This is a genomic window from Pseudomonas sp. Q1-7, assembly GCF_028010285.1.
GTDB lineage: Bacteria > Pseudomonadota > Gammaproteobacteria > Pseudomonadales > Pseudomonadaceae > Metapseudomonas.
The window spans coordinates 3,481,704-3,538,718 of the sequence record NZ_CP116304.1; the positions used below are offsets into that span (position 1 = coordinate 3,481,704).

Below are 57,015 nucleotides of genomic sequence, written 5' to 3' on the forward strand. Positions count from 1 at the left end.
ATCCACGAGGTGCTGACCATGAGCGACCGCCTGCGCGACGCCATCGCCCAGGGCGCCAGTGCCATGCAGCTGCAGGCGATCGCCCGCGAACAGGGCATGACCACCCTGCTCGACGACGCCCGCGAGAAGATCGCCCAGGGCCTGACCACGGTGGAAGAAGTGTTGCGCCTGCTCGGCCCGCAGACCCTACAGGAATAGGCATGAAGACCCGCTACCTGATCGCCGAAGCTTACCTGCATGTACTGGCCTTCGCCCTGCTCGGCCTGGGCCTGATCAGCCTGCTCGGCTTTCTCGCACTCGACCAGCCGAGCCGGCACAGCGTGGTGCTGCTGCCGGACAGCGCCCTGCTGGCGCTGCTCGCCGGAGCACTGCTGCTGGCCGCCACCCACTGCGCCTGGCGCAGCTTGCTGATGTGCGCCGTGCTACTCGCCGGCCTGACTCTCTACACCCTGGTGCACAACCACCTGGCCGGCGGTTCGGATCAGGGCCAGTCGCTGGTCAGCGGTTTCCTGCGCATGCGCAGCGGCCTGGCGCTGATCCTGCTGGCGATTGCCGCGGCCATCTGCCTGGGTCTCGGGCCCAAGCCGGCGCGGCGCCTGGCGCAGCTGATCGGCGTAGCGGTGATGCTGCTGGCGCTGCTCGCCCAGCTGGCCGGTCAGCAGCCGAGCCCCGGCCTGCTCGACCTCGGCTTCAAGTACTCCTCGACCCATGTCGCCAACCTCTTCACCCTGCTGCTGGGCCTGGCGGCGGTGCTGCACAGCTGGCTGCCCATCGGCCAACGCGGCCAGCTCGACCGCCTAAGCCAGGCCGCCGGGCTGTTCGGCGTGCTGCTGACCTGCGCCGGCTGGTACCTGCTCAGCCTGCAGGCGCTCAACAGCGCCGGCTACCTGCCGGCCCTGGTGATGCTGTTCGGCCTCACCCTGAGCTTCCTGCTGATGCTCAGCCAGCGCCGGTCCTGGCTGGCCAACGAGCGCTCGCAGCGCCTGGAGCGGCTCAATGACCAGCTGCAGTTCAGCCTGGCCGGGCAGATGCGCGCGCAGAAGCTCAACCAGCGCATCATGCAGTTCACCCTCGACGTGCTGTGTTCGATAGATGCCGAAGGCCGCTTCCGCGAGATCAGCCCGTCCTGCGAGAAGCTGTTCGGCTACAAGCCCGAAGAGCTGATCGGCCGTCGCTACCTGGAACTGGTGCTGCCCGAGGATCAGCCGGCGACCGATGCGGAGACCGCCGCCATCATGGCCGGGCGACCGACCCGCTCCTTCCGCAACCGCTACCGCCACCGCGACGGCCAGGTGCTGCATGTGCTCTGGTCGGCCGACTGGTCGCCAGAGGAGCAGACCCTGTTCGCCGTGGCCCACGACATCACCGCGCTGGTGCAGAACGAGGCCTACGCGGAAAGCCAGCGCGACATCCTCAGCATGATTTCCACCGACCGCCCGCTGCGCGAGGTGCTCGTGGCAATCTGCGAGATGGTGGAAGTCCAGCAGCCCAAGGCGTTGTGCTCGGTGCTGCTGCTCGATGAGGACGGCCAGCACCTGCACACCGGCGCCGCCCCCAGCCTGCCGGAGACCTACAACAGCGCCATCGGCGGCGGTGCAATCGGCCCGAACGCCGGCAGCTGTGGCACCGCCGCCTTCCGCCGGCAACTGGTGGTGGTCGAGGACATCGAGCGCGACCCGCTGTGGCGCGACTACTGCGAACTGGCCCGCCCGCACGGGCTCAGGGCCTGCTGGTCGTTCCCGATGATCTCCCACCAGGGTCAGGTGTTCGGCACCTTCGCCATCTACCAGCGCCAGCCCGGCACGCCGAACGACGAGCAGATCCAGCAATTGGCCCATGCCGCGCAGCTGGCGGCCATCGCCATCGCCCGCAGCCGCGACCGCCAAAGCCTGCAGGAGAGCGAGCAGCGCTTTCGCTCGCTGTTCACCTTCAACCCGGACCCGGTGTTCTCCTTCGACCTGCAAGGCCGCTTCCTCAGCCTCAACGGCGCCGGCGTGCAACTGACCGGCCTCGGCGAGGCGCTGATCGTCGGCGAGCACTTCGCCGGGATGATCGCCAAGGCCGATCGCGCGCGCACCGAGCAGCACTTCGCCGCCGCCTGTACCGGCATCCCGCAGCGCTACGAAACCCACATTCTCGGCCCGGACGGGCAGCAGCTGGCCCTGGACATGACCAACCTGCCGATCATGGTCGACGGGCAGATCGTCGGCATCTTCGCCATCGCCAAGGACATCAGCGAACGCGAACACATGACCGCAGCCCTGCAGCAGGCCCTGGAACGCGCCGAACGCAAGGCCGAGCAGCTGCGCGGCCTGAGTGCGGCGGCCATCGCCACCGCCAAGCTGCTCGACCACCAGGCGCTGATCGACTACCTGGTGGAACAGGCACGTCTGGTCGTCGGCGCGCACCAGGCGGTGCTCAGCCTGACCCGCGGCGACGACTGGGCCCAGTCGATCAACGGCGTGTCGTTGTCGGACAAGTACGCTGCCTGGCGCAGCTACACGACGCGCCCGGACGGCAGCGGCATCTATGCGCTGATCTGCCAGGACAACCAGCCGCTACGCCTGAGCCAGGCTGAACTGGAGCGCCACCCGCGCTGGCGCGGATTCGGTCGGCATGCCGCGGAACACCCGCCGATGCGCGGCTGGCTGGCCGTGCCGCTGATCGACAAGGACGGGCGCAACCTCGGCCTGTTGCAGTTGTCGGACAAATACCAAGGGGAGTTCGAAGAGGACGACCAGGTGATTGCCCAGCAGTTCGCCCAGATGGCCGTGTCGGTACTGGAGAACAGCCGCCTGCTCAACGAAGTGCTGGCCGGCGACCGACGCTTGCAGCAGCAACTGGAGTTCACCTCGGCGATCACCGACAGCATGGGCGAGGGCCTGCTGGCAGTGGATGCGCAGGACCGCCTGAGCTTTCTCAACCCGGCGGCCCAGGAGCTGCTGCAGCAGGGCGAGCGGGATCTCAGCGGTCAGCCGCTGGCCCAGGTGCTGCCGCTGCAGCCGAGCCAATGGCCGCTGCTGATGGCGGACGACGAGGCCGTGCACGGCGAACTCGTCCTGCATGGCGAACGCCCGCGCACCCTGCTCTACGACGCCCGGCCGCTGGCTAGCGGCGCGGACGACGGCGGCTGGGTCATCGTACTGCGCGACATCACCGCGCTACGCCAGGCCGATCAGGCGCTGCGCGAACGCAATCAGTTCTTCAACCTGTCGCTGGACATGTTCTGCATGATCGGCCAGCAGGGCCAGTTCATCCAGGTCAACCCGGCCTTCGCCAGCACCCTGCGGCATACGGCGAGCGCGCTGATCGGCCAGCCCTACCTGGAGCTGATCCACCCCGAGGATCGCCCCCTGATGCACAACGCCGTCGAGCAGTTGCAACGCGGAGCCGCGGTCAAGGACCTGGAGATCCGCGTGCACGACGCCAGGGGCCAGCAGCTCTGGCTGCAACTCAGCGCGGCCCTGGCCGACGACCAGGTGATCTACTGCGCCGCCCGCGACATCAGCCTGCAGCGTGCGGTGGCCGAGCAAGTGCGCCAGAACAGCCTGCTGCTGAGCATGGCCGGCAGCATCGCCAAGCTCGGTGGCTGGTCGATCGAGCTGCCCAGCCGCCAGGTGCTCTGGTCGGAGGAGATGCACAGCCTGCTCGGTTTCCCGGTCGGCACCCTGCCCGACCTGGCCGAAGGCCTGCAGCTATACCTGCCAGCCTATCGCGAACGGGTGACAATGGCGGTCAAGGCTTGCATCGAGCAGGGCATCGGCTTCGACCTCGACGTGGAGATGCTCGATGCCCATGGCAGGCACCTGTACGTGCAGGTGGCCGGCCAGGCGGTGCGCGACGACAACGGGCAGATCGTGCGCATCTCCGGTGCCCTGCAGGACATCAGCGAGCGCAAGCAGGCGCTGAAGCAGGCGCAGCGCCTGGCCGAGCGCCTGACGAACACCCTGGAAAGCATCAGCGATGCCTTCTACACCCTCGACAACGATTGGCGCTTCACCTACATCAACCCCGAGGCCGAGCGGCAGCTGAACGTCAGCGCAGCGGCAACCCTGGGGCAGACGCTGTGGAACGCCTTCCCCGGCTCCTACGACAGCGAGATCGGCCAGCGCTACCGCCAGGCCCGGCAGCACAACCAGGCCTGTCACTTCGAGAGTTTCTACGAACCCTTCCAGAGCTGGTTCGAGCTGCACGCCTACCCCTCCGAGGAGGGCCTGGCGGTGTACTTCCAGAACGTCAGCGAACGCCGCGCGACCCAAGAGCAGCTGCAACGCACCCTGCTCGAATCGGAGCGCAGCAACCGCGAGCTGGAGGAATTCGCCTTCGTCGCCTCGCACGACCTGCAGGAACCGCTGCGCAAGATCCAGGCCTTTTCCGAGCGCCTCGCCAAGCGCAGCGACGGCCTCGACGACGACGGCCGCGACTACCTGCAGCGCATGACCTCGGCGGCGGCGCGTATGCAGGCGCTGATCATTGACCTGCTCGACTACTCGCGGGTCAATACCCGCGGCCAGCCGCTGCAGAAGCTCGACCTCGACCAGTTGCTCGACGAGGTGCTGCAGGACCTGGAAACCGCCCTGGAACAGAGTGGCGCGCAGGTCCTGCGCGAGCCGCTGCCGCCGGTGCGGGGCGATGCCAGCCAGTTGCGCCGGGTGCTGCAGAACCTGCTGAGCAATGCCCTGAAATTCCAGCAAGCCGGGGAACGGCCGCTGATCCGCATCCATGCCGAACACCCGGACGACGAATCCTGGGTACTGTGCATCGCCGACAACGGCATCGGCTTCGACGAAAAGTACCTGGACCGCATCTTCAACCCCTTCCAGCGCCTGCATGGCCGCGAAGCCTACGCCGGCACCGGCATCGGCCTGGCCATCGTCAAGAAGATCGTCGAGCGCCACGGCGCCGGCATCACCGCCAGCAGCGCCCCCGGCGTCGGCAGCACCTTTCGCATCAGCTTCCCGCCAATAGACGGATCAACGCCATGAACGCACAGCAACCCGTACACATCCTGATCGCCGACGACGACCAGGACGACTGCCTGATGACGCGGGAGGCGTTCGCGGAGTGCCGCATCAGCAACCCACTGCACTTCGTGCATGACGGCGAAGCGCTGCTCGACTACTTGCAGCGGCGTGCGCCCTACGACGACGAGGAATGCTACCCGATGCCCGGCCTGGTCCTGCTCGACCTCAACATGCCGCGCATGGACGGCCGCGAGGCGCTACACGCGATCAAATCCGACCCGCTGCTGCGCGGCATCCCAGTGGTGGTGCTGACTACCTCCTCGGCCGAAGAAGACATCGTGCGCAGCTACGACATGGGGAGCAATTCGTTCATCACCAAGCCCGTGACCTATAGCGGCCTGCTCGAGGTGGTGAGGACCCTCGGCCGCTACTGGCTGGAAATCGTCGAACTCCCCGTGGATGGCAAGCCCGTATGAGCCGACCCGAAAGCCACTGGCGCCTGCTGCTGATCGACGACGACGAGGACGACTTCGTCATCACCCGCGACTTGCTGCGCCAGGCGACGGACGCGCCGCTGCGACTGGACTGGTGCGCCGATTACCAGCAGGGCCTGGCCAGCATCCTCGCCCAGGAGTACGACCTCTACCTGGTGGACTACCGACTCGGCGCCGAATCGGGCCTGGAGCTGATCGAGCAGGCGCGCCAGGCCGGCGCCAGCCGGCCGATCATCCTGCTCACCGGCCAGGGCGACGCGCGCCTGGACGCCAGCGCCATCGCCCTGGGGGCGGCGGACTACCTGGTCAAGGGCGACTTCGACAGCACCCAGTTGCTGCGCAGCATTCGCTACGCCATCGACCGCGGCCAGGCCACCGCGCGGCTGGCGGAAAGCGAGCAGCGCTACCGCCTGTTGTTCGAGTCCAATCCCGAGCCGATGTGGGTGTTCAACAAGGAAAATCTGCGCTTTCTCGCCGCCAACCTGGCCGCGACGCGCTTCTTCGGCTACTCGCAGGCAGAGTTCCTGGCGATGAGCGTGCTGGATATCCGCAGCCGCGAAGAGCAGCAGCGCTTCCTCGCCTACTTCAACTCCAACCTGCGCGATGTGTCGATCGCCAACCCGGAGGCCGGATTGTGGCGCTACCGGCACAAGGCCGGCCACGAGGTCATGGCCGAGGTGCTGGTGCATGATTTCGAGTTCGACGAGCAACCCTGCTGCCTGGTGCTGGCCATCGACGTCACCGAGAAACAGCGGGCCCGCGAGGAGGCCACGCGGCGCGAGCAGTCGTTTCGCAAGCTGCTCGACGATACCCGCGACGCCCTGCTGGTGGTCGACGGCGAAGGCGCCCTGCGCTACGCCAACCCGGCCGCCGAGCAGCTGTTCGACGCCAGCCAGGCGCAACTGCTGCAACTGCGCTTCGACCTGCCGCACATCAGCGAAGACCTATTCGAGTGGAGCCTGCAGACGCCGGCCGGCGAGGAACTGGAGGTGGAAATCCAGCTCTCCGAAACCGACTGGGAAGGCCAGCAGGTGCGCCTACTGTCGCTGCGCGACATCGGCGAACGCAAGAACTCGGAGAAGCAGCTGCGCCTGCTCAAGCGCAGTTTGGAAGCCAGCTACAACGGCGTGGTGATAGTCGACGCACAGGAGTTCGACCAGCCGATCATCTACGTCAACCCGGCCTTCGAGCGCATCACCGGCTACAGCGCGCACGAGGTCATCGGCCACAACTGCCGCCTGCTGCAGAACGGCGAGCGCGACCAGGCCGCGCTGGACGTCATCCGCCACGGCCTGGCGCAATCCAGCGAAGCCCATGTGGTGCTGCGCAACTACCGCAAGGACGGCACCCCGTTCTGGAATGACCTGTACATCTCGCCGGTGCTCAACGAGCGCGGCGAACTGACCCACTTCGTCGGCGTGCAGAACGACATCAGCGAGGAGATGCGCTACCAGGACGAGCTGAGCTTCAACGCCAGCCACGACGTGCTCACCGGCCTGCCCAACCGCACCCTGCTGGAAGACCGCCTGCGCCAGAGCTGCCAGATTTCCCGGCGCTACCAGCGCAGCCTGGCGGTGATGTTCATCGACCTGGACGGTTTCAAACCGATCAACGACTCCATGGGCCACCATTTCGGCGACCAGATTCTCCTCGAAGTGGCACGGCGCATGAGCGCCCAGGTGCGCCCCGGCGACACCGTGGCGCGCATGGGCGGCGACGAGTTCATCGTGCTGCTGCCGGACCTGGCGCGCGAGGAGGACGTGCTGCAGGTAGCCGAACGCCTGCTGGCCGACATCGCCCGGCCCTACCGCGTCGAGGGCATCGACCTGCACATCACCGCGAGCATCGGCATCACCCTCAGCGACGGCCTGCTGGACCAACCCATGCAACTGATCCAGCAGGCCGACCTGGCCATGTACAAGGCCAAGCAGGAAGGTCGCAACAGCTACCAGTGGTTCACCAACGACCTCAACCAGCGCGTCGGCGAACGGGTGGTGCTGCGCAACGAACTGCAGAAAGCCATCGAGAACCGGGATTTCACCCTCTACTACCAGCCCCAGGTCGACGGCCGCAGCGGTCGCGTGATCGGCCTCGAGGCCCTGCTGCGCTGGGAACACCCGAGCAGGGGCTTCATCTCGCCGGCGCTGTTCGTGCCCATCGCCGAAGACACCGGGCAGATCATCCCGCTCAGCCAGTGGGTGCTGGACACCGCCTGCCGGCAGATCAAGGAACTGTGCGAGCAGGGCATGAGCGGGCCGAGCATGGCGGTGAACATCTCGCCGGTGCACTTCCAGCGCAGCAACTTCGTCGACAGCATCAGCGCCATGCTCAGCAAATACGGCCTGGATGCCGACCTGCTGGAGCTGGAAATCACCGAAACCGTGCTGCTGCACAATGCCGAGCGGGCCATCGACACCCTGCACCAGCTCAAGCGCCTGGGCGTGAAGATCGCCATCGACGATTTCGGCACCGGCTTCTCCAGCCTCAACTACCTCAAGAGCCTGCCCATCGACAAGGTCAAGATCGACCGCTCCTTCGTCCAGGAGATCATCAGCGACCGCCACGACGCGGCGATCACCCAGGGCATCATCTCCATGGCCCACCACCTGCGCCTGAAGGTGATCGCCGAAGGGGTGGAAACCGAGCCGCAGTTCGCCTTCCTGAAGAAGAGCCAGTGCGACGAATTCCAGGGCTACTACTTCGCCAAGCCGATGCCCTTCGCCGAGCTGCAGGACTTCCTGCGCGCACGCATGCTGACCCTGGAGCCGGGCCAGCCGGCCGGCAAGGAACAGGAGCACGCGCAGACCCTGCTGCTGCTCGACGACGAGGAAAACATCCTGCGCGCCCTCGGCCGCCTGCTGCGCCGCGACGGCTACAAGATCCTCATGGCCACCCGCGCCCAGGACGCCTTCGAGCTGCTGGCCAAGCACGATGTGCAAGTGATCCTTTCCGACCAGCGCATGCCGGAGATGAGCGGCACCGAGTTCCTCAGCCGGGTCAAGGACCTCTACCCGGACACCATCCGCATCGTGCTGTCGGGCTATACCGACCTCAAATCGGTGACCGATGCGATCAACCAGGGCGCCATCTACAAGTTCCTCACCAAGCCCTGGGACGACGAACAGTTGCGCCAGAACATCCACCAAGCCTTTCGCGAGTTCAGCACTGCACGCAATAGCTAGATCTCGCTTTTGGTTCTTTTTATTGATTGGCAGAGGCACATAGCCATTAACCTATCAGCCGCCCCAGGCGATTCTAGTAGAGGAGAGGCATATCGACTAAAAAACAGCATTATCTGAGCTATTTCGCTCATGCTTCGTAAAGCTGCTCAGCCACCGTAATCGGAATCAGTGTCACCGACTCCCGCTAATGGGAGTCCCTTTTTATACCGGTCGGGCCATGTACCTACGGGGGCATTTAAAAGTGCCCGTTCGAGGGCATATGATTGAGATAGGGAGCCCACATACAAGCTACAGCGCCGCCACGGTGACACCAAGCCGGATGCGGTCAGCAGACCGGGAGGCGTTACTTGAAGTGCACAACTGATATGCCCGCTAGCGTCATTACGACACTCACCTATCTGGTCAAGCACGATGCGAAGCCCTATGTGCATACCGAGGCTCTGACCGGTGACAGCGAACCGCACTACTTTGCCGAGCAGGAGGAGCGCGAGGTCACGATACACAACGGTCGTCCGTTGGCAGACAGCCTTTCTCTGGACAAGCAGGGCTTTGAATTCCATCGCCGGGATACGCTGGTCGCCGACCTCTACGACGATACCTCGGTGGCAAACCTCTACTATGACGAGGTCAAGGCCTTGATAATGGAGCTGACGGGCGCGAGCCGGGTCGTCGTCTTCGACCACACCAGGCGCAGCGACGCCGAGCGGCGGGATATTCGTGGGCCAGCCAGCCGTGTGCATAATGACTACACCGAGTGCTCGGGGCCTGAGCGTATCCGCGACGTGCTGGGCGGGGATCAGGCCGCCGCACTGGCAGCGATGCCAGTGGCTCAGATCAACCTCTGGCGCCCGATGAGCGGGCCCGTCAAGCGCTCGCCGCTGGCCGTGCTGGACGCCTCGACGCTCGACCCCAATGACCTGCTGGCCACCGACATGGTCTATCCGGATCGGATCGGTGAGATCTACCACCTGGCCTACAATCCGCACCAGCGCTGGTACTATTTTCCGGACATGCGCCGTGACGAAGTCTTGCTGATCAAGGGGTATGACTCGCGTCACGACGGCCGTGCCCGCTTCACCCCCCACACCGCCTTCCAGGACCCCAATACGCCGCCGGGAGCCCCGCCGCGCGAGAGTATCGAGGTTCGCACCCTGGCCTTCTTTGACTAGGTACTGGTCACCTGGCGTGGATCTCCCTGGGCGGTACTTGACCCCCTCCTCCGCGCTTTACCAGGGATCGGCCGCCCCTCGTCGGTAGGGATTGACCCAGGTGCCGACGACGGCTGTCAGCGGGTCGTAGCTATCCAGCACCATGCCGCCTCATGTTGGGACTTCTTGCGAACAGCATTCCACCCCGATTTGCCGGAGGGAACCTCAGTAATCTCACCACCCTTCGAGAGGAAAGATTCGATCTGCTCGTTCAGTACAGATTGCGCTCGGCTTGCCGGTGCGTCGGATGAACGAGCCCCTTGAAACACAGGACACCGTTTCCCCCTTACCATAAGGGATAGGCAAACGACTGTGTTTATGACTACCAGCAAAGACAAATCCATCGAAGTACTCGGCCAGGAGCGGCGTCGCCGCTGGAGCGTCGAGGAGAAACTGGCCATGGTGCGCGAGAGTCTGGAGCCCGGGCAAAGCGTTTCGGTGGTGGCCCGGCGCAACGGCATCAATCCCAACCAACTGTTCTACTGGCGCAAGCTTTACCAGGACGGCAGCCTGTCGGCGGTCAGTGCCGGTGAAGCGGTGGTGCCCGCTTCCGAGTTGGCCGATGCCCTCAAGCAGATCCGCGAACTGCAACGGATGCTGGGCAAGAAGACCATGGAGGCCGAGATCCTCAAGGAAGCGGTGGAGATCGCCCGCTCGCGAAAATGGATTGCGCACTCACCCTTGTTGCCGGGGGACGACCAGTGAAAGCGGTCAGTGAGAGTCTCGGTGTGGCGCGCTCGCAATTGTCGGCTCGACTCAAACAGCCCGCTCCGAAGTCGCAGCCGCGTCGCCGCCGGACGCTCAACGATGCGGCCCTGGTCGAGCAGATCAAGCAGGCCGTCGGGGCGTTGCCCAGCTATGGCTATCGCCGGGTCTGGGGCCTGTTGCGTCGACAGCATGAGCAGCAGGCTCAGCCACCGGTCAACGTGAAGCGGGTGTACCGCGTCATGTGAGACCACGATTTGTTGCTGGAGCGCCGGCGCAAGCAGCCGGGGGTGGCGCGGCGTCACGAAGGTCGCGTCGCCGTGGACACGAGCAACACCCGCTGGTGTTCGGATGGCTTCGAGTTCCACTGCGAGGACGGCGACAAACTGCGCGTGACCTTCGCTCTGGACTGCTGCGACCGCGAGGCCATCAGTTGGGTGGCCAGCCCAAACGGCTACAGTGGCGACGATGTCCGCGACGTGATGCTGGAAGCTATCGAGCAACGCTTTGGTGATGAGCTACCGACATCGCCGGTGCAGTGGCTGAGCGATAACGGTTCGGCCTATACCACCGAACAGACCCGGGCCTTTGCTCGGCAAATCGGCCTGCTGCCGCTGACCACCCCGGTGTGCAGCCCGCAGAGCAACGGTATGGCGGAAAGCTTCGTGAAGACCATGAAGCGCGACTACATCCGCCACATGCCCAAGCCGGATCGCGCGACGGCACTGCGCAACCTGGCCATCGCCTTCGAGCATTACAATGAGGAACATCCGCACAGCGCTCTGAAATACCGCTCACCTCGGGAGCTCAGGCGCTTGGCTGAGGTATCAACTTAACGGGGTGCCGGTGTCCGGTTTGATGGGGGCGAGTCCAAGCTTGTAGCCCCTCCAACTTACCGGCAGCACCGGCTTGAAGCACAGGCTAGGGCCTTCGCGTTGCACGCCCAGCAGTGATTCGAGGATGACGCGGTACATCCAGCCGGCCGCGCCGGTATACCAACTCCACCCGCCACGGCCCTCATGCGGGGCCATCGCGTAGACATCGGCCGCCAACACATAGCGCTCGACCTTGTAGGTTTCTATGGTGGCGGCGAGGCCATGGCTGACCGGATTGATCATGTCGAGCAGCTGCCAGGCCCGAGCGCTGTCGCCCATTTCGGCGAAGGCCATACTCGCCCAGACCGCGGCATGGGTGTATTGGCCACCATTTTTGCGCACGCCGGGGACATAGCCCTTGATGTAGCCCGGGTCGGGCAACGAGCGGTCGAAGGGCGGTGCAAGCAGCAGGATCAGGCGGGAATCTCGGCGCACCAAGTGCTCGAGCAGAGAGCCCATTGCCTGGCGCCGCCGCTGGTATGGGGCTACGCCCGATAGCACCAGCCAGCTCTGGGCAATGGAGTCGATTTGGCATTCGTCGTTGGAGGCCGAGCCCAGGGGGCCATCGTTGAAGTAGGCTCGTCGATACCAGGCACCACCCCAGCCGTGGTGCTCCAGGTTTGCGCATAGTTCCGCGGCCTGTGCGTTGCTGCGTGCGGAAAAGGCGACATCGCCATGATCCCGTGCAATGTCCGCGAACTGCTCCAGCACCGCGTGCTGGAAGAAGCCTAGCCAGACACTTTCACCCTGACCCAGGGCGCCGATCCGATTCATGCCGTCATTCCAGTCGCCGCTGCCTATCAGCGGCAGGCCGTGGGCGCCGCGCGCCATCCCGCGCTCCAGGGCGCGCAGGCAATGCTGGTAGAGGCTTTCCCGTAGCGTCGGGCGTTCCGGCAGGTCGTAGTAGGACTCTTCGAGCGGGTTCAGTTCGCGCCCTTCGAGGTAACCCACCTGTTCGTCGAGCACGGCCGTGTCGCCGGTCAGCCGCACATAACGGCTGACGGCCAGGGGCAGCCACAGGTAGTCGTCCGAGCAGTGCGTGCGTACGCCTCGGTCGAGAGGCGGGTGCCACCAGTGCTGTACATCGCCTTGCACGAACTGATGGGCCGCGCACAGCTACAGGTGCTAGCGTGCGCTTTGCGGGGTCGCATGCAACATAACCATGCTATCCTGCAACTGGTCACGGAAGCCGTAGGCGCCGCCAGACTGGTAGAAACCGCTGTGGGCCAGGAAGCGCGAGGCAATGACCTGGTACAGCAGCCAGCCGTTGAGCATCAGATTCACCGCGGGGCTCCGCCGTTTCCACGCGCACTTGGCCCAGGGTTTCGCGCCAGTGCTCACGTACGGTCTGCAAGGCTGCCACGTAGACCCAAAGTTCGCATTCGATTCCTTCTTCGCGATGCTCGAAGCAGCTGCAGCCAAAGCCATAGCATATCACGTACGGGCTGTTGCCGCACCTTGGCAAGGGGGTGGCTGACCAGTAGTGACCGGTCTCCTCGTCGCGCAGGTAAAGGGTCTCGCCACTGGCGTCACGGACCGCATCGTTGTGCCAGGGCGTCAGGCGGAATTCGTGGGCGTTCAGGTTCCAGGTGTAGGCGCTTCCGCTTTCCGAAATCACGGTGCCGAACTGCGGGATTCTACCCCATTTCCACAGGCGGCATGCGCGTATATGGTGCGATGAATTGCCGCCACTAGCCTCAGGCGCACGGAGCAGTATTCCTCGGCAGGTAAGTGCGATAGCGCACCGACAGGGAGTTTGCTGGCTGCGACAGTGCAGGCGCTACGACTGCCCTTTGCGGTCAACATGAGTAAGCGGCCGAATCGAGCGGACCAGTCGTACTGGCTTCCCAGTTCGTTTGAATCCCTTTCCTGAATGGTGAAACCAAATGCATGGACAATTCTGCAAGCTGATCCTCGCAGCCAGTATCGCCATGGCGATGGGCAATGTGGCTGCCTCAGAGTCGCAGAGCAACACCGACACTCGCCAAGAAACCCAGATCTGGACGACTTATGCGCTGAGTCCCGATCTGCGGGCCAACGATCTCAAGGTATTGGTAAAAAACGGAAAGGCCACCCTGAGCGGCGTCGTCGCGGATGAGGTCCACAAAGAACTGGCCACAGACATCGCGCTGGCTGTCAGCGGAGTCGACTTGGTGGACAACCAGATAGTGGTTATGTCCGACTACGTCCCGTCAGAGCCGAAGCCGGGTATGGACCGGAGCTATGGGGTCATGGTTGACGATGCCTCGATCACCGCCGCGATCAGGTCGAAGCTGCGATGGAGCAAACAAGCCGATGGCATGACCACGAGCGTTAAGACCCGCTCGGGCAGGGTAACGCTGACCGGCAATGCCGATAGCCAGACAGACAAGCAAATTGCCGGTCGTCTGGCCTCGAACACCGATGGTGTGTTGGTGGTGGACAACCAACTCGTGGTCGATGCCCTGAAGCCGGCGCCTGTCGAGGCCGCCAAGGGTGCCGTGGAGCAGGCGCAGGACGATGTCGCCGATGGCTGGATCACGACCAAGGTGAAGTCCACATTAATGTACTCGAGCAACGTCAGCGGTTCCGCTATCTCAGTGAGCACCAACGGCGGCATCGTTACCCTGAGTGGTCTCGTCGCCAATGGTGTCGAGCGAGACTTGGCAATCGAACTGGCGCAGAACGTGCATGGTGTGAAGAGCGTCCGCTCAAGCGAACTTCGCTATTGATACGACGGCCCTACGCCGAGCACGTCGTTGAATCCAATCTTAAAAAAGCCCGCACGGGCGGGCTGTGGAAGCGTGGCCTCGGCAGCTATGAGTCAGCCATAAGGTCCACAATGGCCGCGCTGATGAAGTCGGCGTTGGCCTCTAAGGTTGCCAGGCGACGACAGATCAGCTCTGAGGTGTTAGGAGAGCCGCATTTGTCGATCCAGATCGCGATTTCCGCAAGCGCGGCACCCAACATGATCTGATTCATGTGGATGCGATGGATAAGCAGCGGAAGAGCGACAGGATTGGTCATGGTGTCCCCGTTGCGGCACCCGTGGTGGGCGCTGTTGTCGATCAGCACTCCGGCGAACTGAACACCGGCGTATCGCGAGCGTCGAAGCCCAGGATCTTGCTCAACGCACATTCAGCCGCGGTAATTGCTTCCGAGAGGCGAGCAAAAGAGATGCCGTCATAGACCAGGTGAAAGTGCAGCTCTGTACCTCGGCCTCGCGGCTTAATCGCGACGAATGCCAGAGCGTGGTCACCATTCATCTGTGCTTGGCTCCATGCAACGTGCCCGGGGAAGTCTCGTTTCATAATGTCCTCGGCCTGAGCGTGACGATGGTTAGAATTCCACTATCTACCCTCTGACTCGCAATTGCTTGCCTTTATTGGTAAACCGGACCAAGGGTTACCGCTAGCCAGCCGCTTCGGGGGGCAAGGCTCGGGGCCGGTGAGGAAGTGGGTACTCCGGCGTTCGGCAAGAGTTCTATCCACCGGACTGCCTGTCTGGTCTGTCCCCGGAAATGGTGGATGGACCAACCGCAACAGGATTAGGCAGTAACTCAGGTCACCTGACCTGCGAGGGCGTGTGATCACACCAGCTTCTGCCAAACCTCGACATTGGCCAGACTCTCCTGGCTGGCGTGCTTCGGCTAGCGATGGATCGGACTGAGTTGATAGATACTGCTTGCTTCGGAGACCGCGCCATGGCGGATGCCCGTGAGCATGTCGGCCGTATGCGTACGATGGCGCACAGACCGCCTTTGGCCAGTGCCTCCAAACCGGTTTCGGCGAAATACGCCTGTTCGTCGAGCACGGCCGTGTCGCCAGACAGCCGCACATAACGGCTGACGGCCAGGGGCAGCCACAGGTAGGGGGATCAGCGCTTGGAAGCCTCGACGGAGCTGAGGTCGTTGAGTTCGTCATCGCCGCGTGGGGTGATGGAACGATCAAAACGCTTGGGCGCGTGCATTTCTTGTCGCAGAGGTTGTTCGGCTGGGGATTTCGATCCGGATTGTTGTACCCGCAGCAGTTCGCATCGTTTCTTGATGATCACGTCGACCCTGTCGAGGAAGTGATAAAGGGCGCGTGTTCCTAGTTTTCCTGTGAGGCTATCTGGTTCCTCTGCGGCGGTATCGAAAGTGTCGGGACTGTGGCTATCGGCTTCGTCGGTCATGTCGGCTCATTGCAGGAATGCGAATTTGCGTGCTGTGAGTAGGCTGACAGGCTAGTCGCGCGCGGTCGGTGCGTTGGAGCACTTAGCCATCTGTGGGGCGGCGCACCGAGATGGCGCTGAGGACCGGCAATGATCGATGGAAGGCGCCGCATCCCGCAGATGCCTTCTCTATCAGAGGTCGTCATGCACACCTACATCGACCCCAACCTGCGTCGAAAACCTGGCAAGCGTCCCTCTCGACGGCCGCCTACGTTGAAAACGCCCGGCCAGCTTCTACTCGACCATTTCGACGAGGCGAACGACGCGGCACGCGTACCCAAGAGCGACCAGCTGCCGCAAGGGCCCAAAACATGAGCCTTGCACGCGGTCAGGCATGAGTGCGGCAGCGCACCGACACAGGTCTTGCAATCTGCAACGATCAGCTAGCCTGCCGTATTCGGAGCCTTATCGAGAGCACCATGAGTATCTCAAGCTGTAGCGAGAAGACTACGTGGCCCCAAAGGTCCGCTGATCTTGGAGAGTTGCACGAGCGCACGCCACGCTTGCCGGTCTTCTCCCGGGCGGAACTCTATTCATTCCCGGCGCCGCAAGATGATATAGAGTCCGTTCCAACCGTCGCGACGGCATGCCCGGAGGCCCCTCTGGCAAAACCTCCGACTCCGTAATCACGCACTTGCACAGCGGGATTGTGGCGTCACGACGGCCCCATCACCTTGATGGATGTGTTATCCGCATCTGCGCTCGTACGCTTTACGCACCAGATGTAAGGAGAGACAACATGAAATGCGTGAACTGCTCGGGTGAGGCGCGAACGATTGACACTCATATCAATGGGATTGAGATCAATTGTCCCAATTGCGGGCATTTCTCTGTGTCTGCAAGCGTTCTAAGGCAAAGGCCTGGTCGGTTGCTGGACGCCGAGAAAACTCGAATGTTTCTCCACAACGAACTCGATATCAACCCAGGACATGTCCCCATGATCAACAGTGAGAACGTGATCTGGGCACCGATCGCCTAGCCGTTGCCCGAGTGGACTGATCTCCGCTCCGGACTTCCCCCACTTTCCGATCAGCCACCTTGATCACCTGCCTGTGAACTTCGACGGTCAACATCTCGATGCGCTCTGTCAGCTCCATGGCCCGTTCCGTGAGCTGAGTATTTTGTTCCAGCAACTCCAACAACCGGGCGCTGGTCTGCGCTGCGATGGCTTGCCGCTGCTCATTGGCGACAGCGAGCATCTCCCTGTGGGTTGCATCCGCTTCGGCATACGCCTTGTCCACAAGGATCATCCGGTATTACGAGCGCATTGCCTTGATTCCTCGTCCAGTACGGTCCAGAGCCGGGTATCGGGTCTATGCAGAGCAGGACGTCCAACAGCTACATTTCATCCACCACGCCTGAGACTTGGGCTCCTCAATAGAGCAAGTGCGCACTCTGCTGTCACTCTGGCGTGACCGCTCGCGGTTGGATGATGAGGTCCGAGCGTTGGCCCTCATGTACATTGAGGCCCTGAGCGCTCGCATCATCGCTCTGCAAGCGATGCGCGAGACCGTCATGCAATTGGCCGATACGTGTGACGGCGGCGCTTCCAGGGAGCGGGAACCTGAGCACTTAACCGGCTGGCGGGAGATTGCCGCAGGTCACCGCAAACTCTGACTTCCTAACAGAACGGTAATTGTTCGCCCGCGGAGCACGGTCTACACTGCCCCGCATGAAACGCTACCTGCGGCTGTGTCTACTTGTACTGCTCAGCTTTGCGCTTCCCCTCAGCGGGATGGCGGGCGTGCAGTCGCCGTCGGAGCCCTGCCCGATGAAGAGCACCGGCATGGCCAAGATGCTGGACATCGGCCAGGACTGCTGCCATGACAGGGAGGGCGACACGACCGACCATGGCAAGCCCTGCAAGCCGGGGCTGGAATGCAAGACTGTGAGCATCCTGCAGGTGCGCTATGTGAAGCCTGCTGTTGACCTATCCTTCCCCGTCACCACGACCTTCCTCAGCGAATTCCTCCCCGAGCGAACCCCTTCCGGCGTTTGGCGCCCACCCCGCGTTTAATTCCTGTTCCCCGTTGACTGCCGTTCTGCTTGTGCGGAGCGGTCGGCCTGCGTGCGCGCTTGTGCGCGACGCAGCGGAACACTACAGGATTCGCGACGATGAACCCTACACGCTGTTTTTCCGGCGGGCCCGTTGTGGCCGCCCTGATGGCCTCGGTGCTGGCTCTGCCCAGCCTGGCCGCCGACCTGACCCTAGATGAAGCCTTGCGTTTGGCTGAGGACAATGCCCCGTCGCTGATGGCCCAGACTGCCAAATTGCAGGCTGCCAGCAGCGCTGCCATTCCCGCCGGTGAACTGCCGGACCCGAAGTTACTCCTTGGCGTGCAGAACTACCCCGTGGGCGGGCCGGATCGCTGGACCCTCGACCAAGACTTCATGACCATGCAAATGGTCGGAGTCATGCAGGAAATGCCTAACCGCGACAAGCTCCGGGCCCGCACGGAGCTGGCCGAGGCCGCCGTCGAGCGCGCCGAGGCCGAACACCGCGTCGTACGCCTGAAGGTGCGCCAGGCCGCCGCGCTAGCCTGGATCAGCCGCCATACCGTGGAGCGCAAGCAGGCACTGTTCGAGGCGTTTTTCCGGGAGAATCGTCTGCTGGCGGCTACCGTGCGAGCGCAGATCGCTGGAGGACGGGCACCCGCTGCGGATGCGGTCACCGCCAAGCAGGAGGTGGCCGACCTGGCTGAGCGCCAAGATGAATTGGCCAGTCAGCAAGCCCAGACCCGGGCCGCCCTGCGCCGCTGGATAGGTCCGGCCGCCGATGAGCCGCTGGCCGGCGACTTGCCAACCTGGCCTATCGTCGCCTCGGGCTACGCCCACAGGTTGCATGTGCATCCCGAACTGACGGCCTTTGCGCCCATTACCCGCGAGGCGGAGGCCAAGGTGCGCGAGGCTGAGGCGGAGAAGAAGTCGGACTGGAGCTGGGAGGTCGACTACCAGCGCCGTGGCCGCGAGTTCGGTGACATGGTGAGCGTACAGCTCACTTTCGACCTGCCGCTATTTCCAGGCTCCCGGCAGAACCCCAGGATCGCCGCTCGCCATGCCGAGCTGAATCAGGTGGAAGCCGAGCGTGAAGCGCTCAGCCGTGAGCATGCCGAGCAACTGGAAGCAGACCTGGCCGAGTATCAGCGACTGGATCGTGCAGTCCGTCGCAGCCAGGACAGCCTGTTGCCCCTGGCCCAGGAAAAAGTCGACCTGACCACGTCCAGTTACCGTGCCGGTACTGGCGAGCTGGCCTCTGTGGTAGCGGCTCGCCGCGAACAGATCGAGGTGCGCCTCAAGCAGATCGACCTCGAAGGCCAGCGTGCCATGACCAGCGCCAAGCTCTATTTCACGTACGGGGAGACTCACCCATGACCACGCGTATCTGGACCGGACTGGCAGTGGCGGGTCTGTCCCTGACCATAGGGGCCGTCGGTGGCTACTGGTTCGCGCAACGTCCCATGACCGCGATGCCGGCCGCCAGCACCGAAGCTGAATCCGCGCAGCAGGACGAGCGCAAGGTGCTGTACTGGTACGACCCCATGTACCCGCAGCAGAAGTTCGACAAGCCGGGCAAGTCACCCTTCATGGACATGGAATTGGTACCGCAATATGCCGGCGGCGCTGCGGACAGCGCGACCATCCGCATCGACCCTAGCCTGACTCAGAACCTCGGTCTGCGCCTGGCCTCCGTCAGCCGTGGACCGTTGGCCAACAGCCTGGATGTGGTTGGTGTGCTGGCCTTCAACGAACGTGAGGTCGCCGTCGTGCAGGCCCGTGCCGCCGGCTTCGTCGAGCGGGTCTATGACCGAGCGCCGGGCGATGTGCTCCAGGCCGGAGCGCCGCTGGTTGACTTGCTGATCCCGGACTGGGCCGCTGCTCAGGAAGAGTTCCTCGCCCTGAAGCAGAGCGGTGATGCCGGTCTGCTGGCAGCGGCCCGCCAACGTCTGCGCCTGCTCGGTATGCCGGCGGCGCTGATCCGCCAAGTGGAGCGCAGCGGCAAGGTACAAGCGGTCCTGACCCTGGGCAGCCCCATCGGTGGGGTGGTGCAGGAACTGGCCGTGCGTACCGGCATGACGGTGACAGAAGGCGCCACACTGGCCCGGGTCAACGGCCTGGACAGCGTCTGGCTCAGCCTGGCGGTTCCGGAAGCCGAGGCCGGGGCCATTGCCCAGGGCCAGACAGTCGCGGCGCGACTGCCCGCCTTCCCGGGGGAAGTGCTTTCGGGGACGGTCGACGCCATCCTGCCGGAAACCAATCCAGACAGCCGCACGCTGCGGGTGCGAGTTGAACTGCCCAATGCGGATGGCCGCCTGCGGCCCGGCATGACGGCACAGGTCCAACTGAATCGATCTACGTCGCAGAGCGTGCTTTGGCTGCCGAGCGAAGCGGTCATCCGCACCGGCCGGCGTGCTTTGGTGATGGTCGCCGAAGACGGTGGGCGCTACCGGCCGGTGGAAGTCCGACTCGGGCCGGAAAGCGCCGGCAAGACGGTGGTGACCCAAGGGCTCACGGAAGGCCAGCAGGTGGTCGCCTCCGGGCAGTTCCTGCTCGATTCCGAAGCCAGCCTCAAAGGGCTGAACGCTGCTGAGATCGAGACACCAACGACTGAGGCGCTGGTCGCGCTGCATGAAGCCGAAGGGCAGGTTATGGCCATCGATAACGCCGGGGTGACCCTGGCCCACGGCCCCTTCAAGACGCTGGGCATGCCCAGCATGACCATGACCTTCCCGCTGGCTGACCCGGCCCTGATGATCGGCATCAAGGCCGGCGACAAGGTCCGCGTGGGCGTGCGCCAGACCGAAGCTGGCCTGCTGGTCGAACGCCTGGAAAAACTCGGAGTCCAGCCATGATCGCTGCGTTGATTCGCTGGTCGGTGGCCAACCGCTTCCTGGTCATACTCGCCACGTTGTTCGCCACCGCCTGGGGCATCTGGTCCGCGCAGAACATGCCCATCGACGCGTTGCCGGACCTCTCCGACGTCCAGGTGATCATCCGCACACCTTACCCCGGGCAGGCCCCGCAGATTGTCGAGAACCAGGTCACCTATCCATTGGCCACCACCATGCTCTCGGTGCCAGGAGCCAAAACCGTAAGGGCGTATTCCTTCTTTGGCGACAGCTTCGTCTACGTGATCTTCGAGGACGGCACCGACCTCTATTGGGCTCGTTCACGGGTGCTGGAATATCTCAGCCAGGTCCAGGGACGCCTGCCGGCCACCGCCAAGGCCGCCCTCGGGCCAGACGCCACCGGGGTCGGCTGGATCTTTCAGTACGCGCTCGTGGACCGCGGTGGCGGGCATGACTTGGCGCAGCTACGTGCCTTGCAGGACTGGTTCCTCAAGTTCGAGCTGAAGACTCTGCCCAATGTGGCCGAGGTGGCCACCGTGGGGGGCATGGTCAAACAGTACCAAGTGCAACTCGATCCGGTACGCCTGGCCAGCCTGGGCATCACTCAGGACGCGGTGATCGAGGCCATCGGCAAGGCCAATCAGGAGACCGGCGGCGCCGTGCTGACGATGGCCGAGGCCGAATACATGGTGCGTGCCACCGGTTACCTGAAGACCCTGGACGACTTCCGCGCCGTGCCGCTCAAGCTTGTTGCCGGCGGCGTGCCGGTCACCCTCGGCGACGTGGCAACCATTCAGCAGGGGCCGGAAATGCGCCGTGGCATCACCGAGCTCGACGGCGAGGGCGAGACGGTCGGCGGCGTGGTGATCCTGCGCAGCGGCAAGAACGCCCGTGAGACCATCGCCGCCGTCGAGGCCAAGCTGGACGAGTTGCAGAAAGGCCTGCCGGCCGGGGTGGAGCTGGTCACTACCTACGACCGCAGCCAGCTCATCGATCGTGCGGTGGAAAACCTCAGCCACAAGTTGCTGGAGGAGTTCATCGTGGTCGCCCTGGTCTGCGTGGTGTTCCTCTGGCACCTGCGCTCCTCGCTGGTGGCGATTATCTCGCTACCAATCGGGGGGCTGATCGCCTTCGCCGTCATGCGCTACCAGGGGATCAACGCCAACATCATGTCCCTGGGCGGGATCGCCATCGCCATCGGCGCCATGGTGGACGCCGCCGTGGTGATGATCGAGAACGCCCACAAGAAGATCGAGGCCTGGCATGCGGCCCATCCTGGCGAGACGCTGGAAGGTGAGCATCACTGGCACGTGATGACCGAGGCCGCCGCCGAAGTCGGGCCGGCGTTGTTCTTCTGCCTGCTGATCATCACCCTTTCGTTCATCCCGGTGTTCACCCTGGAGGCACAGGAGGGCAGGCTGTTTGGGCCGCTGGCCTTTACCAAGACCTATGCCATGGCGGCAGCCGCCGGGCTGTCGGTGACCCTGGTGCCGGTGCTGATGGGCTACTGGATTCGTGGGCGTATCCCCAAGGAGGAGCAGAACCCGCTGAACCGTTGGCTGATCCGGCTCTACCAGCCCGCCCTCGATCGGGTGCTGCGCCATCCCAAGCTCACCATGGCGGTCGCCATCCTGATCTTCCTGAGCGCCCTGTGGCCGATCTCGCGGCTGGGTGGCGAGTTTCTCCCGCCACTGGATGAAGGCGACCTGCTCTACATGCCCTCGGCGCTACCCGGCCTATCGGCGCAGAAGGCCAGCCAGCTGCTGCAGATCACCGATCGGCTGATCAAGACAGTCCCGGAAGTCGAACACGTCTTCGGCAAGTCTGGACGCGCCGAAACCGCGACCGATCCGGCACCGCTGGAGATGTTCGAAACCACCATTCAGTTCAAGCCGCGCGAGCGGTGGCGACCCGGCATGACCCCGGAAAATCTGGTGGACGAACTGGACCGGGTGGTGAAGGTACCGGGGCTGACCAATATCTGGATTCCGCCGATCCGCAACCGCATCGACATGCTCGCGACCGGCATCAAGAGCCCCATCGGGGTGAAAGTAGCCGGCCCTAATCTCGCCGACATCGATGCCGCCACCCAGGCGGTCGAGCGCGCAGCCAAGACTGTTCCCGGCGTCAGCTCGGCGCTGGCAGAGCGCCTGACCGGGGGACGCTACATCGATGTCGACATAGACCGCCAGGATGCGGCGCGCTATGGACTGAACATTGCCGACGTGCAATCCATCGTAGCCAGCGCTATTGGCGGCGAGACCATTGGTGAAACCGTCGAGGGCCTGGCGCGCTTCCCGATCAGCGTGCGCTACCCCCGGGAGTGGCGCGATTCGCCCGGCGCCCTGGCGCAATTGCCAATCTACACACCCCAGGGCAGCCAGATCACCCTGGGTACAGTGGCGCGCATCCGGGTTACCGAAGGCCCGCCGATGCTGAAGAGCGAGAATGCCCGGCCGTCCGGCTGGGTCTACATCGACGTGCGCGGCCGGGATATCGCCTCGGTGGTGGCCGATTTGCGCCAGGCCGTCAGCGAACAGGTCAAGCTGCAACCGGGGATGAGCCTCGCCTACTCGGGGCAGTTCGAGTTCCTCGAACGCGCCAATGCCCGCCTCAAGCTGGTGGTGCCGGCCACCCTGCTGATCATCTTCGTCCTGCTCTACCTGACCTTCGCCCGTTTCGATGAGGCGTTACTGATCATGGTCACGCTGCCCTTCGCCCTCACCGGCGGGGTGTGGTTCCTCTACCTGCTTGGCTACAACCTGTCGGTGGCCACCGGCGTCGGCTTCATTGCCCTGGCCGGGGTAGCCGCCGAATTCGGCGTGATCATGCTGCTCTACCTGAAGAACGCTTGGGCCGAGCGGGAGGAAGCCGGCGACGCCAACGAACTCGGTCTGGTTGCGGCGATCCGCGAAGGTGCCGTGCAGCGCGTGCGCCCCAAGGCGATGACGGTGGCGGTGATCATCGCCGGTCTGCTGCCGATCCTCTGGGGCAGTGGTACCGGCAGCGAGATCATGAGCCGCATTGCCGCGCCCATGGTTGGCGGCATGCTGACCGCGCCCCTGATGTCCCTGTTCGTCCTGCCGGCGGCCTACCGCCTGATGCGCCGTCGGCACCTCTCTTCTGTCGCCCCCATCCATCAAGGAGAAACCGTATGAAGTACATGCTGGTCGCGATCACCAACGTTATAGCTGTGGTGTCCTTAGCCTCGTTTGCCGAAGACATGCCGGGCATACAGAGGGACGCCACGTCCATGGCGGGCGTGCAGATGGAACAGCCGGAGAAACCGGCACCCACGGCCAGGGCGACAGGTACGATTAAGGCCATCGACAACGAAAGACAGGTGGTGACTCTTGCGCACGGGGCCGTTCCAGCACTGAAGTGGCCTCAAATGACCATGGGTTTCAAGGTCACGGCGGCACAACTCAAGGGCCTGAAGGTCGGTGACCAAGTGACGTTCGAGTGTCGAGCCGACCGTATGGACGCGACCATCGTGTCGATCGCACTAATACAACAATGGCGGCAGGAGCGTCGGGCGCGATATGCCGCAGGGGGAGTCGCATGCCCGAAGTCGTCGAGCTTGGCGACAGCGAACAGGGCCTCCTGAGTGATATTGGCTCCACGCATGGAAATCGAGTGTCCCGGCAGATTGGAACCGATATCGTAAACCTCACCCTGCAACTTCAGACAGGGCGTGGACGTAGTTCAACAGGCTGCTAATGGAGTTGACGCAATGTCGGTAATCGAACCACTGCTGCTGAGTACTGTGCGCATCTGCACCTATGCCGGGCCACGCCTGCTGACCAATGCCAGCGGCTTTTTTTTCTCGCGGGGCGAGCGCCTATTCCTGGTGACCAGCCGGCACGTGGTCTTGGATACGCCGAGCCGACATTTCCCTGATCGCCTCGAAATCGAACTGCACACCGATCGACACAATGTGGCGCGTTCATGCGGCTTCTCCGTGCCGCTGTATCGTGACGGCAAAAGCCTGTGGCGCCAAGGACGGGATACGGCAGGTGGTGTCGATGTCGCGCTGATCGAGATCGAGCGCTCGGCATTGCCGAAGGCGATGGTTTACAACGCTTTTACACCCAAGCACTTGCAGTCTCCCAGCGACTTGATTGAGGTCGGCACTGCTCTGCTGGTGGTGGGATTTCCCCTGGGATTCCACGACCATCTGCATCATATGCCGGTGGTTCGGCATGCAATTGTCGCCTCGTCGTTCGGCTTGCGCTTCCAGGGACAGGGCTATTTTCTCACCGATGCGCGCACCCACCGAGGTACAAGCGGTGCGCCGGTGGTGATGCGGGCTCCAGTTACGTTCAGCAACCTGGGTGATCTGCCCTGGATGTTGCTGGGTGTTCACTCGGCGCGCCTCGATATGGTCAGCCGCGACCTTGTACAAGACGAAGCGCTGGGACTCAATTGCACCTGGTATGCCGACATTCTTATGACCCTGAGCGAGAACTGACAGGGTGAGACTAGGGGCGTTCGTAGCCCCATCTGCTGGTACCATTGGGTACAGGTCGAGAGCAGAGTTTGTACACTGCGCCCCGGCTGGTTCGCGACGAACGCGGGACTCATGCCAGCAATCAGGCACACGGCGGTGTAGACGTGGCGGGCAGGGGCGTTTCAACGGATGCGAAAGAGGTCCGAAAGGATGAAGATGACCCGCTGCATGACGACGATGCAAAAAGGCCTGAGAACCTCCACGACTGGCAACGCTAGTCGTTGCTTGATCATGACCGCAGGAGTGGGCTGTCGACTCTAAACCAGCGATAGCCGCCGGGTGGGGTTTCATGCCGACAATCAGGGTGCCAACTGGCACTGGTTCGACCTGATGATAGCCCGCGAGGGTCGCCCGCAGATTCTGCATCTCGGACTGCCGCAGGAAATAGTCGCCTCCTTCTCCTGCATTGTCTCGGTCAGGTCGCCCAGTTCGTCGCAAATCCGGGTATCTCCCTGCTCCACCTTCTCGTGACCTTCAACGACGACGGCGCAGTGACGTTGCAGTGGCATCCGGAGAGTAATGGCGACCAGCAGACGGAGGAGTGGGTTGCGCCGGTGGAGATGGGCGTGGAAATCCTGCCCGAGGCACCGCTCTGATTCCCCACACAAAAAAATCTCGGTGGCGGGCTAAGGAGGGGCGGGCGCCACAGTGGCCTCGCCGATGAAGGCGGCGTGGGCTGGGTGGTGGTCAGCACTCAGGGGAGCTGAAGATAGGCATTCCGTATTGGTCAATGCGCAAGATCTTGCTGAGGGCGAGTTCGGCAGCGGATGCCGCCTCGGATAGCAATTTGAAACTCATCTGGTCGTAGACCAAGTGGTAGAGGGGCTCAGATGCCAGCCCGCTTCGTCTGATTGCGACGAATGCAAGCATGCGACCGCCGCTTACTTCGGCTGTACTCCAAGCCACGTAGCCCGGAAATTCTCGCCTTTTCATGACGTTCTCCACTATCTGGGTGAGATTTCACTATCCCCCTTGTGAGCCCGAAATGCTCCCTTTTATTCAAGTACCGGACCAGGGGTGCCGGGCACAAAAAAAGGTTCTTCGCGGGATCAGGGGGAAGAGCGAGTTGACAGTCAGGGAAGTGGTTAGATTGGCAGTCGCCAAACGAACCAACCACCACCCCCTGCTGCCGCCGTGCATCCTATTGATCTTGCTGCTTTCTGGCCAGGCTACGCAGTCGTCTCCTGTCGCCAATCAACCCACGACACCCTGCTAATCGAGCTCGAGCCTCAAGTCGGCTCCGTCCCCGAATGCGGACGCTGTGGTGAAGCCTGTCCATTGATCCATGAGCGGCGGACTCGTCAGGTGCGCGATCGCGATCTGTTCGACCAGCGCGTCTTGCTCCAGCTACCGGTACGCCGCGTCGATTTCCTGAGTTGTGGGCGGGTAACCGAGCGGATCAACTGGTTGGAACCGGTGTCGCGTTTGACCCAACGCTTGCGCGTCTGGCTCGAAGGCTTGCTGCAATTGCTGCCCATCAGTCATGTCAGCCGCCTCACCGGCCTGCACTGGCACACGCTCAAGACGCTCGATAAGCGCCGCCTGGAGGCCGCCGTTGGCGCTTTCAAGCCGGACGATGTTCGCCGTCTGGTGATGGACGAGTTCGCCCTGCACAAGGGGCATCGTTATGCCACGGTGATCATGGATGCCGAGCGGACGCGGGTGCTGTGGGTCGGGCATGGCAACAGCCGCGAGGCGATTCGCCCGTTCTTCGAATTGTTGGGCGAGCGCTGCCAGCAGATCGAGGCGGTGGCGATGGACATGAACACGGCTTTCGACCTGGAGGTGAAGCGGCACTGCCCGCAGGCCGAAGTGGTGTATGACCTGTTCCACGTGGTGGCGCGCTACGGCCGTGAGGTGATCGACCGTATCCGCGTCGACCAGGCCAACCTCCTGCGCGAAGACAAACCGGCGCGCAAGGTGGTCAAGCAGAGTCGCTGGCTGCTACTGCGCAATCACGACAACCTCAAGGACGGGCAGGCCGTGCAGTTGCAAGAGCTGCTCGCGGCCAACCAACCACTGGCCACGGTCTATGTGCTCAAGGATGCGTTAAAGGCAATCTGGTACGCCCCCAGTGTGCAGGAGGGCTGGCGGCGCTGGCGAAGTTGGCTACGGCATGCCCGGGACAGCGGTCTGGCGCCACTGCAACGCTTTGCCCGCAACCTGCGCAAATACGCCCGGGGCATCCTCGCCAGTGCGCGTTTCCACCTACATACCAGCCTGCTGGAGGGCGTGAATAACCGTATCAAGGTGATCAAGCGCATGGCCTATGGCTTCCGAGACTCAGCCTACTTCTTCCTGAAAATCAAGGCTGCCTTCCCCGGGAAAGCGCGATGAACCCAAAAAAAGCCCCGACGGCACGGGGCTTTTCTCTAATACGGGGATGTTACTCAGCGCGAACCTGTTCAGCCTGGGGGCCTTTCGCCCCGTCAGTGACGAGGAAGCTGACGCGCTGCCCCTCGTCCAGGGACTTGTAGCCAGTGCTTTCGATCTGACGGAAGTGAACGAACACATCCGGACCTTGCTCAGGGGTGATGAAGCCGAAGCCTTTCTCGGCGTTGAACCACTTGACGGTACCGTTTTGGCGAGCAGACATGATGTTATCTCCAAGGTGTAGGAATACGGGTCAGGCAATGGCCTGGCCATGACTGGATGCGAAGCGAGGGGTGCCGAGGAGATGGAACATCGAAAGGACAGGACATCAAGACGGTGCCGCAAGACTGAGCAGGCAGTAGGCGCAGCATACAGGGTTCGCCTGGATTATATAGTCTTTTCTGCCACTGGGCCATTTCTGGACTGATTCTGGCCGACCGGTCCGGTTAACCGGTCGGCAGACAGGCAAGTCTGTATAGTCCAGGGTGAGTCGCTCGCAATGACGGCTCATCACTCATAGGTAATCAACATGTCCGACGCACCGGCAAGCCGAGCGCAATCAGTACTGAACGAGCAGATCGAGGCCTTCCTCTCGAAGGGTGGTGAGATTACTGAGGTTCCCTCCGGCAAATCGGGGTGGAACGCTGTTCGCAAGAAGTCGCAGTGGGCGAAGGAAGATTCCAAAAAACCAACAGCCTGACTGGGGCACCAGAAACAAAAAGCCCCGCACGAGCTAGGTGGGGCTTGAGGTACGTCGGACGGGCACTGACCCTTCAGCTGAAATCCACGGTGCTCTTGGGCTTATGAAATTCTTGTGAAGTCTCTGCAGACCTTGCAGATTTCCGGGGGTGAGAGCGGGTCAGGGCGCGGCGCTATCGGACGGCTCTTGTGGGGCGGTAGGAGAGCGTCGCTATTGGTAGGCGTGACGAGCTGCGGCAGGATGATGGCTCATTATTACTGCAATCGAAAGAAATCTCAGGCTCTGCGGGCTGCCAACTTTCCTGATGCTGATCGGTCTGGTCGGAGTCATCCTGATTGATCCGTCCACCCACCTACCCCACCAGTTGCCGGCGAGAGTCGGCGGAGAGGTATGCCTATGCACAAGCTGAACCCCCCAGGACGAACCCGTGCACCACAAGGTGCTCGAATCGAAGCTGGCCGAGCTCATCGGCACCACCACCAAAGCCCTGCAGCGGAAGCGCGAGCGCGGGGTAATCCCCCGCGGCGTCTGGCAGATGATCGACGGCGCGTGATGTACAGCAGAAGAAGGTATGACGCATGAGTCGAAAGCCTGTGGGCCTCCCCCAAGGAGCCGAAGTCGTCGGCAAGTCGGTCAGAGTCCGCTTCACCTGGTAGCAGCGCCGCTGTGAAACCCTTGCTGTCGACCCACGCCGGCGGGTATCGCCCAGGCCGCAAGTATTAGAACTCAGGTCAAGCACCTGATCGAGCTCGGTGTCATGAACGACGACAAGTAGCCGAGCTATTTCCCAACTCCAGCTATGCCCTCTCGAAAGATCCCCCCACCTTCGGCGAGTATGCCCAGGTCTGGCTGAACAACCGCGAGGTCGTGGAAGGCTCGCGGGGCAACTACAAGGGCACCCTGAACCTGTACTGGATGCCCCACTTCGCCACCACCCGTATCGATGAGATCGGCGGCGCGGACATTCGCCGGGGGGCGCGGAAACGTCCTGGACCTAGCCCGGAGTCCGGCGCAATGCCCGCGACAAGATGGCCAGCGTGATGGAGTCGGCCCGGCATTATGGGGCTAATCGACCGGAATCCGGTCAAGGCGATCGCCAGGCCGCGCACGCAGAAGAAGGTGGTGGCCCCGTTCACCCGGGAAGAAGCCGAATCCATCATCGATCTCTCTACCAGAAGCTGACGGGGCTCACCCGCATCTATACCTGCTACTTCGAGTTCGCCTTTTTCACCGGCCTGCGGCCCCGGCGAGCAAATGGCCCTGCGCTGGAAGGAGGTCGACCTCAAGGCAAGGAGCGTGCACATCTGCCGGGTCGTGGTGAAGGGGCGCTCAAGGAAGGGGCGAAGACGAAACAGGAGAGGCACGTGCTGCTGAAACGCAGGGCGCTGCATGGGTCGCGGTAGGGATGGCAGTTACCTGCCACCCCCCGCACAGATCCGTACGTGCGGAACTACCGCATACGGCTCCTGCCTCGGGTATGTGACGCGAAGCGATCCTCAGGGTACGGGTGTGCATTCTTTGGGCTGGGTATGTAGTGATCTGTGAGCAGTCCGAAACGAGACCATTGCAGCCGATTTCTCTGGCTGCGTCGCCCGAGTGCCTGGCGCCAGTACCGACAGATAGCCTTCCTGAATCCACTGAGACGCTTCAGGTTTCCTGGCACCGCGTGGTAATTGAAATATCCACTCACTACCCGATTGAGCCACTGCCCTTGAGCCCGGACGGGCTCATGACGTCGGCGTTGTAGTTCATCCCGGATAGCCAGCAGCGTCGCACGCATCCGCTTCTTCACCGTCAGTCGCAGCACTTGGAAGTCGCCGTTTCTTTTGGTGCTACAGCAGTGCGTGAACCCCAGGAAGTCAAAAGTCTCCGGTTTGCCCAGCCCTCGCCGCCGGCGTTTGCCTATGGCAAAACGACCAAATTCAATCAGCCGTGTTTTCGCAGCATTGAGGGATAGACCAAACCTGGCCAGGCGTTCCTGCAACTGCGCCAGGAACTGCTGAGCCTGCGATTGCTTCCTGAAACCCACCACGCTGTCGTCTGCATAGCGCACAACAACCATATCGCCACGGGCATGCCGGTGGCGCCACTGCCTTGCCCACAGATCCAGCACGTAGTGAAGATAGATATTCGCCAGCAACGGCGATATCACCGCGCCTTGGGGGGTACCCTTCGTCGCGGCCACCCTACGGCCATTCTCCATCACACCCGCTTGAAGCCATTTGCAGATAAGCCCGAGCAGGCGCCGATCTGCAACCCGGTGTCCCAGAAACATCAGCAGCCACTCGTGATCGATCTCATCAAAGAACGACGTGATGTCCGCATCCAATATCCAGTTCACCTTCTGGCTCTTGAGCGCGACCGTCAACGCATCCAGCGCATCGTGCTGGCTACGTCCCGGTCGAAACCCATATGAGAACCCGAGAAAGTCTTCTTCATAGATCGCATTCAGAACGGTAACGACCGCCTGCTGTACGATCTTGTCCTCCAGAGAGGCAACACCCAGCGGACGCTGTCTGCCGTCGGCTTTGGGAATATAGACCCGCCGTGACGGCGTTGCCCGGTAGGCCCCACTGTGGAGCCTTGCGTGCAAGGTGCTCAGCCGCTGGAGAAGACCTTCCTCGTACTCTCGCCACGACATGCCGTCCACGCCCACCGCTGCATCGCGGCGCAGGGCATAGAAGCTCTGCGCCAATAACTGCGGTGTGATGTGGTGCAGCAATGCCGTGAATTGCATGCCCTTGTTCCTTCGGGCTGCTTCACGTACACCTTCAAGTCCCATCGACGCGCAACTGATCCGGCTCAGTGTCCGGGGCGCGGGGGGCCTGTCGGTGTTTCCCTTGGCTACGTCCCTTTCCTCCACCATCTCCGCTGGGGCAAGCCCGTTGTTCGATGGCTTCTCAGGTACTACGGACGTATCCGACTTCTCAGCGCCGTAGACAGCAGGGTTACGGCTTTTGGCCTTTCCTGTTCCGCCCGGTGCTGGCGCACCGGGCACCGCTGAGATCTCCCAGTTTCTGTGTGGAGGACTTCCCGACGTGCACAGGGTCTCCGACCGCGCGGGATCAGAGCATGACTGGCGGATAACGCCATGCTCCGTATGGCCTTCTGCTTCGCTTAAACAGCATCGGCATCCCGGATTCCTGATTACGCGGCTCAATGGCTGGCCCATCGGTTTCCCCTGTCAACGCTTCACCCTGCACCTCGCGGTGCAGCATGCATGACTCGGGGTCTGGTTGATTCGCTATTTCTTACCAGTATCGAACTTTCATCGACTATCCTCCGCCAGCTTTAACTGGCGCACTAAGCGTCCAGCCAAGTCACCTTCCGAACTCCAGCATTAAGGGTGATGGTGTCCGCGTATTTCTTAGCGGACAGATAGCCCTTATCGCCGGGATTTCCATGCGCCAACGAAGCTCTTACCCCAAACCGTTCAAGGCCCAGGTTGTTCAGGAGTGCCTGCAACCCGGCGCACCGTCTCCAGCGTTGCCATCAGCCACGGCATCAATGCCAACGTCATTCGCAAGTGGCTGCCGCTTTACCGAGATCATCTGGCTGGCCGCGCGGCGCTTGAACCAGGGCAAGTTTCACTGGCCAGGCATCCGGCACGGCTCGGAAGTCGAACTCGACACCGAGCAACTTCAGGCTTTGGTACTGGGTCTACCCTGGCAGCGGGTCGGTGCAGCCGGCGCGACCACAGTGCTGTAGCACCTGCCATTAGCCCATCGGTTTATCTCCGCTGACCGCCTGCTCTGGCACAATCAGCGGCATGACTGCCTCGCCCAACCTCGACCAACTGACCCCTGACCAACTGCGTGCACTGGCCGCGTAGTTGCTCACGCAGGTCGACCTGATGGGCAAGAAGATCCACCGCGACCAAACGGTTATCGAGAACCTCACCCACGAAATCGCCATCCTCAAGCGGCACAAGTTTGCCAAGCGCAGCGAGCAACTCAGCCCTGACCAGGGCCGCCTGCTGGATGACCTGCTCGACACCGACATCGTGGCCATCGAGGCGGAGCTGAAAGCGGTCAATCCGCCGGCTGCGCCGACCGAAACACGCCAGCAGCCCAAGCGTGCAACGCTGCCACCGCAGCTCCCGCGCACCGTGATCCATCACGAACCGGACAACACCCAGTGCGCCTGCGGCTGCCAACTGCTACGCGTGGGTGAAGACGTCAGCGAAAAGCTGGATTACACGCCGGGCGTGTTCACCGTCGAACAGCATGTGCGTGGGAGATGGGCGTGCCGCCAATGCGAAACGCTGATCCAGGCGCCGGTGCCGGCGCAGGTGATCGACAAGGGCATCCCCACCGCCGGCCTGTTGGCGCACGTGATGGTGGCCAAATTCGCCGACCACCTGCCGCTGTACCGGCAGGAAAAGATCTTCGGCCGTGCCGGCCTGGCCATCGCTCGTTCGACGCTGGCGCAGTGGGTTGGGCAAACCGGCGTGCAGCTCCAGCCGCTGGTCGATGCCCTGCGCGAAGCCGTGCTGGCCCAACGCGTGATCCACGCTGACGAAACCCCAGTACAAATGCTCGCGCCGGGAGAGAAGAAAATCCATCGGGCTTACGTCTGGGCCTACAGCACCACGCCCTTCGCCGATCTGAAGGCCGTGGTCTACGACTTCAGCCCCAGCCGTGCCGGTGAGCATGCGCGCAATTTTCTTGGCCAGTGGAATGGCAAGCTGGTCTGCGACGACTTCGCTGGCTACAAGGCCGGCTTCGAGCAAGGCATCACCGAAATCGGCTGCATGGCTCACGCCCGGCGCAAGTTCTTCGATCTGCACGCGGCGAACAAAAGCCAATTGGCCGAACAGGCCCTGCGCTCGATCGCTGGGCTGTACGAAGTCGAACGCCAAGTGCGCGACATGAGCGATGAAGAGCGCGAGCGAATACGCCAGGAACAGGCTTCACCAATCCTCGACGCGCTGCATGCCTGGATGCTGGCTCAGCGTGAGCTGGAAAACCAGCAAATTGGTACGAAATAGGTACAGGAAAAATAGTTATTCCCCTCTAGGCCGCGCTATCCGTAGCCCCTGTTGGCATCATGCGACATTTCCTTATGAGCCCGACCTGGCCGGTCCATCGATTGCAATCGATCGGCCTTGCGTGCACTGGCGAACAGACCAGCTTTGCTAATGAACGCAAGAATGTGGCATGGGAGAACGCCGCACTCATCTCATACCCATCGGAATACCGTGTGCTGCAGGGTAAAGTGGGTGACTACAGTGGCCAACCGGCTTCTCGATAGCATCCCGGGCAAGGAGCGCGCCAGGATCCTCGATCATTGCGAACTGTCGGACCTTGTCTTCGGCAAGACGCTATGCGACGCAGGCCAACCATATAGTCACGCCTATTTCCCGCTTACCGGCTTCATCTCCCTGGTGGCGAAACTGGACAACCACCGCCCCCTGGAAATCGCGCTGATCGGCAGTGAAGGTATGTTGGGTGTGACCCTCGCGCTTGGCGTTCACAAGGCGCCAACCCGTGCAGTAGTGCAAGGCGCCGGCAACGCCCTGCGTATCACCTCCGCCCACCTTCGGCGCGAACTACACGAGTGCCCCCACCTGAAACGCAGTTTGAATCGCTACCTCTACGTACTGATGGCACAACTGTCACAAACGGCCGCCTGCAGTCATTTTCATGAGATCCAGCCACGCCTGGCACGCTGGCTGCTGATGACCCACGACCGCGCGCAGGCCGATCACTTCTGTCTCACCCACGAGCTTCTCGCCGACATGCTCGGTGTGCGTCGGAGCGGCATCACCGTGGCCGCTGGGGCGTTGCAGCAGAAGCACCTCATCCACTACAGCCGCGGAAAGATCACCATTCTCGATCGAACCGGACTCGAGCAAATCGCCTGCGAGTGCTACGACGAGGTGACGGACTGCTACAGCAAGATGCTTGGCTGAGCCGCTCCTCCTTGCGCCCTGACGAGCAGCAGGTGTCGGAAGATGAGGCCGCGGACGACCCCAGTCTCGCCCTCTCAGTTCGCACTCAGGGTCATGAGGATGTCGGCATACCAGGTGCAATTGAGTCCCAGCGCTTCGTCTTGCACAAGGTCCCGGCTGCCCATATCGAGGCGCGCCGAATGAACGCCGAGCAAGATCCAGGGCAGATCCTCCGAGTTCCTGCAATCATCCGGCATCCGCATCACCACCGGCGCGCCGCTTGTGCCGCGGTGGGTGCGCGCGTCGGTGAGAAAATAGCCCTGTCCCTGGAAACGCAGCCCGAACGAAGAAGCAACAATGGCATGCCGCACCACCGGCATGTGATGCAGGTGGTCGTGGAATCCCAGGGGAAATCCCACCACCAGCAGAGCAGTGCCGACCTCAATCAAGTCGCTGGGAGACTGCAAGTGCTTGGGTGTGAAAGCGTTGTAAACCATCGCCTTCGGCAATGCCGAGCGCTCGATCTCGATCAGCGCGACATCGACACCACCTGCCGTATCCCGTCCTTGGCGCCACAGGCTTTTGCCGTCACGATACAGCGGCACGGAGAAGCCGCATGAACGCGCCATATTGTGTCGATCGGTGTGCAGTTCGATTTCGAGGCGATCAGGGAAATGTCGGCTCGGCGTATCCAAGACCACATGCCGGCTGGTCACCAGGAATAGGCGCTCGCCACGCGAGAAAAAAAGCCGCTGGCATTGGTCAGCAGGCGTGGCCCGGCATAGGTGCAGATGTGCACGGTGCTCAGCAGCAGTGGCTCGATTACCGACATTGCATACACTCCATTAGCTCGCGTCCCTGGGTCCACTGCGGCGGCCGGGCAACTGGCGGTACACCTGTCGGGAATCTGGCCAGCAAAGCCCTCCGACGCCTATGGAGTTGGGCAGGATGCCGACCGGTGACATCTGGCCCGTGCGTCATTGGAAAACAGTTGTGCCTCCCAAGAGCATCCGCCTTATCGAGCCAGTTGGCTACGGCCAGCAGCTTCAGGCCGGTCGACAAACTTCGAAGAGCGGTTACTCAGGACTGCCATTCATTAAGGAGTATCTACTCAGCCATCTTTTTTGAGGCCGCAAGCTGTCTACTTCCCTACCGAGTCGATAGTGTCCCGGCGCTATGTGATGGGGACGCGCGCCTCGGCAGAAATCTCGGTCTTCAGCAATGAAGGGTTTATCGGCAAGGCAGTGTTCATGGGCGGCGAAAGCCCCCGCCGAGCCATAGTACAGAACGCCTCCCACGCCAACTTACTGCAAGGTGTGCGATTGAAATCCGAGATCGATCGCCATGGCGAATTTTTGCAGCTGATGCTGCGTCATACCTAGGCGCTAATTACGCAGATGGCACAAACCGCAGTCTACAACCGGCACAACTCAATCGACCAGTAACTTGTCGTTATTTGTTACTGTCATTGAATCGCTTGCTGACGACCTGACAATGACCCAAGAACTGATTGCAAAAATGCACGGCATATGCCGCGAGGAGGTCACCGACGATGCCGTTGGAAAATTAAAAAACTAGCCGTAATCGAATAGAACCGCGGACGCATTACGGTAATTGACTATCCGAAACTAAAGGCGCTGAGTTGCGAATACTATGCCGTGATCAAGAGGGAGTCATATGGATGCGAAGTAACAAGCTTCACATCGTTACCAAGGAACACCCTGCAAAAATTGGCGACCAATACCTTGCAGGCTTCATCCTATACGCAAGCGAATCGTTCGAAGAGTGCGCAATCATGGATTTAAACCACGATCAGTATGCAGGAGAAACTGTCACATATTGAATTTTCTTACCCCAAGGAAATGACGCATGGTAATCATATTTCCCTTCTGAAAAATACACATCATATCGACTATCCAAGCCATTGTACGACTCTTTCGCAATGACTCTAATCCTTTCAGCACCTATACTTTTTATTGTCCCCAGGAAATTATCAAGGAGCATCCCTTCAGCTAGCCCTAGCGCCACCCAATTCTGCGGAAACTTATCCGATCTAAACTTAATCGATACAACCTTCCCGCCATCTGACATTTCAGCAGAAAACTTATCAAGGATTTCGTATGTCCTGCAGCCGGCACCACCCACTTCTACTGGAGCAATACACCGACCATATTTCATTACCTCCGAAGAAGAAGTAATCATTAGCTCTACCCCAAATGGGAGAGTATTTAGTTCGGTGCTTGCCTGCTGAGCCAATGCTGCCCCAGAACTGCTCAGGATTACCAAGACACCTAGAGCGATTATCTTCTTCATAAATATCACAAAACCTTGACTGACCAAAGAGCCTACCGATATGAAACCAAGAATTTCGGATCGACAGATTTCAGGTCATTATAGTTCGCGCATGACTGAGACACCGGAATTTCAGCTATTTTTCTCATACTCACGCTGTATAGACCAGATTTACTAGGTCACCATCACGCTTCGATATAACACAATACCTATCTTGAAAAGCAAGAAAATGCAGAAACCTCACTTATTCACTATAAGTATCAAGCACCTACAATTCACTGCCGTACGCCCAATGAAATATGGCATGGCAAACAGACACTTGAGTTTGTCCGGAGAACAGTCCAATGACTAGGCAGCAAGCCAGACCTCGTGTTCGCGCATTACGAACGTGCGGCCTTCGACGTTTCAGCCGGCGACACAGCCCTGACTTCGCTTCGACGGGATCGCAAAAAGAGCCTCCGCGTCGGCCGCCATCCCTGCCCGATTCGCGACCACGGGAGAGTGGGCAAACGATACCGCCAATCAGCGCTTACGTGATTAAGAGCCACGACCCGATTACTACCTCGCCCACCTGATTCGTAGGTTGTGTGTCGCAACATCACCGCAATCACGTACCCACATCGCATCTACGCCACAGTAGGTTGCCTTCCTGAAACCTGCAGGCTAGAGTGCGCCCGTCGTGGTAAATCCCACGGCCGGGTGTGGTAGCCCGATTACACGAAGGCGCGGCTGCGTCATATGCGAGAGCAGGCTCAATCGAGAACTTGCTGCATTCTCGCGCACCTATGGCGGCCGTGTGAGGCGGGCTTCGGCCTGTCCGGCGTTCCTTCGTGAGCCGGTCTACCACCCTTGCACGGTCCGCCTCCATTCGTGTGGTAGCGAGTGGCGTGCGGCTCCTTAATGTCACGAAGGAGCATAAGGAAAATGCGCTACCTCCTTTTTACCCGAGAGCTCCGCCTTGGGATTCTGGTCTTGTTCACCTCTGTGCCGGAGGTGCGCCATGGCTGAGTTCGAAACCTGCGTTGTTCCCTTCCCACGGCGACCAAGCCCGCTGCACGAATCCGAACGCTCTCCCCTTCCCGCCGAGGCTGCGGCCGAACTGCGCGCAACCATGCTCGGCAATTTGCTGGATCAGATGGCCGGGCCGGATGGCCTTCAGCCGGAGAATCTGCGCTTACGAGTTGCGGCCTATTCGGCCCAGGATCTGCTCGACGAGATGGTCGTGCTGTTTCGTCGTGCGCTTTCTGAAGCGCGAGGAGGTGCCCGATGAGCGAGGGCATCATGACTTGCCTCCCGCCACACGACGGCCATCCAGGCATGGAGATCATCTGGGCCGCGGACTGCCGGCAGGCATTCAATCAAGGCGTGGGACTGGCCCAGACTTGGCTCGACAACGCTCGAAACGGATGGCTTTGGGCGATCATGATTGCCGAGCGCGATCTCCTGCCCTGTGCAATGGAAAGGCGTGCTTTCGAGGTCGGCTTCCTGAGCCGCATTCAGCAGCGGCTGTGTTCGCTGCAGCGCAATGAGCAACGGGCCAGGGATCTGCCTTTGACGCTGTAGGCTAGAAGCTCGAGCCGGTTCAGCCGGCTCGAGCTTTCTGCCTAGCGATGGGCTTTCTTGAGAGACACGCATTTCCTCTCCGGCCCATGGGCCTGCGCGCTTCGCTTGCCGTCCGTGCCACATGAACGTCCGGAGGGCGGTCTTGCTGTTTCCCTTCACCCTATCACGGCGTTCTCGCCGTCAAGGGCTGCGCGTGCGGAGCACGCTTGCGGCCAGGCCGGCTTTCGCCCCCTGACTGCTGCGCTGCGCCGTGCTGGTCCGGGATCGGGCAATTCCGCCCGAGTAACCGGAGAACGACCATGTCGCAACCTATTCCAGCTATCGCCGCTACCCTGCTCGTGCGTGACGACCAAGGTTGCTATCTGCCGGCATCTGCCGATCAGATCCTAGAAGCCGCGCGCCAGGCCATCGATTGCAAGCTGCAGCGTGGCGCCAGCTTCACTTCGCCGGATGTGGTCAAGGACTATCTTCGCGCCAAGCTGGCCGGCTACGAGCGCGAGGTGTTCGCCGTGCTGTTCCTGGATGCCAAGCATCGACTGATCCAGTACGTCGAGCTTTTCCAAGGCACCATCGACAGCACAGCGGTGTATCCACGTGAGGTCGTCAAGGAAGCTCTGCGCCTGAATGCAGCTGCGGCGATCATCGCTCACAACCACCCCAGCGGAAATCCGGAGCCCAGCGAAGCGGACAAGTCGATCACCCGGCGCATCAAGGAAGCACTGGCGCTGGTGGACGTGCCTACGCTGGATCACATCATCATCGCAGGAACCCGGTCAGTCTCCTTCGCGGAGCATGGGCTCATCTGAGCCAAGGGGGCCTGGCCCCCTTTCTTGCAAGGCGGGGATCAGTTGATCACTTCGGACACGGCTTCTTCGCGAGCGGCCAAACTCACGCTCCAATGGCCACCGTTTTCCTGAACAAGCTGCAACAGGTCGTAGGTCTTGATCATGTCGAGCAGGCCCGAGTGGCCGTATGCGCTGGGCGAGAATGCTGGATCAGTTCGTTTCAGGTATTGCCCCAGGGCGCTCAGGGTGACCTTGCCCTCGCTGGTTCTGGCGGCGAGCAGCGACACTGCATCGACAACGAACCTCGGTCTGCGTTTGACCGCAGGCTTTGCGGGATCAGGCTTGGCAGGTTCGGTCTTCGGACCGGCGTCAGGCTTGGCGGTAGGTTTCTCGGACTGCTCTGCGGGCTCTTCGGCGTGCTCGTCACGACTCCACTCGAAGAACTGATCGCTTGCATTCCGAAGTGCGGCAGGTGTCTTGGACTCACCGACAATGCAGACCGTGGCGCCCCGCTCACGAAGCTTACGGCAGAGATAGGCGAAGTCGGAGTCGCTGGTGACCAAGCAGAAGGTGTCCACCCGATGATCGAAAAGTGCTTCCAGGGCATCGAGCGCCAGCGCGATATCCGACGTGTTCTTGTAGCCCAAAGAGAGGGAAGAGTCGATCCGTGAGCCACAATGAATCACGAATCAGACGATGCCGCGCCCTCAAATTCCATCAGTATGGCCTCTATCACCACGCGAACCTTGGCGGTATGACGCAGGTCGCCGTGAGTGACCATCCAGACCTCGTAGGGGTGGCTGCGCGCGCGCGTGGGCCAGACGCGGACCAGGCCATCCCGTTCGCCCATGTACAGGGGAAGCTCACCCACGCCAAGGCCGGCGGCAATGGCGTTCCGAACCATGACGCTGGAGTTCACCGCGGTAACGATTCGGCCAGAGGCGGCCGACTCGTCCACCAGGGTCACGTCGCGGCCTTCGGCCAAGTGGGGCTCGTACATCACCAGGTCGTGCCCCAGGAACCCGTTGCCGGGCTCGGGGATGCCATGGACCTCGAGGTACCCTGGCGAGGCGAACAGCCCCATGGGCCAACTGGCCAGGCGCCGTATCACAAGGTCCGGGTTGTCCGGCTTGAGTGTGCGGATGGCGATATCGGCTTCACGGCGAGCAAGGTTGAGCAAGTCCGATGAGCTGTTGAGATTGACCCGCACATCCGGATAGCGGGCGTGCACACGCGCCATGGCCGGGATCACGAAATCGACGGCCAAGGAGTCGGTGGTGGTCACCCGCACTTCGCCAGAGAGCGCCTTGTCACGCCCCTGCGCCCGCCGCACCAGCTCAAAGGCTGCGGTTTCCATACGCTCGGCCGCTTCCAGAATGGTTTCCCCTACCCCGGTCAACTGGTAGCCGCTAGAGGTACGCAGGAACAAGGTCGAACCGAGCGCCTGCTCCATGGCGGCAATCCGCCGGCTCACCGTCGCCTGGTCCACGTTCAGTTCCCGCGCGGCGCCACGCAGCGTCTGCTGCCGGGTCACCGCCAGGAACACTCTTGCATCGTTCCAGTTCATCTCGTCTTCCTACTGCTGCATTCCTGCAAACAGGCCTTGTGAAAACACTGCGCGACGGTGCCGGCCCCACGCCGCTACGATTCTCGGCATCTCCCTTCATCGAGGTTCGCGCCATGCACAATCCCCCAATTCCCCAGCATATGACTGCCATCGAGATCAGCCAGCCCGGCGGCCCTGAGGTGCTGCGTCCCGCCCGCAGGCCCACGCCTGTGCCGCAGGGTCGCGAAGTATTGATTCGGGTCCGGGCTGCCGGCGTCAACGGCCCCGACGTGCTCCAGCGCAAGGGCCTGTATGACCCACCGCCCGGCGCTTCGGATATCCCCGGCCTGGAGATCGCCGGTGAAGTCGTGGCCTTGGGTGATGGCGCCAGTCACTTGCGAATCGGCGACCAGGTGATGGCGCTGATCCCAGGTGGTGGCTACGCCGAATATGCCGTCGCCGACGAGCGCAATGCCCTGCCGCTGCCGAAGGGACTGGCATTCACCGAGGCTGCCGCCCTGCTGGAAACCTTCATGACCGTTTGGACCAACCTGTTCCAACGAGGCCAGTTCAAGCAGGGCGACAGTGTGCTGATCCACGGCGGCGCCTCCGGCATCGGCACCACCGCTACCATGCTGGCGCGCGCCTTCGGCGCCTCCACTGTAATCACCACAATCCGGAACGAAGAGCAGCGCCAGGCCAGCCTGGCCCTGGGCGCCGACATCGCAATCAACTACCAGGCCGAGGACTTCGTCGAGGCCGTGCTGGCCGCCACCGCTGGCAAAGGGGTGGACGTGGTGGTCGACATCATCGGCGGCGACTACGTGAGCCGGAACTACCAGGCCGCTGCCATGAACGGACGCATCGTACAGATTGGCCTGCTGAAAGGACCAGCCCGAGAAGTCGACTTGTTCCCGATGCTGACCAAGCGTCTCACCCACCTCGGCTCCACCTTGCGTTCACGCAGCCACGAGGAGAAGGCTGCAATCATGGCGGAGCTGCAGACTCACGTCTGGCCGCTGGTCGAGTCGGGTCGGATCAAGCCCCGGATCAGCGCCACCTTTGACCTACGGCGCGCCAGCGACGCGCATCGCCTGCTCGACAGCGGCGGGCACATTGGTAAGGTTGTGCTGACAGTCTGATCCCATCGGGAGGTGCGATGCCCACCGGGCATCGCACTTGTCGCTACAGGCCGGAACAGGCATGTCCTCCGTCAACGATTATCTCGGCCCCGTTCATGCCCCGTCCGGCGTCCGAGGCCAGCAGCAATAGCGCCCCCTCCAGGTCTTCATAGGTGCAGAAACGCCGCGACGGTACGCGCGCGCGCAGACGCTCGCCCGCCTCGCTGGCGAGGAAGCCGTCGTTGATCTCGGTCACCACGTACCCCGGCGCGAGGGCGTTGACGCGAATGCCGAAGCGCGCCAATTCCAGGGCCATGGAGCGGGTCAGGTGACTGAGGCCCGCCTTGGCGGCGCAGTACGGGCCAACGCCCCCGCCCACCCGCGATGCAAGGATCGACGTGACGTTGATCAGGCTGCCGCCCTGCCCCGCTTCTACCATTCTCCGAGCAGCCTCCTGCGCGACCGTCCAGGCCCCTTTCAGGTTGGTATCGAGAATCGCGTCCCAATCCTCATCGCCATAGTCGAGCACGCGTTTGGTGTCGCTGACTCCGGCATTGTTGACGACGATGTCCAGCCCGCCGAAATCCGCCTGGATCGCATCCAGGCACGCCACCACCGATTCGCGGACCGTCACGTCCAGCGAATAGGCCCGTGCCTCGTGATCGTTGAAGCGGATATCGCTGACCAGTTCATCCAGGCGTTCCACCCGTCGCGCAGCGACGGCAACGCGAGCGCCGGCGGCGGCCAACACCCGCGCGAAGTGCCGGCCCAATCCGCTGGACGCGCCGGTCACCAGGGCACGCCGCCCGCGCAGGTCAAACGCAAGCAGCGGCGAACGGTTCATTGGGCACCTCCCTGCACACGAGCGAGGATCTTGCGCGCGAGACTCATGCGATGCACTTCGTTGGGACCGTCGTAGATCCTGAATCCACGGGCGTCGCGGAAGATTCGGTCGACGATCGCTCCGCTGGTGACGCCCTGGCCGCCCAGCACCTGCACGCTGCGATCGATCACCCGCCAGATGCCTTCGGAGCTGATCACCTTGGCCATGCTCGACTCGAAATTCCCTCGTTCCCCCTGGTCCAGCACCCAGGCGCAATGCCAGATGGCGAGGCGCGTGGTGAGCAGGTCCATCTCGTTATCGGCGAGCATGAAGCCGACGCCCTGGTGCTCGCCCAATACCTTGCCGAAGGATTCGCGACGGCTGGCATAAGCACAGGCCACGTCATGGGCGCGGCGCGCCTGCCCCAGCCAGCGCATGCAGTGGGTCAGACGCGCCGGCGCGAGCCGCACCTGCGCATAACGGAAGCCCTTCCCCACTTCGCCTAGCACATTGCTGGCCGGAACCCGCAGGTTCTCGAAACGCAGTACCGCATGGCCACCGGTGAAGCAGCTATCCAAGGAGTCCATCATGCGTTCGAGGATAAAGCCGGGGCGGTCGGTGTCGGTCAGGAACATGGTCGCGTTGCCGTCCTCGGTTCGCGCCATGATGATCGCGAAGCTGGCGCCCTCCGCGCCGGTGATCAGCCACTTGCGGCCATTGATGAGGTAGTCGTCGCCGTCACGCACGGCCGTGGTGGCCAGCATAGACGGATCGGAGCCAGCGCCCGGCGACGGCTCGGTCATGGCGAAGCAGGAGCGGATATGGCCCTGCACCAGCGGGCGCAACCAGCGGTCTTTCTGCGCCTCGGTCGCCACGACCTCCATCAGGTGGATGTTGCCCTCGTCGGGGGCATGGATGTTCATCGCGGTCGGGCCGAGCGGCGAATAGGCGGCTTCCTCGAACACGATGGCCTTGGCGGTATGGGACAGCTCCAGCCCGCCCATCTCCCGGGAGGCATGGGGCGTCAGCAGGCCCCAGGCGCGGGCCTTCGCAACCAGTTCCTGACGCAGCTCGGCGGAAGGGCCGTGGGGTGTTTGTCGGGGGTCATTCTCCAGCGGGATGATCTCCGTGGCGATGAAGTCCCGAACGCGGGCCTGCAGGTCTAGAAGGTCATCGGAAAGCGCAAAGTTCATAGGTGATTTCCTGTGGTGAGAAGGTTCAAGCCATCAGCCTGGTCGGTTCGATGGCCTGGAAGAGGTTTTCCAGCACGGTGCGGTGGATGCCGGCCTTGTGTGGGTCGTAGGGGGTAAAGTTGAGGGTGCGGATGAGGGCGCCTAGTACCTGGTCGCCGCGCATATCGATGTCGAGCACATTGAGGCAGGCGGTGTCCTGCTCGAAGGCGGCGATTCCGGCGAGCCCCAGGCCCGCCGCCCAGCCCAGCAGGACGCGGTTGACCGCGTCATGGCTGACGATCAGGGCGCTGTCCCAGTCCGGGTCCTGCAGCAGTTCGAAGAACAAGCTGAGCACGCGGCGCTGGAAGTCGTCCCATCGCTCCCCACCGAGAAAGCGTGCGCCGGCGTCGCCCGCCGAACGGTAGGCGCCAACCACCTGTTCCCGCAGCGCTTCGGCCGGTATCTCGCGCAATCGCCCCGCGCGGATCTCGCGCAGCTCGGGCATGGATTCCACCGGAAGCTGATTCCCCTGCAACAGCAGGTCGAGCGTCTGCCTGGCGCGGGGATAGTCGGAGCACAGCACACGGTCGAATCGAACATCCTGCAGGACCTGCCCGAGCGCCCACGCTTGTTGCGTTCCGGCGCGCGAAAGCGCCACCTCACGCGGGTCCAGCGGCCGCCCCTGTCCGTCGAAGTAGTCGACGTGCCCATGCCTGACCAGGTAGCAACGGCGCCGCCGGACGGCGGATTCAGCGTGCATCGTTCAGTACCTTCGGATTGCTGATGCCGAGCTGCGCCCGCGTGATGACCGCCAGCGCATCCAGCAAGCGCGTCTGTTCGCCTCCGGGCTGGTCGAAGACTCCTTCGCGAATAAACTGAGCAAGCAGCGCCAGCCCGTCGTCCCGAGTAATCCCGGCCAGCCCGCGCGGTTCCAGTACCTGCGCCAGGGCTTCGCATTCCAAGTCAGCGGCGCGATCGCCCCGTTCTATCTCGCGTGCGGCGATGGCCATGGCGCTGGCGACCATCCGGCAGTCATACGCAAGGCTGGCGGGCAGCGCCGGCAGCAGCTTCTCCAGAAGCAGGCCTCGGGCAGTGGCCAGGAGTTCAGTTGCGTTCGGTGCGGTCATGGCGTGGCTCCACTGAGGATGAGGATTTCGTGCTCCAGCTCCGGCACCATGCGGCCGGTCAGCGCCAGCTCCAGGGACGTCTGCTGCCCGGTCAGGTGGCGCTGCGCCTGCTGCAACGCGACCACCGCCCAGCGCAGGTGGGCCATGAGTTGCCAAAAGCGCAGTTCCCCGGCGCCGGGACGGTAGCCGGACACCGCTGCATAGCCGTCGAGGAAGTCATCCAGCTCCCCCACTCCACCCGCCAGCCGGTCCGGCCGGGCGAACCGCCAGCAGCGTGCGGTGAACCAACCAAGATCCTCGCGGGGGTCGCCCCAGCCGGTGAACTCCCAGTCCAACACGCCCGCCAGTCGCCCCTGGTCCACCATGTAATTGCCGGTTCGGTAATCCCGGTGGATCAGCCGCGAAGGCACCGGTGCAGGACGGTTCAGCTCGCACCAGCGCAAGCCCCACTCGATGACCGGGTGGCTGGTCGGGAGTGCATCGAGGTAGCGTCGGTACTGTTCGATGCTGGCTTGTATCGGGTCGGCCTCCGCGGCCGGAAGGAAGCCGAGGGCTGGATGCTCGGGGGTGATCCGGTGCAGCAGCGCCAGGCTGTCGCCCAGTTCGCGGCACAGCTCAGCGCGAGTGGGTTCAAGGGTCGGATCGGTGCTGAGGCGATGGCCGCTGGCCGTACCGCCCAGCGCCTGCATGACGAAGAAATCGCGCCCGATCACCTGCGGATCGCGGCACAGCCAGAGTGGTTCCGGCGCCTTCACGCCCGCCTGGTGCACAGCCTGCAGCACGGCGAATTCCTGGGCCCGGTCCATGCTGACCGCCACCGAGGACGGCGCATCGGTGCGCAGGACCCAACGCCGTTCGGCCTGCCAGGAGCCCGAGAACAACTTGGCCTTCAGCAGCCAGTTCTCCTGGATGGCACCGCCCGACAGGCGTTCGCAGCTTTCAATCTGGACACGCTCACAGTCGACCCGCTGGGCGATAAATTCGGCCAGCGCCGCCAGGGCGTCTGGAATGTCGATCCGGTATGGGCCGGATTCTGGGGACGGATTGCTATACATCGGCAGCTCTTGCTCACGGGTGATGACCTGCGAGCGAGTGAGCAAGAGCTATTCCAGTTCTATATAAACGCCAATAACCCATTTAATAACAACGAGTTAGGAAGACCCCTGAAGCCTGTCCCGACTTATCAGCCCCCTTGCTCATTGCAGATCTGAAATCTTTGTTTCAGGCTAGAAAAGCCAGAACACCAGCGGACCCGACCATGCCAGATGCGCAGTACCTGCCCCGAGTCGTCGCCCTCATCACCCATCTCCGTGCCCCCGAAGGCGCCAGTCGAATGGCTCGGATCGTCCAGCAGGTGGTGCCCGATTATCACCAGCGCGCCCAGGTCGAAATCGTCGAGACAACGGTCACCGAACTGCGGCGTACCGGCAAGGAGCTGGAAAGCCGCGAAGATGTCGACCTGATCATCTGCTCAGGCGCCACCGCCGAGTACCTGCGGCGCCATATCGGCACCACCATTCTCTCCATCCGTATGGGCGAGTACGACCTCATCCGCGCCCTGGACATGGCCAGGGCGCGCGCCACCAAGGTGGGCATCGTCAGCTTCCAGCAGGCCCACCCGGAGCTGGATGCCATGGCCTCGCTCTTCACCGTCGACCTCCGCCAGGCGACTTACGCCAGCTTCGACGAGGCGGTCCGGCGCATCCGCGAACTGGTGGACGCGGGCTACAGGGTGATAGTCGGCTCCTCCACCGCCGTGGAAGTGGCCGAAGCGGCCGGCGCCCAGGGGGTACTGGCGCTGAACGCTGATGCGGTGCGCAGGGCGTTGGACGAAGCGCTGGCGATCTGTCGCAGCCGAACCCAGGCGCTGATTCAGCAGCAGCGCCTGAGCGCGGTGCTTCGCAACCTCAGCGATGGGGTGATCGCCGTCGACGCCGATGGCATCGTGCAGTCGATCAATCCGCGCATGGCGCAACTGCTCGGCATCTCCGTCGACTGGGCACGGCAGCGACCTATCGCCGAACTGATGCCGGAGCTCGACATCAGCAGCACCCTGGACCTGGGCGAAAGAGAAGAAAGCCGGCTGGTCCGAGTCGGCACGCGAACCCTTGTCGCCAATGTCACGCCGATTATCGAGCATGGCAAATCCGACGGTGTGGTGATCTCCTGCCAGGAAACCAACGCCATCCAGCGCGCCGACCGCCGTATCCGCAGCCAGGCGCGCCCCCGCCAGTTCACGGCGCGCTACCACTTCGATCAGATACTCGGGCAAGCCCCTGCTTTTCGTGCCTTACTGGACCTGGCCCGGCGCTATGCCGACACGGATTCCACCGTACTGATCACTGGCGAAAGCGGCACCGGCAAGGAGCTGCTCGCGCAGAGTTTGCACAACGCCAGCCAGCGCCAGGCGGGGCCGTTCGTACCAATTAACTGTGCTGCGTTCCCAGAGGCGCTGCTGGAGAGCGAGCTCTTCGGCTACGAGGAAGGCGCCTTTACCGGCTCACGCAAGGGCGGCAAGTCGGGCCTGATCGAAGCGGCGCATACCGGCACTCTGTTTCTCGACGAGATCGGTGATATGCCAGTGACCTTGCAGACCCGGCTTCTGCGTGTGCTACAGGAGCGCGAAGTGCTGCGCCTCGGCGCCTCGGAGCCGACCCCGGTAGACATCCGCGTCGTCGCCGCGACCCATTGCGACCTACGCGGCCGGATTGCCGACGGCCGTTTCCGCGAAGACCTCTACTACCGCCTGAACATCCTCCGCTTGGCGGTACCGCCGCTGCGCGAACGAACCGGAGATATTCGCCTGTTGGCCGGCGCCATCCTCGGCGGGCTAGCCCTTCCGGCAGCGGCGACCCACGCTGGCCGGGCGCTGCTGGATCAACTGATGCCACGCCTCCAGGCACACCGTTGGCCCGGCAACATTCGCGAACTGGAGAATCTGGTGGAGCGCGCGGCCCTGTCCGCGCAAACCCTCGGTGATAACAATCAGGACAACCCGGCCAGCCTACGCGCCCTGTTTCCCGAGCTGTTCGAACCGGGCGCCCAGTTGGCGGCGGCAGACCAGCCTGATACGTCGGACCAGGCACTGCGCAGCGTCGCCAAGGCTAGCGAAGTCGCCCACGTCCGCCGGGTAGTGGATGCCTGCGACGGCGACCTCGATGAAGCGGCGCGACAACTGGGCATTAGTCGTACCACCCTTTGGCGACGCCTACGCGCGGGCCGTTCAGCCTAGCCCCACGCATTTCGCGCACGCTGCCGGTCGCCGCAGCCAAGATTTCAACCCTGAAAAATCATTACAGAACTGAAATAGGTAGAGCTGAAACAAGGGACCTCTGAGAGCTTGGCTACTCGTGCGATGACCACTTATCTCCTTGAAATAAAAGACTTTAACCTCACAAAACGCTTCACCGAAAGCGTCTGGCACAGCCCTTGCTCTGCACCCGTTGAGAGGCTGTGACCGACCGGATGCCAGCCTCTATGCCCAAACAAGAACAAGGCAGGAGGTTACCCGTGCAAGGCCTGATGATGAATTTCAACCTGGGAATCACCGCGATCATGCGGCATGCCCTTCAGGTTGCGGCCGATACCGAAATCGTATCCCTGTTCGCCGACGGCAGCGTGCATCGCTATCGCTATGCCGAGGCATTCGCACGAGCGGCTCGCCTGGCCAACGTCCTCGATGCCCTGGATTGCCCGCCAGGTGCGCGGGTCGGCACCCTGGCATGGAACGACCATCGCCACTTCGAACTGCATTACGCCCTGCCCTGCTCCGGGCGTGTGTGCCACACCATCAACCCCAAGCTGTTCCCGGAGCAGATCCGCTACATCATCCAGCATGCCGCGGACGATCTGCTGTTCATCGACCCCCAGTTCATTCCCCTGGTGGAAACTTTGCAGCACGAACTTCCCTCGGTACGGCGCTTCATCGCTTTGTGCTCAGAGGATGAGCTGCCCGCGAGCAGCCTGCCCGACCTGCTGAGTTACGAAGCGCTGCTGGCGCAGGCGGCGGACAGCTATGCCTGGCCGGAGCTCGATGAGCGCCAGGCCAGCGGCCTCTGCTACACCTCGGGCACCACCGGTAACCCGAAAGGCGTACTCACCAGCCACCGCAGCACCGTGCTCCACGGCATGGCGCAGAACATGGCCGATAACGTCGGCCTGCGCGCCCTGGACGTGGTGATGCCGCTGGTGCCGATGTTCCACGTCAACGCCTGGGGCATGCCCTACAACGCGGCCATGGTGGGTGCCAAGCTGGTCCTACCCGGCCCCGGGGTGAGCGACGCGGCGGCCATGGTAAAGCTGATCAACGATGAAGGCGTCACCTTCTCCCTGGCCGTGCCCACCCTCTGGGCGAATATCAGCCAGTACCTGACCGCCCACGACATCGCCGTTCCCACACTGAAGCGCGCCGTCAGCGGCGGCGCCGCCTGTCCGCTGGCACTGATCGAAGCCATGGCCCAACACGACATCGCCCTGGAGAACGGCTGGGGCATGACGGAAATGAGCCCCATGGGCAGCTACAACCGCTGCCAACCCTGGTATGGCGAACTGGATGCCAGCGCACGCGGCCCGCAATTGCTCAAGTCTGGCCGGGCACTGTTCGGCGTGGAAATGCGTGTGGTCGACGAGGCCGGGAACCTACAACCCCACGATGGTGTGGCGTCCGGCGCGCTGCAGGTACGCGGCCCCTGGGTGCGCAGCGGTTACTTCGGCCAGGACACATCCGAAGACTGGTTCGACACCGGCGACGTGGCCACCATCGACCCTCGCGGCTACATGCAGATCACCGACCGCATCAAGGACGTCATCAAGTCCGGCGGCGAATGGATCTGCTCCGTGGAAATCGAAAACGCCGTGATGGCCCATCCGCAAGTGGCCGAAGCGGCGGTGATCGGCGTCGCCCATCCACGCTGGAGCGAACGCCCGTTGCTGGTGGTGGTGCCGCGCCAAGCGGATGCCGCGCCGAGCCACGAGGAGCTGATCCGTTTCCTGGAGGGCAAGGTGCCGAAGTGGTGGCTGCCCGACGCCAGCGAACGCCTGGATGAGCTGCCTCACACGGCCACTGGCAAAGTGAGCAAGAAAACCCTGCGCGAGCTGTTCAGCGACTACGCCTGGCGCTGATCGACACCCCAATTCCCTTCCTCACGACCCGCCCTCCCCGGCGGGGCGACGGGTAGCCCTACAACAAAAACAAGCGGAGGAACCATGTCCAGCACACCCGAAGACCACGCCGAACACTATCGCCGCATCCGGCAGGACCCGAGGTACATCGCCCTCACCCGAACCCGCTCGCGTACCAGTTGGTGGCTCACGCTGCTGGTACTGGCGAGTTACTTCCTGTTCATGGGGGTGGCCGCCATACGGCCGGACGTCCTGCACCTGCCGCTCTACGCCGGCAGCCACCTCAGCCTCGGCATCCCTCTGGGCGCCCTGCTGATCGTGGCGACCTGGCTGCTGACCGGGTGGTACGTGCACCGCGCCAACACCCATTTCGACCGTCTCGGCAACAGCATCATCGAGGAGAGCCAGGTATGAAGCGCACGACGATCGGCGGCCTGGCTGCGCTGCCCCTGCTCGCGCAGGCCGGAGAAATCGGCCAGGCAGGTCCGAACCTGCACGCAATCGGCATCTTCCTCCTGTTCGTCGGCATCACCCTGCTGATCACCTGGTGGGCGGCACGGCGGACGCAATCCACCCACGACTTCTACACCGCTGGAGGCGGCATCACAGGCTTGCAGAATGGCCTGGCCATCGCCGGTGATTACATGTCCGCATCCACCCTGCTGGGACTGTCGAGCCTGATCTTCGCCAAGGGCTATGACGGAGTCATCTACGTCACCGGTTTCTTCATCGGCTGGCCGGTGCTGACCTTCCTGATGGCCGAGCGCCTGCGCAACCTCGGCAAGTACACCTTCGCCGACATCGTCTCTTTCCGCCTCGACCAGCGCCGCATCCGCATCCTCGCGGCCTGCGGCTCGCTGACGGTGGTGAGCTGCTACTTGCTACTGCAAATGGTCGGCGCCGGCCAGTTGATCAAGTTGCTGTTCGGCCTGGACTACGGTGTTGCCGTCGTGCTGGTGGGCCTGCTCATGCTGATCTACGTGGTCTTCGGCGGCATGCTCGCCACCACCTGGGTGCAGATCACCAAGGCCATCCTGCTGCTGGCCGGCGGCACCACCTTGATGCTGATGGCCCTGGCGCAGTTCGACTTCAGCCTGGAAACCCTGGCCCGCCGCGCCGTGGAAAGCCACTCCAGCGGCTGGAGCTTGATGGGCCCCGGCAGCATGTTGTCCAACCCTGTGAACGTGGCGTCCATGGCACTGGGCCTGGTGTTCGGCCTGGCCGGCCTGCCGCATATCCTGATGCGTTTCTTCACCGTGCCCAACGCGCGCGAGGCACGCAAATCGGTGTTCTACGCCTCGGGCTTCATCGGTTTCTTCTTCCTGGTGGTCTGCGTGCTTGGCTTCGCCGCCATCGTCATCGTCGGCACCGACCCGCAGTACTTCGTCGACGGCAAGCTGGGCGGCGCCCTGGTTGGCGGCAGCAACATGGTGGCGATGCACCTAGCCAAGGCGGTGGGCGGCAACCTGTTTCTCGGCTTTCTCTCCGCCGTAGCCTTCGCCACCATTCTCGCGGTGGTCGCCGGGCTCACCCTGGCCGGCGCCTCGGCCATCTCCCACGACCTCTACGTCACCGTGATCAAGCGTGGCCAGGCCAGCGAAGCGCAGGAAATGCGGGTCTCGCGCCTGGCCGTGCTCGGCCTCGGCCTGCTGGCGATCACCCTCGGCATCCTCTTCGAGCAGGTGAACATCGCCTTCCTGGTCGGCCTGACCTTCGGCATCGCCGCGTCGGCCAACTTCCCGGTACTGATCATGGCCATGTACTGGCAGGGCCTAACCACCCGCGGCGCCATCTGGGGAGGACTCTCGGGGCTGATCAGCGCACTGACACTGGTGATCCTCTCGCCCACTGTCTGGGTCACGGTACTTGGCCACGACAAGGCGATCTTCCCCTACGACCACCCTGCGCTGTTTTCCATGCCGTTGGCCTTCCTGGTCATCATGCTGGTGTCCAGATACGACCGCAGCGCACAAGCCGTGAGGGACCGCCAGGGCTTCGCCGACCAGGCCGTGCGCGCCGAGACCGGCCTCGGCCTGGCGAAGGCCGCCGCACACTGACCGATCCCACCACCGGCGCCGCTCTCGCGTTGCCGACTGTTGAGCGTGGCGCGGTCCTGGCTCCTTTGGACCGCGTCCTTTTTATTCCCGCCCTACCCCAACAACAAGAAACCGAGGATTCACCATGCACCGCAACACCTTCACCGCCGGCCTGATTCTGGCCGGTGGCGCCTTCGGCTTGCCTGGACTTTCCCTGGCGGACTTCGCCAAGGACAGCAAGGCCAGTCTGGAACTGCGCAACTTCTACATGAACCGTGACTTTCGCCAGCACGGTGCCCCCCAGTCAAAAGCCGAAGAGTGGGCCCAGGGCTTCCTGCTGCGCTACGAGTCGGGCTTCAGCGAAGGCCGCATCGGCGTGGGCGTCGACGCGCTGGGATTGCTCGGTGTGAAGCTCGACTCGGGTGCGCAACGCAGCGGCACCCAACTGCTAAAGCAAGACCGGGAAACCCGCCGCGCCCAGGACGAATACGCCGAGCTGGGACTGACCGCCAAGCTCAAGGTCTCTCGCACATTGCTGAAGCTGGGAACCCTTCAGCCGCGCTTGCCGTCAGTTGCCTACAACGACGGGCGCCTGCTTCCCCAGACCTTTCGCGGTGGCCACCTGAGCTCGCAGGAAATCGACGGTCTGACCCTGGACGCCGGACGGCTCACCCAGGTCAACCAGCGCAATTCCTCGGACTACGAGGACATGACGGTCAGCAATGGCAGCGCCGGGGGCATTGGCGTGAAGAGCAGCAAGACGAGCGACGCTTTCAACTTTGCCGGCCTCACCTACCAGTGGAGCAGCCAGTTGGCGACTGCTTACCACTACGGCGAGCTGGAAGACCTCTACCGTCAGCACATCCTCAACCTCACTCACAGCCTTGCGCTCTCGCCGCAACAATCGCTGCGTACCGAATTGCGCGCGGCTAGAGCCAACGACGCAGGCAGCAGCAATGTCGACAACGACGCCTATGGCGCCATGCTGACCTACCGCTTCGCCGCCCATTCTCTCGGCGTCGCCTACCAGCGCATGGCGGGAGACACGGGCTATGCGTACATCGCCGGCAGCGACCCGTTCCTGTTCAACTACGTCCAGTTCGGCGACTTCGCCAACCGTGACGAGCGTTCCTGGCAGCTGCGCTACGACTACGATTTCGCCGCCATGGGGATACCAGGACTGACCTTCATGACCCGTTACCTCACAGGCGACGGTATCGAGCTGGGCGCAGGCAAAGCGAATGGCAAGGAATGGGAGCGCAACACGGATATCGCCTATGTGTTCCAGAGCGGAGCGCTGAAAAACCTCGGCGTTAAATGGCGCAACGCCACGGTACGCACTCGTCACTTCAGCAACGATCTGGACGATAACCGTCTGATCCTCAGTTACACGCTGCCCCTCTGGTAACCCCGGGGCATGGGCGGGTCAGTCCCGCCCACGCGGGGCAGTCAGCTGACGCGGGACGAGCGGACGATGCGCGGCACGGACTGCAGCAGCGGCTCAGCCTTCTTCAGGGCTTCCTGCAGGTGCTCCATCTGCCAGTGCGCGGCCTCGTCGCCAGCTGTTTTCCAGACTTCGAACGAGCAGAACTCCAGCGCATCATCCGTGGACTGGTAGTAGGCGTATTCGAGGCAACCCGGTTCGCCGCGCGTCAGCGTGCTGAGTTCGCGCAGTAGCCCCAGCATCTCATCGACGGCCTCTGGCCTGACCCTGAAGTGCGCCATCACATACATTGGAACGGACATTGGAAAGATTCTCCGGAAAAAGCGAACGCCCCCGGCCGTGCGTGGCGGCGCGGGGGCGTTCACGGGGACCGCTATCAGCCGGCGAGTGCCTTCAGAACCAGCTCCGCGACCGGACCGCCAGACGCCGGGTTCTGGCCAGTGATGACCCGCTGATCCGCCACCGCGAACGGCAGCCAAGGTTCGGCGGCCTTCTTGTAGATCGCCCCGCGTTTAACCATTTCGTCTTCCGTCAGGTAAGGCACGTACTTATCCAGCTCCGCGAGCTTCTCTTCGGCGTTGGAGAAACCCGTGACTTCCTTGCCCTTGATCAGCAGCGAGCCGTCGGAGAGCTCAATGTTCAACAGCCCAACCGCACCGTGACAAACCGAGGAGACGATGCCGCCGCTCTCGTAGATGCGACGACTCAGGGTCTGCAGCTCTTCATTGTCAGGGAAGTCCCAGACCACGCCGTGACCACCGGCGTAGTAGATCACCGCGTAGTCATCGGGGTTGACCTCGCTGGGCTTCAAGGTGGAGCCCAGGCGGTTCATGAAGTCCTTGTCCAGGTACCACTCCCAGTCGACATCCTCTGCCATTGCCAAGCTGTGGGGGTCGATAGGCGTGTAACCGCCCTTCGGGCTGACGTAGTCGACCTGGTAGCCGGCTGCCTCGACCTTCTTCACGAAGTGAACGGCCTCACCCAGCCAAAGGCCTGTGGCCCGTGCGAGGTTTGGGTATTTGGGGAAACTGGTCAGCACCACCAGCATCTTCTTGCTCATGTCACACCTCATTGCTGCGTTGTGGAAGGACAGGCCCGGTCCAGCTCAGGGAGACCCATCCGTCAGGAAGCGGTACAGGGCGGGTCGGCCTCAGGGCGTCTCGACCAAGCTGGTTCGGCCGAGAGCGGAGAACCAGGCGGCATTGTCCCAGTAGGCCGTCATCTGACTGATCCGCTGGTGATCGTCGATCCGAACAATGAATACATGGGGCAAATGGAACTGACGCCCCTTGTTTCGGATACCAAACGCATCACGGGATTGCGTGCCGCTAATGGTCACTTCGAGGATCACGGTGCGGCCGTCAGCGCAGGGATAGGTCACAGTGACCTCGTTGGAAAGATCGGGAAACACTTCGATCAGGGTCGACCAGATGGAGCGACCGGCCTCTTCCGCGAGCCCCTCCAGCGCAATCGGCACATAATTGATCCGACCCTCCGGGGCAAAGCAGGCCAGCATTTCCGTCAAATCGTGGGCCCGATAGCTAGCAAAAAATCGTTGTGCTACCGCCAATGCAGACTTCACTTTTTCCAGACCCCACCAATGATCAGTTTGAGGACGCCGGGCGCCCGTAACGATGGCTTGCACCTTAGCCACCGGCCGGCTAATCCGGTAGGCGTCGGATCAGAAATGACCATTTCAAAAATGGAACACCGCGCGATGTATGACCTGAACGAGCTTTACTACTTCACCCAAGTTGTCGACCAACAGGGTATCGGCGCGGCCAGTCGCGCGTTGGGTGTGCCCAAGTCGAAACTCAGTCGCCACCTGGCCAGACTCGAAGAGCGCCTCGGAGTGCGTCTGATCAACCGCTCCACCCGTCAGTTCGCGGTAACCGAACTGGGTATGACCTACTACCAGCACTGCCTGACGATGCTGGAAGGCGCACAGGCGGCACAAGCGGTGATCGACACCAACCAGGCGGCACCACGTGGGCTTGTGCGCCTCGCCTGCCCCACCGCCCTGCTCAATTTTCTGGTGGCCGGCATGCTGGCACGCTTCATGGATCACTACCCGGAAGTAGAGGTGCATCTGGAAAGCACCAATCGCCTGGTTGACCCCTTGCGTGAGGGCTTCGACATCGTGCTGCGAGTCGGCTTCCCGCCATTCGAGGACAGCGGGCTGACCATGAAGCATCTATCAGCGAGCCCGCAGGAACTGGTTGCCAGTCCCGCCTTGATCGAACGTATCGGCCCCGCTCGTACCCTTGCGGACCTCGCGCTCTTCCCGAGCCTGGACATGGGTCCCAGCACGCGGCAATACCTGTGGAACATGGAGGACCGAAGCGGCATCCAGGCGACCGTGCGTCATACGCCGCGCCTGGTTACAGATGACATGATCACCTTACGCCGCGTCGCCCTCGAGGGCGGTGGAATCGTCCAACTACCCAAGCTGGTGGTGTTCAAGGACATTCGCAACGGCGTGTTGCGCCCTGTGCTGGACGATTGGAAACCGAAGGGCGGTGTTGTCCACGCTCTCTTCCCGACACGCCGAGGGCTGCCGCATTCCGTCAGGACACTGCTCAACTTCCTGGGAAGCAGCTTTGCAGAACTCGACTTCGAGAACCTCTACGAAGGCTATGCACTGCGAGGGGATGAGGATGCCTGTTTCTTAACTGACTCTCGGCTTTAGAGAGCGATGAACTTGACGTGCGAATCACGAAGGCTCTTTCCTGTCGACGCGCAGCATTACGTACCTAGCGGTCCGCTTTTTTGGCCGGAGACTGCCCCACCCTGAACGGCAGTAACCGGCCGATTCTGTTGAAAAAAGGCAGTTCTGCGGCAGCTGCTCAGCCAGGTGCACCTGCTTTCGAAGTGGCTGCAAGCCACTTCAAGTTGCCTTTCGGCGTTTCACTGAGCGTCCCGGCTCAGGTTTGAAGGTTATTTCGAGGGATTCTGCTCGCAGCAGGCGTACCTATCCCGTGAGCGGTGGCCCTTGGGGCAAAAGCTTGGCCATGCGACGCGGGTTCTGCACGGTTGCCGCCAAGGTGAATTCGTCAGTAGCACCAGTCAGACCACGCAGGCGTAAACGGTCGAGTTTCATGATCCGTTTGAGGTGGGCGAACAGCATCTCCACCTTCTTGCGCTCGCAGCGGGAGCGGAGGTACTCCGGCGTCTTGGCGATGCGTCGCACCACGTCGCGAGCAGCCTCATGGATACTGCGGACGATCTTCCGATTCGGCGTATTGGGGCAGCACTTGGCTTTCAGCGGACAGGTAGCGCAGTCGGTTTGGCTGGAGCGGTAGATGATGGTGTTGGCCTTGGTCACCCGCGATCTTGGTTGGGTGAAGGTGCGCCATTCACTGCGTAGCGGTTTGCCGATGGGGCAGCGGTATTCATTGGCCTCTTGACTCCAGTGAAAGTCGTTGCTGGAGAGGCTGTCGTCCTTCCGCTCGGTCTTGTCCCACACCGGCACGTGCGGCTCGATGTCCTTCTCCTCGACCATCCAGGCCAGCATCGGGGCCGTGCCATAGGCGGTATCGCCGATGAGGCGTTCCGGCGTGAGGTCGAAGTGGGCTTCGACGCGCTCCACCATCGTCCTGGTCGACTCGACCTCGGCGGTCCGATGCGCCGGCGTGGCTTCCACATCCAGGATCACACCGTGCGCGGTGTCGATCAGGTAGTTGGTGGCGTAGGCAAAAAAGGCTGGGCCGCCTGGCGCGGCGGTCCACCGCGCCTGCGGATCGGTGAGCGAAATCTTCTTGGGCAGGGCCTCGGCCAGCACTTCCTCATCGAGGGCTTCGAGGTACTCGCGCACGGCGCGGGTGCTGAGCGCCGAATCGCGCCAATCGACCTCATCGCCCGCCACCCCGCGTTGCCGGCTGGCATCCGCCTTGATGATGCTGGCGTCGACGGCGAAGCCTTCACCTTTGACCAGCCCAGCGGCCATGCAGCGCCGGAGCACCTCATCGAACAACCAGCGGAACAGGCCGCTGTCACGGAAGCGGCCGTGACGATTCTTCGAGAAGGTCGAGTGATTGGGCACT

General features: G+C 62.6%; 49 protein-coding genes and 6 pseudogenes (2 of these 55 running past the window's edge). 34 read left to right on the top strand and 21 right to left on the bottom strand.

The window, feature by feature from the left end; all coding sequences use genetic code 11:
- The 5 genes from PJW05_RS16015 to PJW05_RS16035 all read left to right on the top strand — a co-directional run.
- On the top strand, positions 1-198 hold the 3' portion of the coding sequence (locus PJW05_RS16015; RefSeq protein ID WP_271407997.1) for an ATPase, T2SS/T4P/T4SS family. It extends 2,046 nt beyond the left edge of the window; 198 of the gene's 2,244 nt are visible here — the last part of the coding sequence; its start codon lies beyond the left edge, outside the window; the stop codon is at positions 196-198.
- 2 nt (positions 199-200) lie between these two features.
- A complete protein-coding gene (locus tag PJW05_RS16020) occupies positions 201-4,985 on the top strand; it encodes a PAS domain S-box protein (RefSeq protein WP_271407998.1) in 4,785 nt (1,594 codons plus the stop codon).
- Positions 4,982-5,440, top strand: a complete 459-nt coding sequence (locus PJW05_RS16025) for a response regulator (RefSeq protein WP_271407999.1) — start codon at positions 4,982-4,984, stop codon at positions 5,438-5,440. The genes PJW05_RS16020 and PJW05_RS16025 overlap by 4 nt, the downstream gene beginning before the upstream one ends.
- Positions 5,437-8,640, top strand: a complete 3,204-nt coding sequence (locus PJW05_RS16030) for an EAL domain-containing protein (protein WP_271408000.1) — start codon at positions 5,437-5,439, stop codon at positions 8,638-8,640. Before PJW05_RS16025 ends, PJW05_RS16030 begins: the two co-directional genes overlap by 4 nt.
- A gap of 365 nt (positions 8,641-9,005) precedes the next feature.
- Positions 9,006-9,809 (top strand): CmcJ/NvfI family oxidoreductase, encoded by an 804-nt coding sequence (locus tag PJW05_RS16035; RefSeq protein WP_271408001.1) that lies wholly within the window; start codon positions 9,006-9,008, stop codon positions 9,807-9,809.
- Positions 9,810-9,925: 116 nt separating this feature from the next.
- Here the strand turns inward: PJW05_RS16035 and PJW05_RS26620 are convergent, their stop codons facing one another.
- Complete coding sequence (locus PJW05_RS26620; protein ID WP_333908707.1) at positions 9,926-10,249, bottom strand: hypothetical protein; 324 nt, start codon at positions 10,247-10,249, stop codon at positions 9,926-9,928.
- Between PJW05_RS26620 and PJW05_RS16040 the strand changes: the two are divergent.
- A pseudogene (locus PJW05_RS16040) lies at positions 10,167-11,389 on the top strand (IS3 family transposase). The gene PJW05_RS26620 and the pseudogene PJW05_RS16040 overlap by 83 nt on opposite strands.
- A 36-nt stretch (positions 11,390-11,425) precedes the next feature.
- On the opposite strand, the pseudogene PJW05_RS16045 reads toward PJW05_RS16040, so the two are convergent.
- A pseudogene (locus PJW05_RS16045) lies at positions 11,426-13,061 on the bottom strand (GH36-type glycosyl hydrolase domain-containing protein); the annotation flags it as partial.
- 253 nt (positions 13,062-13,314) lie between these two features.
- Between PJW05_RS16045 and PJW05_RS16050 the strand changes: the two are divergent.
- On the top strand, positions 13,315-14,139 hold the full coding sequence (locus PJW05_RS16050; RefSeq protein ID WP_271408002.1) for a BON domain-containing protein: 825 nt from the start codon (positions 13,315-13,317) through the stop codon (positions 14,137-14,139).
- A gap of 85 nt (positions 14,140-14,224) precedes the next feature.
- On the opposite strand, the gene PJW05_RS16055 is transcribed toward PJW05_RS16050, so the two are convergent.
- The 3 genes from PJW05_RS16055 to PJW05_RS16065 form a co-directional block, all read right to left on the bottom strand.
- The gene (locus PJW05_RS16055) at positions 14,225-14,434 is read right to left on the bottom strand and encodes a hypothetical protein (protein ID WP_271408003.1); all 210 of its coding nucleotides are present in this window, start codon (positions 14,432-14,434) and stop codon (positions 14,225-14,227) included.
- Between the two features lie 41 nt (positions 14,435-14,475).
- The gene (locus PJW05_RS16060) at positions 14,476-14,673 is read right to left on the bottom strand and encodes a hypothetical protein (protein ID WP_271408004.1); all 198 of its coding nucleotides are present in this window, start codon (positions 14,671-14,673) and stop codon (positions 14,476-14,478) included.
- Positions 14,674-15,283: 610 nt separating this feature from the next.
- The gene (locus PJW05_RS16065; protein ID WP_271408005.1) at positions 15,284-15,580 is read right to left on the bottom strand and encodes a hypothetical protein; all 297 of its coding nucleotides are present in this window, start codon (positions 15,578-15,580) and stop codon (positions 15,284-15,286) included.
- Positions 15,581-15,763: 183 nt separating this feature from the next.
- Here PJW05_RS16065 and PJW05_RS16070 point away from each other — a divergent pair, with 183 nt between their 5' ends.
- Positions 15,764-15,934 (top strand): hypothetical protein, encoded by a 171-nt coding sequence (locus PJW05_RS16070; protein ID WP_271408006.1) that lies wholly within the window; start codon positions 15,764-15,766, stop codon positions 15,932-15,934.
- Between the two features lie 722 nt (positions 15,935-16,656).
- Here PJW05_RS16070 and PJW05_RS16075 read toward each other — a convergent pair.
- Positions 16,657-16,857, bottom strand: a pseudogene (locus PJW05_RS16075) (DUF1003 domain-containing protein); the annotation flags it as partial.
- On the opposite strand from PJW05_RS16075, the gene PJW05_RS16080 reads away from it, so the two are divergent.
- The 10 genes from PJW05_RS16080 to PJW05_RS16130 all read left to right on the top strand — a co-directional run bounded on the left by PJW05_RS16080 (position 16,784) and on the right by PJW05_RS16130 (position 27,313).
- A complete protein-coding gene (locus PJW05_RS16080) occupies positions 16,784-16,981 on the top strand; it encodes a MerR family transcriptional regulator (protein WP_271408007.1) in 198 nt (65 codons plus the stop codon). The pseudogene PJW05_RS16075 and the gene PJW05_RS16080 sit on opposite strands and share 74 nt — an antisense overlap.
- A gap of 24 nt (positions 16,982-17,005) precedes the next feature.
- Positions 17,006-17,236, top strand: a complete 231-nt coding sequence (locus PJW05_RS16085) for a hypothetical protein (RefSeq protein ID WP_271408008.1) — start codon at positions 17,006-17,008, stop codon at positions 17,234-17,236.
- Positions 17,237-17,291: 55 nt separating this feature from the next.
- Entirely contained in the window at positions 17,292-17,636 is a 345-nt protein-coding gene (locus PJW05_RS16090; protein WP_271408009.1) for a hypothetical protein, read from the top strand.
- Positions 17,637-17,734: 98 nt separating this feature from the next.
- Complete coding sequence (locus PJW05_RS16095; RefSeq protein ID WP_271408010.1) at positions 17,735-18,991, top strand: TolC family protein; 1,257 nt, start codon at positions 17,735-17,737, stop codon at positions 18,989-18,991.
- The gene (locus PJW05_RS16100) at positions 18,988-20,469 is read left to right on the top strand and encodes an efflux RND transporter periplasmic adaptor subunit (RefSeq protein ID WP_271408011.1); all 1,482 of its coding nucleotides are present in this window, start codon (positions 18,988-18,990) and stop codon (positions 20,467-20,469) included. Before PJW05_RS16095 ends, PJW05_RS16100 begins: the two co-directional genes overlap by 4 nt.
- Entirely contained in the window at positions 20,466-23,624 is a 3,159-nt protein-coding gene (locus tag PJW05_RS16105) for an efflux RND transporter permease subunit (RefSeq protein WP_271408012.1), read from the top strand. Before PJW05_RS16100 ends, PJW05_RS16105 begins: the two co-directional genes overlap by 4 nt.
- A complete protein-coding gene (locus tag PJW05_RS26825) occupies positions 23,621-24,073 on the top strand; it encodes a copper-binding protein (protein ID WP_442969166.1) in 453 nt (150 codons plus the stop codon). Before PJW05_RS16105 ends, PJW05_RS26825 begins: the two co-directional genes overlap by 4 nt.
- Positions 24,074-24,199: 126 nt before the next feature.
- Entirely contained in the window at positions 24,200-24,937 is a 738-nt protein-coding gene (locus tag PJW05_RS16115; RefSeq protein WP_271408013.1) for a S1 family peptidase, read from the top strand.
- A gap of 506 nt (positions 24,938-25,443) precedes the next feature.
- The gene (locus tag PJW05_RS16125; RefSeq protein ID WP_271408014.1) at positions 25,444-25,572 is read left to right on the top strand and encodes a hypothetical protein; all 129 of its coding nucleotides are present in this window, start codon (positions 25,444-25,446) and stop codon (positions 25,570-25,572) included.
- Between the two features lie 538 nt (positions 25,573-26,110).
- Positions 26,111-27,313: an ISL3 family transposase gene (locus tag PJW05_RS16130; RefSeq protein ID WP_271408015.1), complete on the top strand. Its 1,203-nt coding sequence runs from the start codon at positions 26,111-26,113 to the stop codon at positions 27,311-27,313.
- A 49-nt stretch (positions 27,314-27,362) separates the two neighbouring features.
- Here the strand turns inward: PJW05_RS16130 and PJW05_RS16135 are convergent, their stop codons facing one another.
- A complete protein-coding gene (locus PJW05_RS16135; RefSeq protein WP_271408016.1) occupies positions 27,363-27,572 on the bottom strand; it encodes a cold-shock protein in 210 nt (69 codons plus the stop codon).
- A 306-nt stretch (positions 27,573-27,878) separates the two neighbouring features.
- Between PJW05_RS16135 and PJW05_RS16140 the strand changes: the two genes are divergently transcribed.
- The gene (locus tag PJW05_RS16140; protein ID WP_271408017.1) at positions 27,879-28,049 is read left to right on the top strand and encodes a hypothetical protein; all 171 of its coding nucleotides are present in this window, start codon (positions 27,879-27,881) and stop codon (positions 28,047-28,049) included.
- 427 nt (positions 28,050-28,476) lie between these two features.
- A complete protein-coding gene (locus tag PJW05_RS16145; RefSeq protein ID WP_271408018.1) occupies positions 28,477-28,602 on the top strand; it encodes a hypothetical protein in 126 nt (41 codons plus the stop codon).
- An 897-nt stretch (positions 28,603-29,499) separates the two neighbouring features.
- Here the strand turns inward: PJW05_RS16145 and ltrA are convergent.
- A complete protein-coding gene (gene ltrA, locus PJW05_RS16150) occupies positions 29,500-30,786 on the bottom strand; it encodes a group II intron reverse transcriptase/maturase (RefSeq protein ID WP_442969167.1) in 1,287 nt (428 codons plus the stop codon).
- A 665-nt stretch (positions 30,787-31,451) separates the two neighbouring features.
- On the opposite strand from ltrA, the gene tnpB reads away from it, so the two are divergent.
- The 3 genes and pseudogenes from tnpB (at position 31,452) to PJW05_RS16165 (ending at position 33,963) form a co-directional block, all read left to right on the top strand.
- Positions 31,452-31,757 (top strand): IS66 family insertion sequence element accessory protein TnpB, encoded by a 306-nt coding sequence (tnpB, locus tag PJW05_RS16155; protein ID WP_271408019.1) that lies wholly within the window; start codon positions 31,452-31,454, stop codon positions 31,755-31,757.
- Between the two features lie 124 nt (positions 31,758-31,881).
- A pseudogene (gene tnpC / locus PJW05_RS16160) lies at positions 31,882-33,012 on the top strand (IS66 family transposase); the annotation flags it as partial.
- A 267-nt stretch (positions 33,013-33,279) separates the two neighbouring features.
- Positions 33,280-33,963, top strand: coding sequence for a Crp/Fnr family transcriptional regulator (locus PJW05_RS16165; protein ID WP_271408020.1), 684 nt, complete (start codon positions 33,280-33,282; stop codon positions 33,961-33,963).
- Positions 33,964-34,037: 74 nt separating this feature from the next.
- Here PJW05_RS16165 and PJW05_RS16170 read toward each other — a convergent pair whose 3' ends face one another.
- Positions 34,038-34,637, bottom strand: a complete 600-nt coding sequence (locus PJW05_RS16170; protein WP_271408021.1) for a trypsin-like peptidase domain-containing protein — start codon at positions 34,635-34,637, stop codon at positions 34,038-34,040.
- A 429-nt stretch (positions 34,638-35,066) separates the two neighbouring features.
- Here PJW05_RS16170 and PJW05_RS16175 point away from each other — a divergent pair.
- Positions 35,067-35,747, top strand: a pseudogene (locus tag PJW05_RS16175) (Crp/Fnr family transcriptional regulator).
- Positions 35,748-35,754: 7 nt separating this feature from the next.
- Here PJW05_RS16175 and PJW05_RS16180 read toward each other — a convergent pair.
- Positions 35,755-36,255: a hypothetical protein gene (locus tag PJW05_RS16180; RefSeq protein ID WP_271408022.1), complete on the bottom strand. Its 501-nt coding sequence runs from the start codon at positions 36,253-36,255 to the stop codon at positions 35,755-35,757.
- 979 nt (positions 36,256-37,234) lie between these two features.
- Here PJW05_RS16180 and PJW05_RS16185 point away from each other — a divergent pair.
- From PJW05_RS16185 to radC, 3 genes are all read left to right on the top strand, one after another.
- Positions 37,235-37,504: a hypothetical protein gene (locus PJW05_RS16185; protein ID WP_271408023.1), complete on the top strand. Its 270-nt coding sequence runs from the start codon at positions 37,235-37,237 to the stop codon at positions 37,502-37,504.
- A complete protein-coding gene (locus PJW05_RS16190) occupies positions 37,501-37,797 on the top strand; it encodes a LasR-specific antiactivator QslA (RefSeq protein WP_271408024.1) in 297 nt (98 codons plus the stop codon). Before PJW05_RS16185 ends, PJW05_RS16190 begins: the two co-directional genes overlap by 4 nt.
- Positions 37,798-38,096: 299 nt before the next feature.
- Entirely contained in the window at positions 38,097-38,603 is a 507-nt protein-coding gene (radC, locus tag PJW05_RS16195; RefSeq protein ID WP_271408025.1) for a RadC family protein, read from the top strand.
- A 38-nt stretch (positions 38,604-38,641) separates the two neighbouring features.
- Here radC and PJW05_RS16200 read toward each other — a convergent pair.
- Positions 38,642-39,220, bottom strand: a pseudogene (locus tag PJW05_RS16200) (NYN domain-containing protein); the annotation flags it as partial.
- Between the two features lie 44 nt (positions 39,221-39,264).
- Entirely contained in the window at positions 39,265-40,149 is an 885-nt protein-coding gene (locus PJW05_RS16205) for a LysR family transcriptional regulator (RefSeq protein WP_271408026.1), read from the bottom strand.
- 140 nt (positions 40,150-40,289) lie between these two features.
- Here PJW05_RS16205 and PJW05_RS16210 point away from each other — a divergent pair, with 140 nt between their 5' ends.
- Positions 40,290-41,270, top strand: coding sequence for an NAD(P)H-quinone oxidoreductase (locus tag PJW05_RS16210; protein WP_271412236.1), 981 nt, complete (start codon positions 40,290-40,292; stop codon positions 41,268-41,270).
- 43 nt (positions 41,271-41,313) lie between these two features.
- Here PJW05_RS16210 and PJW05_RS16215 read toward each other — a convergent pair whose 3' ends face one another.
- Genes PJW05_RS16215 through PJW05_RS16235 form a run of 5 tightly spaced genes read right to left on the bottom strand, consistent with a single transcriptional unit; the run spans position 41,314 to position 45,426 of the window.
- Positions 41,314-42,093 carry an SDR family NAD(P)-dependent oxidoreductase gene (locus PJW05_RS16215; RefSeq protein WP_271408027.1) on the bottom strand — a complete coding sequence of 260 codons (780 nt, stop codon included), beginning with the start codon at positions 42,091-42,093 and terminating at the stop codon, positions 41,314-41,316.
- A complete protein-coding gene (locus tag PJW05_RS16220) occupies positions 42,090-43,265 on the bottom strand; it encodes an acyl-CoA dehydrogenase family protein (protein WP_271408028.1) in 1,176 nt (391 codons plus the stop codon). Before PJW05_RS16220 ends, PJW05_RS16215 begins: the two co-directional genes overlap by 4 nt.
- A gap of 25 nt (positions 43,266-43,290) precedes the next feature.
- Positions 43,291-44,004 (bottom strand): histidine phosphatase family protein, encoded by a 714-nt coding sequence (locus tag PJW05_RS16225; protein WP_271408029.1) that lies wholly within the window; start codon positions 44,002-44,004, stop codon positions 43,291-43,293.
- Entirely contained in the window at positions 43,994-44,371 is a 378-nt protein-coding gene (locus PJW05_RS16230; RefSeq protein WP_271408030.1) for a DUF6285 domain-containing protein, read from the bottom strand. Before PJW05_RS16230 ends, PJW05_RS16225 begins: the two co-directional genes overlap by 11 nt.
- A complete protein-coding gene (locus PJW05_RS16235) occupies positions 44,368-45,426 on the bottom strand; it encodes a phosphotransferase family protein (protein ID WP_271412237.1) in 1,059 nt (352 codons plus the stop codon). Before PJW05_RS16235 ends, PJW05_RS16230 begins: the two co-directional genes overlap by 4 nt.
- A gap of 203 nt (positions 45,427-45,629) precedes the next feature.
- Between PJW05_RS16235 and prpR the strand changes: the two genes are divergently transcribed.
- The 5 genes from prpR to PJW05_RS16260 all read left to right on the top strand — a co-directional run bounded on the left by prpR (position 45,630) and on the right by PJW05_RS16260 (position 52,936).
- A complete protein-coding gene (prpR, locus tag PJW05_RS16240; RefSeq protein ID WP_271408031.1) occupies positions 45,630-47,603 on the top strand; it encodes a propionate catabolism operon regulatory protein PrpR in 1,974 nt (657 codons plus the stop codon).
- Between the two features lie 278 nt (positions 47,604-47,881).
- Positions 47,882-49,492 carry a long-chain fatty acid--CoA ligase gene (locus PJW05_RS16245; protein ID WP_271408032.1) on the top strand — a complete coding sequence of 537 codons (1,611 nt, stop codon included), beginning with the start codon at positions 47,882-47,884 and terminating at the stop codon, positions 49,490-49,492.
- Positions 49,493-49,576: 84 nt separating this feature from the next.
- Positions 49,577-49,906 (top strand): DUF485 domain-containing protein, encoded by a 330-nt coding sequence (locus PJW05_RS16250; RefSeq protein WP_271408033.1) that lies wholly within the window; start codon positions 49,577-49,579, stop codon positions 49,904-49,906.
- Positions 49,903-51,549, top strand: coding sequence for a cation acetate symporter (locus tag PJW05_RS16255; RefSeq protein ID WP_271408034.1), 1,647 nt, complete (start codon positions 49,903-49,905; stop codon positions 51,547-51,549). Before PJW05_RS16250 ends, PJW05_RS16255 begins: the two co-directional genes overlap by 4 nt.
- A gap of 124 nt (positions 51,550-51,673) precedes the next feature.
- Complete coding sequence (locus PJW05_RS16260) at positions 51,674-52,936, top strand: OprD family porin (RefSeq protein ID WP_271408035.1); 1,263 nt, start codon at positions 51,674-51,676, stop codon at positions 52,934-52,936.
- Between the two features lie 41 nt (positions 52,937-52,977).
- Here PJW05_RS16260 and PJW05_RS16265 read toward each other — a convergent pair whose 3' ends face one another.
- The 3 genes from PJW05_RS16265 to PJW05_RS16275 all read right to left on the bottom strand — a co-directional run bounded on the left by PJW05_RS16265 (position 52,978) and on the right by PJW05_RS16275 (position 54,617).
- Positions 52,978-53,274, bottom strand: coding sequence for a putative quinol monooxygenase (locus tag PJW05_RS16265; protein WP_271408036.1), 297 nt, complete (start codon positions 53,272-53,274; stop codon positions 52,978-52,980).
- Between the two features lie 74 nt (positions 53,275-53,348).
- Positions 53,349-54,032 carry a type 1 glutamine amidotransferase domain-containing protein gene (locus PJW05_RS16270; protein WP_271408037.1) on the bottom strand — a complete coding sequence of 228 codons (684 nt, stop codon included), beginning with the start codon at positions 54,030-54,032 and terminating at the stop codon, positions 53,349-53,351.
- 90 nt (positions 54,033-54,122) lie between these two features.
- Positions 54,123-54,617 (bottom strand): nuclear transport factor 2 family protein, encoded by a 495-nt coding sequence (locus PJW05_RS16275; protein WP_271408038.1) that lies wholly within the window; start codon positions 54,615-54,617, stop codon positions 54,123-54,125.
- Positions 54,618-54,689: 72 nt separating this feature from the next.
- On the opposite strand from PJW05_RS16275, the gene PJW05_RS16280 reads away from it, so the two are divergent.
- Positions 54,690-55,661 carry a LysR substrate-binding domain-containing protein gene (locus PJW05_RS16280; protein ID WP_271412238.1) on the top strand — a complete coding sequence of 324 codons (972 nt, stop codon included), beginning with the start codon at positions 54,690-54,692 and terminating at the stop codon, positions 55,659-55,661.
- 282 nt (positions 55,662-55,943) lie between these two features.
- On the opposite strand, the gene PJW05_RS16285 is transcribed toward PJW05_RS16280, so the two are convergent.
- Positions 55,944-57,015, bottom strand: the 3' portion of a protein-coding gene (locus tag PJW05_RS16285; protein WP_271412239.1) for an IS1182 family transposase. The gene runs 299 nt beyond the window's last position; only the last 1,072 of its 1,371 coding nucleotides appear in the window; its start codon lies off the right edge, out of view; the stop codon is at positions 55,944-55,946.

Excerpts from the sequence above, each read along its gene's own strand:
- PJW05_RS16185 (WP_271408023.1), top strand. The coding sequence starts at position 37,235 with ATGGCTGAGTTCGAAACCTGCGTTGTTCCCTTCCCACGGCGACCAAGC.
- PJW05_RS16190 (WP_271408024.1), top strand. The coding sequence starts at position 37,501 with ATGAGCGAGGGCATCATGACTTGCCTCCCGCCACACGACGGCCATCCA.
- PJW05_RS16255 (WP_271408034.1), top strand. The coding sequence starts at position 49,903 with ATGAAGCGCACGACGATCGGCGGCCTGGCTGCGCTGCCCCTGCTCGCG.
- PJW05_RS26825 (WP_442969166.1), top strand. The coding sequence starts at position 23,621 with ATGAAGTACATGCTGGTCGCGATCACCAACGTTATAGCTGTGGTGTCC.
- PJW05_RS16250 (WP_271408033.1), top strand. The coding sequence starts at position 49,577 with ATGTCCAGCACACCCGAAGACCACGCCGAACACTATCGCCGCATCCGG.
- tnpB (WP_271408019.1), top strand. The coding sequence starts at position 31,452 with ATGCGCCAACGAAGCTCTTACCCCAAACCGTTCAAGGCCCAGGTTGTT.
- PJW05_RS16070 (WP_271408006.1), top strand. The coding sequence starts at position 15,764 with ATGCACACCTACATCGACCCCAACCTGCGTCGAAAACCTGGCAAGCGT.
- PJW05_RS16140 (WP_271408017.1), top strand. The coding sequence starts at position 27,879 with ATGTCCGACGCACCGGCAAGCCGAGCGCAATCAGTACTGAACGAGCAG.
- PJW05_RS16235 (WP_271412237.1), bottom strand. The coding sequence starts at position 45,426 with ATGTATAGCAATCCGTCCCCAGAATCCGGCCCATACCGGATCGACATT.
- PJW05_RS16090 (WP_271408009.1), top strand. The coding sequence starts at position 17,292 with ATGAAACGCTACCTGCGGCTGTGTCTACTTGTACTGCTCAGCTTTGCG.
- PJW05_RS16020 (WP_271407998.1), top strand. The coding sequence starts at position 201 with ATGAAGACCCGCTACCTGATCGCCGAAGCTTACCTGCATGTACTGGCC.
- PJW05_RS16080 (WP_271408007.1), top strand. The coding sequence starts at position 16,784 with ATGGCTTGCCGCTGCTCATTGGCGACAGCGAGCATCTCCCTGTGGGTT.
- PJW05_RS16280 (WP_271412238.1), top strand. The coding sequence starts at position 54,690 with ATGTATGACCTGAACGAGCTTTACTACTTCACCCAAGTTGTCGACCAA.
- PJW05_RS16215 (WP_271408027.1), bottom strand. The coding sequence starts at position 42,093 with ATGAACCGTTCGCCGCTGCTTGCGTTTGACCTGCGCGGGCGGCGTGCC.
- PJW05_RS16230 (WP_271408030.1), bottom strand. The coding sequence starts at position 44,371 with ATGACCGCACCGAACGCAACTGAACTCCTGGCCACTGCCCGAGGCCTG.
- PJW05_RS16265 (WP_271408036.1), bottom strand. The coding sequence starts at position 53,274 with ATGTCCGTTCCAATGTATGTGATGGCGCACTTCAGGGTCAGGCCAGAG.
- PJW05_RS16100 (WP_271408011.1), top strand. The coding sequence starts at position 18,988 with ATGACCACGCGTATCTGGACCGGACTGGCAGTGGCGGGTCTGTCCCTG.
- PJW05_RS16180 (WP_271408022.1), bottom strand. The coding sequence starts at position 36,255 with ATGAAGAAGATAATCGCTCTAGGTGTCTTGGTAATCCTGAGCAGTTCT.
- prpR (WP_271408031.1), top strand. The coding sequence starts at position 45,630 with ATGCCAGATGCGCAGTACCTGCCCCGAGTCGTCGCCCTCATCACCCAT.
- PJW05_RS16105 (WP_271408012.1), top strand. The coding sequence starts at position 20,466 with ATGATCGCTGCGTTGATTCGCTGGTCGGTGGCCAACCGCTTCCTGGTC.
- PJW05_RS16035 (WP_271408001.1), top strand. The coding sequence starts at position 9,006 with ATGCCCGCTAGCGTCATTACGACACTCACCTATCTGGTCAAGCACGAT.
- PJW05_RS16260 (WP_271408035.1), top strand. The coding sequence starts at position 51,674 with ATGCACCGCAACACCTTCACCGCCGGCCTGATTCTGGCCGGTGGCGCC.
- PJW05_RS16220 (WP_271408028.1), bottom strand. The coding sequence starts at position 43,265 with ATGAACTTTGCGCTTTCCGATGACCTTCTAGACCTGCAGGCCCGCGTT.
- PJW05_RS16205 (WP_271408026.1), bottom strand. The coding sequence starts at position 40,149 with ATGAACTGGAACGATGCAAGAGTGTTCCTGGCGGTGACCCGGCAGCAG.
- PJW05_RS16060 (WP_271408004.1), bottom strand. The coding sequence starts at position 14,673 with ATGAATGGTGACCACGCTCTGGCATTCGTCGCGATTAAGCCGCGAGGC.
- PJW05_RS26620 (WP_333908707.1), bottom strand. The coding sequence starts at position 10,249 with ATGGCCAGTTTCTCCTCGACGCTCCAGCGGCGACGCCGCTCCTGGCCG.
- PJW05_RS16050 (WP_271408002.1), top strand. The coding sequence starts at position 13,315 with ATGCATGGACAATTCTGCAAGCTGATCCTCGCAGCCAGTATCGCCATG.
- PJW05_RS16115 (WP_271408013.1), top strand. The coding sequence starts at position 24,200 with ATGTCGGTAATCGAACCACTGCTGCTGAGTACTGTGCGCATCTGCACC.
- PJW05_RS16030 (WP_271408000.1), top strand. The coding sequence starts at position 5,437 with ATGAGCCGACCCGAAAGCCACTGGCGCCTGCTGCTGATCGACGACGAC.
- radC (WP_271408025.1), top strand. The coding sequence starts at position 38,097 with ATGTCGCAACCTATTCCAGCTATCGCCGCTACCCTGCTCGTGCGTGAC.
- PJW05_RS16095 (WP_271408010.1), top strand. The coding sequence starts at position 17,735 with ATGAACCCTACACGCTGTTTTTCCGGCGGGCCCGTTGTGGCCGCCCTG.
- PJW05_RS16055 (WP_271408003.1), bottom strand. The coding sequence starts at position 14,434 with ATGACCAATCCTGTCGCTCTTCCGCTGCTTATCCATCGCATCCACATG.
- PJW05_RS16210 (WP_271412236.1), top strand. The coding sequence starts at position 40,290 with ATGACTGCCATCGAGATCAGCCAGCCCGGCGGCCCTGAGGTGCTGCGT.
- PJW05_RS16225 (WP_271408029.1), bottom strand. The coding sequence starts at position 44,004 with ATGCACGCTGAATCCGCCGTCCGGCGGCGCCGTTGCTACCTGGTCAGG.
- ltrA (WP_442969167.1), bottom strand. The coding sequence starts at position 30,786 with ATGCAATTCACGGCATTGCTGCACCACATCACACCGCAGTTATTGGCG.
- PJW05_RS16270 (WP_271408037.1), bottom strand. The coding sequence starts at position 54,032 with ATGAGCAAGAAGATGCTGGTGGTGCTGACCAGTTTCCCCAAATACCCA.
- PJW05_RS16065 (WP_271408005.1), bottom strand. The coding sequence starts at position 15,580 with ATGACCGACGAAGCCGATAGCCACAGTCCCGACACTTTCGATACCGCC.
- PJW05_RS16025 (WP_271407999.1), top strand. The coding sequence starts at position 4,982 with ATGAACGCACAGCAACCCGTACACATCCTGATCGCCGACGACGACCAG.
- PJW05_RS16135 (WP_271408016.1), bottom strand. The coding sequence starts at position 27,572 with ATGTCTGCTCGCCAAAACGGTACCGTCAAGTGGTTCAACGCCGAGAAA.